The sequence below is a fragment of the Sphingorhabdus sp. genome (assembly GCF_023910635.1).
Taxonomy (GTDB): Bacteria; Pseudomonadota; Alphaproteobacteria; order Sphingomonadales; family Sphingomonadaceae; genus Sphingorhabdus_B.
Map to the genome: position 1 here is coordinate 1 of NZ_JAAVVZ010000007.1, position 56747 is coordinate 56747.

General features: G+C 53.7%; 57 protein-coding genes, 10 pseudogenes and 1 CRISPR repeat array (1 of these 68 running past the window's edge). Of the genes and pseudogenes, 49 read left to right on the forward strand and 18 right to left on the reverse strand.

Annotated features, from left to right (window positions below; genetic code table 11):
• The 31 genes from HEQ34_RS05665 to HEQ34_RS05815 form a co-directional block, all read left to right on the forward strand.
• Positions 1–1350 (forward strand): hypothetical protein (locus HEQ34_RS05665; protein WP_296198607.1); only part of this gene is annotated, 1350 nt, incomplete at its 5' end.
• Positions 1350–2273 carry a hypothetical protein gene (locus tag HEQ34_RS05670; RefSeq protein WP_296198610.1) on the forward strand — a complete coding sequence of 308 codons (924 nt, stop codon included), beginning with the start codon at positions 1350–1352 and terminating at the stop codon, positions 2271–2273. The genes HEQ34_RS05665 and HEQ34_RS05670, both read left to right, overlap by 1 nt.
• A 625-nt stretch (positions 2274–2898) precedes the next feature.
• Positions 2899–3375 (forward strand): DUF3576 domain-containing protein, encoded by a 477-nt coding sequence (locus HEQ34_RS05675; RefSeq protein WP_296198613.1) that lies wholly within the window; start codon positions 2899–2901, stop codon positions 3373–3375.
• A 62-nt stretch (positions 3376–3437) separates the two neighbouring features.
• Positions 3438–4592, forward strand: coding sequence for a tetratricopeptide repeat protein (locus tag HEQ34_RS05680; RefSeq protein WP_296198615.1), 1155 nt, complete (start codon positions 3438–3440; stop codon positions 4590–4592).
• A 1-nt stretch (position 4593) separates the two neighbouring features.
• The gene (gene fliQ, locus HEQ34_RS05685; protein WP_296198617.1) at positions 4594–4860 is read left to right on the forward strand and encodes a flagellar biosynthesis protein FliQ; all 267 of its coding nucleotides are present in this window, start codon (positions 4594–4596) and stop codon (positions 4858–4860) included.
• An 8-nt stretch (positions 4861–4868) separates the two neighbouring features.
• Complete coding sequence (locus tag HEQ34_RS05690) at positions 4869–5630, forward strand: flagellar biosynthetic protein FliR (protein WP_296198618.1); 762 nt, start codon at positions 4869–4871, stop codon at positions 5628–5630.
• 3 nt (positions 5631–5633) lie between these two features.
• Positions 5634–6698, forward strand: coding sequence for an EscU/YscU/HrcU family type III secretion system export apparatus switch protein (locus HEQ34_RS05695; RefSeq protein WP_296198620.1), 1065 nt, complete (start codon positions 5634–5636; stop codon positions 6696–6698).
• Entirely contained in the window at positions 6698–8734 is a 2037-nt protein-coding gene (locus HEQ34_RS05700) for a flagellar biosynthesis protein FlhA (RefSeq protein ID WP_296198621.1), read from the forward strand. Before HEQ34_RS05695 ends, HEQ34_RS05700 begins: the two co-directional genes overlap by 1 nt.
• A gap of 69 nt (positions 8735–8803) precedes the next feature.
• The gene (locus HEQ34_RS05705; RefSeq protein ID WP_296198624.1) at positions 8804–9499 is read left to right on the forward strand and encodes a flagellar hook-basal body protein; all 696 of its coding nucleotides are present in this window, start codon (positions 8804–8806) and stop codon (positions 9497–9499) included.
• A complete protein-coding gene (locus HEQ34_RS05710) occupies positions 9496–10269 on the forward strand; it encodes a flagellar hook-basal body protein (protein WP_296198626.1) in 774 nt (257 codons plus the stop codon). The genes HEQ34_RS05705 and HEQ34_RS05710 overlap by 4 nt, the downstream gene beginning before the upstream one ends.
• A 3-nt stretch (positions 10270–10272) precedes the next feature.
• Complete coding sequence (locus HEQ34_RS05715) at positions 10273–10782, forward strand: hypothetical protein (RefSeq protein ID WP_296198628.1); 510 nt, start codon at positions 10273–10275, stop codon at positions 10780–10782.
• A gap of 2 nt (positions 10783–10784) precedes the next feature.
• Positions 10785–11360, forward strand: a complete 576-nt coding sequence (locus HEQ34_RS05720) for a flagellar basal body L-ring protein FlgH (protein WP_296198631.1) — start codon at positions 10785–10787, stop codon at positions 11358–11360.
• Complete coding sequence (locus tag HEQ34_RS05725; protein ID WP_296198635.1) at positions 11357–12472, forward strand: flagellar basal body P-ring protein FlgI; 1116 nt, start codon at positions 11357–11359, stop codon at positions 12470–12472. Before HEQ34_RS05720 ends, HEQ34_RS05725 begins: the two co-directional genes overlap by 4 nt.
• Before the next feature lie 19 nt (positions 12473–12491).
• A complete protein-coding gene (locus tag HEQ34_RS05730; RefSeq protein ID WP_296198638.1) occupies positions 12492–12839 on the forward strand; it encodes a hypothetical protein in 348 nt (115 codons plus the stop codon).
• Positions 12840–12841: 2 nt separating this feature from the next.
• The gene (flgC, locus tag HEQ34_RS05735) at positions 12842–13270 is read left to right on the forward strand and encodes a flagellar basal body rod protein FlgC (RefSeq protein WP_296198641.1); all 429 of its coding nucleotides are present in this window, start codon (positions 12842–12844) and stop codon (positions 13268–13270) included.
• Positions 13270–13572 carry a flagellar hook-basal body complex protein FliE gene (gene fliE, locus HEQ34_RS05740; RefSeq protein ID WP_296198644.1) on the forward strand — a complete coding sequence of 101 codons (303 nt, stop codon included), beginning with the start codon at positions 13270–13272 and terminating at the stop codon, positions 13570–13572. The genes flgC and fliE overlap by 1 nt, the downstream gene beginning before the upstream one ends.
• 10 nt (positions 13573–13582) lie before the next feature.
• Complete coding sequence (gene fliF / locus HEQ34_RS05745) at positions 13583–14848, forward strand: flagellar basal-body MS-ring/collar protein FliF (RefSeq protein WP_296198646.1); 1266 nt, start codon at positions 13583–13585, stop codon at positions 14846–14848.
• The gene (locus HEQ34_RS05750; RefSeq protein ID WP_296198648.1) at positions 14835–15251 is read left to right on the forward strand and encodes a hypothetical protein; all 417 of its coding nucleotides are present in this window, start codon (positions 14835–14837) and stop codon (positions 15249–15251) included. Before fliF ends, HEQ34_RS05750 begins: the two co-directional genes overlap by 14 nt.
• Entirely contained in the window at positions 15248–15952 is a 705-nt protein-coding gene (locus HEQ34_RS05755; protein WP_296198650.1) for a hypothetical protein, read from the forward strand. The genes HEQ34_RS05750 and HEQ34_RS05755 overlap by 4 nt, the downstream gene beginning before the upstream one ends.
• On the forward strand, positions 15949–17298 hold the full coding sequence (locus HEQ34_RS05760) for a FliI/YscN family ATPase (RefSeq protein WP_296198653.1): 1350 nt from the start codon (positions 15949–15951) through the stop codon (positions 17296–17298). The genes HEQ34_RS05755 and HEQ34_RS05760 overlap by 4 nt, the downstream gene beginning before the upstream one ends.
• Positions 17273–17725: a hypothetical protein gene (locus HEQ34_RS05765; protein ID WP_296198655.1), complete on the forward strand. Its 453-nt coding sequence runs from the start codon at positions 17273–17275 to the stop codon at positions 17723–17725. Before HEQ34_RS05760 ends, HEQ34_RS05765 begins: the two co-directional genes overlap by 26 nt.
• Positions 17722–18417, forward strand: a complete 696-nt coding sequence (locus HEQ34_RS05770; protein WP_296198657.1) for a hypothetical protein — start codon at positions 17722–17724, stop codon at positions 18415–18417. Before HEQ34_RS05765 ends, HEQ34_RS05770 begins: the two co-directional genes overlap by 4 nt.
• An 8-nt stretch (positions 18418–18425) precedes the next feature.
• Entirely contained in the window at positions 18426–18827 is a 402-nt protein-coding gene (locus tag HEQ34_RS05775; RefSeq protein ID WP_296198659.1) for a flagellar hook capping FlgD N-terminal domain-containing protein, read from the forward strand.
• A 12-nt stretch (positions 18828–18839) separates the two neighbouring features.
• The gene (locus HEQ34_RS05780) at positions 18840–20033 is read left to right on the forward strand and encodes a flagellar hook protein FlgE (RefSeq protein ID WP_296198660.1); all 1194 of its coding nucleotides are present in this window, start codon (positions 18840–18842) and stop codon (positions 20031–20033) included.
• Between the two features lie 155 nt (positions 20034–20188).
• A complete protein-coding gene (locus HEQ34_RS05785; RefSeq protein ID WP_296198662.1) occupies positions 20189–20824 on the forward strand; it encodes a hypothetical protein in 636 nt (211 codons plus the stop codon).
• A complete protein-coding gene (locus tag HEQ34_RS05790) occupies positions 20821–21165 on the forward strand; it encodes a FliM/FliN family flagellar motor switch protein (RefSeq protein WP_296198664.1) in 345 nt (114 codons plus the stop codon). Before HEQ34_RS05785 ends, HEQ34_RS05790 begins: the two co-directional genes overlap by 4 nt.
• A gap of 95 nt (positions 21166–21260) precedes the next feature.
• The gene (locus HEQ34_RS05795) at positions 21261–21542 is read left to right on the forward strand and encodes a flagellar biosynthetic protein FliO (protein ID WP_296198666.1); all 282 of its coding nucleotides are present in this window, start codon (positions 21261–21263) and stop codon (positions 21540–21542) included.
• Positions 21543–21550: 8 nt separating this feature from the next.
• Positions 21551–22273 carry a flagellar type III secretion system pore protein FliP gene (fliP, locus tag HEQ34_RS05800; protein ID WP_296198668.1) on the forward strand — a complete coding sequence of 241 codons (723 nt, stop codon included), beginning with the start codon at positions 21551–21553 and terminating at the stop codon, positions 22271–22273.
• Positions 22274–22275: 2 nt separating this feature from the next.
• Positions 22276–23040 carry a sigma-70 family RNA polymerase sigma factor gene (locus HEQ34_RS05805; RefSeq protein WP_296198670.1) on the forward strand — a complete coding sequence of 255 codons (765 nt, stop codon included), beginning with the start codon at positions 22276–22278 and terminating at the stop codon, positions 23038–23040.
• A gap of 6 nt (positions 23041–23046) precedes the next feature.
• A complete protein-coding gene (locus HEQ34_RS05810) occupies positions 23047–23649 on the forward strand; it encodes a hypothetical protein (RefSeq protein ID WP_296198672.1) in 603 nt (200 codons plus the stop codon).
• Positions 23649–24002 carry a hypothetical protein gene (locus HEQ34_RS05815; RefSeq protein WP_296198674.1) on the forward strand — a complete coding sequence of 118 codons (354 nt, stop codon included), beginning with the start codon at positions 23649–23651 and terminating at the stop codon, positions 24000–24002. Before HEQ34_RS05810 ends, HEQ34_RS05815 begins: the two co-directional genes overlap by 1 nt.
• A 16-nt stretch (positions 24003–24018) precedes the next feature.
• Here the strand turns inward: HEQ34_RS05815 and HEQ34_RS05820 are convergent.
• The 9 genes and pseudogenes from HEQ34_RS05820 to HEQ34_RS05860 all read right to left on the reverse strand — a co-directional run.
• Positions 24019–24222 (reverse strand): annotated as a pseudogene (locus HEQ34_RS05820) (hypothetical protein); the annotation flags it as partial.
• Positions 24221–24477: pseudogene (locus HEQ34_RS05825) on the reverse strand (IS110 family transposase); the annotation flags it as partial. The pseudogenes HEQ34_RS05820 and HEQ34_RS05825, both read right to left, overlap by 2 nt.
• Before the next feature lie 11 nt (positions 24478–24488).
• A pseudogene (locus tag HEQ34_RS05830) lies at positions 24489–24611 on the reverse strand (transposase); the annotation flags it as partial.
• Positions 24612–24676: 65 nt separating this feature from the next.
• A pseudogene (locus tag HEQ34_RS05835) lies at positions 24677–24844 on the reverse strand (IS630 family transposase); the annotation flags it as partial.
• Between the two features lie 289 nt (positions 24845–25133).
• On the reverse strand, positions 25134–26135 hold the full coding sequence (locus HEQ34_RS05840; RefSeq protein WP_296198676.1) for a GSU2403 family nucleotidyltransferase fold protein: 1002 nt from the start codon (positions 26133–26135) through the stop codon (positions 25134–25136).
• 567 nt (positions 26136–26702) lie between these two features.
• Positions 26703–26912: a KTSC domain-containing protein gene (locus tag HEQ34_RS05845; protein WP_296198678.1), complete on the reverse strand. Its 210-nt coding sequence runs from the start codon at positions 26910–26912 to the stop codon at positions 26703–26705.
• A 9-nt stretch (positions 26913–26921) separates the two neighbouring features.
• Positions 26922–28799, reverse strand: a complete 1878-nt coding sequence (locus HEQ34_RS05850; protein ID WP_296198680.1) for an ATP-binding protein — start codon at positions 28797–28799, stop codon at positions 26922–26924.
• The gene (locus HEQ34_RS05855) at positions 28789–30015 is read right to left on the reverse strand and encodes an SIR2 family protein (protein ID WP_296198682.1); all 1227 of its coding nucleotides are present in this window, start codon (positions 30013–30015) and stop codon (positions 28789–28791) included. The genes HEQ34_RS05850 and HEQ34_RS05855 overlap by 11 nt, the downstream gene beginning before the upstream one ends.
• 13 nt (positions 30016–30028) lie before the next feature.
• Positions 30029–31312, reverse strand: coding sequence for a DUF2130 domain-containing protein (locus tag HEQ34_RS05860; protein WP_296198684.1), 1284 nt, complete (start codon positions 31310–31312; stop codon positions 30029–30031).
• 315 nt (positions 31313–31627) lie between these two features.
• Here HEQ34_RS05860 and HEQ34_RS05865 point away from each other — a divergent pair, with 315 nt between their 5' ends.
• Entirely contained in the window at positions 31628–31852 is a 225-nt protein-coding gene (locus HEQ34_RS05865; protein WP_296198686.1) for a hypothetical protein, read from the forward strand.
• Positions 31853–31915: 63 nt separating this feature from the next.
• Positions 31916–32395, forward strand: coding sequence for a hypothetical protein (locus tag HEQ34_RS05870; protein WP_296198688.1), 480 nt, complete (start codon positions 31916–31918; stop codon positions 32393–32395).
• A gap of 266 nt (positions 32396–32661) precedes the next feature.
• Here HEQ34_RS05870 and HEQ34_RS05875 read toward each other — a convergent pair whose 3' ends face one another.
• On the reverse strand, positions 32662–33852 hold the full coding sequence (locus HEQ34_RS05875; protein ID WP_296198690.1) for a Fic family protein: 1191 nt from the start codon (positions 33850–33852) through the stop codon (positions 32662–32664).
• Between the two features lie 597 nt (positions 33853–34449).
• On the opposite strand from HEQ34_RS05875, the pseudogene HEQ34_RS05880 reads away from it, so the two are divergent.
• Positions 34450–35268 (forward strand): annotated as a pseudogene (locus tag HEQ34_RS05880) (transposase); the annotation flags it as partial.
• Positions 35269–35275: 7 nt separating this feature from the next.
• Here HEQ34_RS05880 and HEQ34_RS05885 read toward each other — a convergent pair.
• Positions 35276–36241, reverse strand: a complete 966-nt coding sequence (locus HEQ34_RS05885) for an IS481 family transposase (RefSeq protein WP_296198873.1) — start codon at positions 36239–36241, stop codon at positions 35276–35278.
• Positions 36242–36303: 62 nt separating this feature from the next.
• Between HEQ34_RS05885 and HEQ34_RS05890 the strand changes: the two are divergent.
• A pseudogene (locus HEQ34_RS05890) lies at positions 36304–36843 on the forward strand (transposase); the annotation flags it as partial.
• A 93-nt stretch (positions 36844–36936) separates the two neighbouring features.
• Here HEQ34_RS05890 and HEQ34_RS05895 read toward each other — a convergent pair.
• A complete protein-coding gene (locus HEQ34_RS05895; protein ID WP_296198693.1) occupies positions 36937–37599 on the reverse strand; it encodes a hypothetical protein in 663 nt (220 codons plus the stop codon).
• A gap of 184 nt (positions 37600–37783) precedes the next feature.
• On the opposite strand from HEQ34_RS05895, the pseudogene HEQ34_RS05900 reads away from it, so the two are divergent.
• The 5 genes and pseudogenes from HEQ34_RS05900 to HEQ34_RS05920 all read left to right on the forward strand — a co-directional run.
• Positions 37784–37924, forward strand: a pseudogene (locus HEQ34_RS05900) (IS3 family transposase); the annotation flags it as partial.
• Between the two features lie 19 nt (positions 37925–37943).
• The gene (locus HEQ34_RS05905; protein ID WP_296198694.1) at positions 37944–38252 is read left to right on the forward strand and encodes a hypothetical protein; all 309 of its coding nucleotides are present in this window, start codon (positions 37944–37946) and stop codon (positions 38250–38252) included.
• A gap of 13 nt (positions 38253–38265) precedes the next feature.
• Positions 38266–38490 carry a hypothetical protein gene (locus tag HEQ34_RS05910; RefSeq protein WP_296198696.1) on the forward strand — a complete coding sequence of 75 codons (225 nt, stop codon included), beginning with the start codon at positions 38266–38268 and terminating at the stop codon, positions 38488–38490.
• 66 nt (positions 38491–38556) lie between these two features.
• The gene (locus HEQ34_RS05915; protein ID WP_296198699.1) at positions 38557–39705 is read left to right on the forward strand and encodes a Fic family protein; all 1149 of its coding nucleotides are present in this window, start codon (positions 38557–38559) and stop codon (positions 39703–39705) included.
• Between the two features lie 166 nt (positions 39706–39871).
• Entirely contained in the window at positions 39872–40579 is a 708-nt protein-coding gene (locus tag HEQ34_RS05920) for a dienelactone hydrolase family protein (protein ID WP_296198701.1), read from the forward strand.
• Between the two features lie 221 nt (positions 40580–40800).
• On the opposite strand, the gene HEQ34_RS05925 is transcribed toward HEQ34_RS05920, so the two are convergent.
• A complete protein-coding gene (locus HEQ34_RS05925; RefSeq protein WP_296198703.1) occupies positions 40801–41007 on the reverse strand; it encodes a hypothetical protein in 207 nt (68 codons plus the stop codon).
• Positions 41008–41913: 906 nt separating this feature from the next.
• On the opposite strand from HEQ34_RS05925, the pseudogene HEQ34_RS05930 reads away from it, so the two are divergent.
• The 6 genes and pseudogenes from HEQ34_RS05930 to cas2 form a co-directional block, all read left to right on the forward strand.
• Positions 41914–42072: pseudogene (locus HEQ34_RS05930) on the forward strand (transposase); the annotation flags it as partial.
• A 307-nt stretch (positions 42073–42379) separates the two neighbouring features.
• Positions 42380–45589 (forward strand): type II CRISPR RNA-guided endonuclease Cas9, encoded by a 3210-nt coding sequence (gene cas9, locus HEQ34_RS05935; RefSeq protein ID WP_296198706.1) that lies wholly within the window; start codon positions 42380–42382, stop codon positions 45587–45589.
• 69 nt (positions 45590–45658) lie between these two features.
• Positions 45659–46051 carry a CRISPR-associated endonuclease Cas1 gene (locus tag HEQ34_RS05940; protein WP_296198708.1) on the forward strand — a complete coding sequence of 131 codons (393 nt, stop codon included), beginning with the start codon at positions 45659–45661 and terminating at the stop codon, positions 46049–46051.
• Between the two features lie 37 nt (positions 46052–46088).
• Positions 46089–46858 (forward strand): IS5 family transposase gene (locus tag HEQ34_RS05945; RefSeq protein ID WP_296195893.1). Its coding sequence is split into 2 segments (ribosomal slippage): positions 46089–46403 and positions 46406–46858, totalling 768 coding nucleotides; the frame shifts between segments, so codons are not numbered across the junction.
• Positions 46842–47441: a type II CRISPR-associated endonuclease Cas1 gene (gene cas1 / locus HEQ34_RS05950; RefSeq protein ID WP_296198710.1), complete on the forward strand. Its 600-nt coding sequence runs from the start codon at positions 46842–46844 to the stop codon at positions 47439–47441. The genes HEQ34_RS05945 and cas1 overlap by 17 nt, the downstream gene beginning before the upstream one ends.
• Before the next feature lie 38 nt (positions 47442–47479).
• Positions 47480–47785 (forward strand): CRISPR-associated endonuclease Cas2, encoded by a 306-nt coding sequence (cas2, locus tag HEQ34_RS05955; RefSeq protein ID WP_296198712.1) that lies wholly within the window; start codon positions 47480–47482, stop codon positions 47783–47785.
• Positions 47786–47857: 72 nt separating this feature from the next.
• A CRISPR array of direct repeats spans positions 47858–49345; the repeat unit is 36 nt; unit sequence GTTATAGCAGTTCAGAAATCGCGGTCCAGCTGCAAC.
• A gap of 100 nt (positions 49346–49445) precedes the next feature.
• Here the strand turns inward: cas2 and HEQ34_RS05960 are convergent.
• Positions 49446–49763, reverse strand: coding sequence for a BrnA antitoxin family protein (locus HEQ34_RS05960; RefSeq protein ID WP_296198715.1), 318 nt, complete (start codon positions 49761–49763; stop codon positions 49446–49448).
• Entirely contained in the window at positions 49744–50040 is a 297-nt protein-coding gene (locus HEQ34_RS05965; protein ID WP_296198717.1) for a BrnT family toxin, read from the reverse strand. The genes HEQ34_RS05960 and HEQ34_RS05965 overlap by 20 nt, the downstream gene beginning before the upstream one ends.
• A 194-nt stretch (positions 50041–50234) precedes the next feature.
• On the opposite strand from HEQ34_RS05965, the pseudogene HEQ34_RS05970 reads away from it, so the two are divergent.
• The 3 genes and pseudogenes from HEQ34_RS05970 to HEQ34_RS05980 form a co-directional block, all read left to right on the forward strand.
• Positions 50235–50345: pseudogene (locus HEQ34_RS05970) on the forward strand (recombinase family protein); the annotation flags it as partial.
• A gap of 24 nt (positions 50346–50369) precedes the next feature.
• A pseudogene (locus HEQ34_RS05975) lies at positions 50370–50932 on the forward strand (Tn3 family transposase); the annotation flags it as partial.
• A 384-nt stretch (positions 50933–51316) separates the two neighbouring features.
• Positions 51317–51556 (forward strand): hypothetical protein, encoded by a 240-nt coding sequence (locus tag HEQ34_RS05980; RefSeq protein ID WP_296198719.1) that lies wholly within the window; start codon positions 51317–51319, stop codon positions 51554–51556.
• A gap of 65 nt (positions 51557–51621) precedes the next feature.
• Here HEQ34_RS05980 and HEQ34_RS05985 read toward each other — a convergent pair whose 3' ends face one another.
• From HEQ34_RS05985 to traF, 3 genes are all read right to left on the reverse strand, one after another.
• On the reverse strand, positions 51622–54924 hold the full coding sequence (locus tag HEQ34_RS05985) for a conjugal transfer protein TraG N-terminal domain-containing protein (protein ID WP_296198721.1): 3303 nt from the start codon (positions 54922–54924) through the stop codon (positions 51622–51624).
• Positions 54925–54947: 23 nt separating this feature from the next.
• On the reverse strand, positions 54948–56333 hold the full coding sequence (locus tag HEQ34_RS05990) for a conjugal transfer protein TraH (RefSeq protein WP_296198723.1): 1386 nt from the start codon (positions 56331–56333) through the stop codon (positions 54948–54950).
• Between the two features lie 62 nt (positions 56334–56395).
• Positions 56396–56747: the 3' end of a conjugal transfer protein TraF gene (gene traF, locus HEQ34_RS05995; protein ID WP_296198725.1), read on the reverse strand. The gene runs 482 nt beyond the window's last position; 352 of the gene's 834 nt are visible here — the last part of the coding sequence; its start codon lies beyond the right edge, outside the window; its stop codon occupies positions 56396–56398.

Below are 56747 nucleotides of genomic sequence, written 5' to 3' on the forward strand. Positions count from 1 at the left end.
TTCGGGGTCAGCGCGTCTGCTGGCAGCTTTGGCTACCGAATGGCCACCTCTGCCGCCAGCGGCATAGCCAACGCCGCCACCCGAAGCGCGATCAATGGCGAAAGCTTTGGCAAAAACCTCATCGCCGCGCTGCCCGATATCATCGGGCAAGCCGTGGGGGGTACGTTGGCAGGTGGCGGACAAAGGTTGATGGAAGGCGGCGCGCAAGAACTTGCTGATGCCTTGTCCTCTGGCGTCATTCCAGCAGAAGATGCGGAACGACTAAGTAGACTTGCAAAAAGGCTTGGGGTAGAAAAAGTTTTCACCGCGCTTTCGGCCGGTGGCGATGGAAATGATGGCAAGTTCTCCTTCGTGTTCACAACAGACCTACAAAGGGCCGGAGCGGAGAAAGCCAGAGCCGATTTTCGAGCCCGAGGGTTGGGTGAGGATGCTGCAACGGCGGCTTATTACGATGTTGGGCGTCTTATTTATCTAAAGGAACAGGTGCAAGGCCTGAGTGTGGGCACGCAAAGTTCTAGTTTTAGAAGATTTGAAAGAGCCTTTAATCTCTCATTACTTGCAAAGGATGTCTACTTCTCTACATCGATTCCTGAACTTCGGCCTACTGGCTATTCGGTTTATTCTTCCGGTAGCGTTTCCAATTTCTTTGCATCTAGCAACAATGGATATTTTGCTCGTCTATATCAGGGCGGAAACACAATTTATCTCGTCAATAGAGGAACTAACGATACTGACTGGGGGCCATTCGGTCGAACCCCGGACGGAATAGCCAACGCTAGCAACTTATCAGGGAGTTTGTCCGATCAGCATCGTCTGGCCGCAGATAACGCCGACGCGCTTGTTAGGCATACTCGAGGGACTAGGTTGGGGGTCCATTTTGTAGGTCACTCGCTTGGAGGAAGTTTGGCATCGCTCCAAGCTGTTGTGACTGGACAAAGGGCGACGACATTTAACGCAACAAATTTGGAGGTTACAGCGGTAGAGCAGTATATAAATACAGGAAAGTTAAAGTATAAAACAATTTACGGTCCGCATGGCACTTCTCGGCAAGAGTTGATTATAAGCAAAGAAGCAAAGCAAGTGTACGGTACATCGAGTAGCCTTATTGATTATTATTATGTTGATGGCGATATTGCACGAAAACAAGGATATGTTGGAGCAACTCAGGTTGGTAGTCCCGTAAGGCTTAACCACGTTAGTTTTCCAATGGGTCTTGCGAAAAAAGATATTCACAGAGGTGCAAATTTGGATACCATACGCTATTACCACCATTTACCGACACCCCACAGCATGAATTCTATAATTTATTCGCTCTACTCGCAGGTTGATGCTAAAGTAGGCGGACGTTAATGAACGGCTATCGTAATTTAGGCTCGACGATGAAATATTTGAGAATAATCATTCTAATTACAGCAATTTTAGGAAATACAGGCTGTATGGAAAGTCCCGCATACGGAAAATCGGTTGAGGACATATTCTCTAGCAAAGAGGCCCAGGATTTGGCGCGTGCCTCGTGTGAGGGCGATAGCGGAGAGTTAAGTCGACTGATCTCGATGGGAGTCGATGTGAATGCAGTTGGACTCCACAACGTCACACCATTGATTTGGGCACTTACGTGCAATGGCTTGGAGTTTCCGGATATCCAAGCAGCGCAATGGCAAAAATCACAATCTCGAACCATCAAGGCTGTCGATCCCGACTTTTTGGCAGGTTTAAAGGTGTTGCTGGCTGCTGGTGCTGATTCTAATCAGATGATTGATGGTGATTTTGGACCGATTTACCCTGGCGGCGAAGGTTACTATATTGATCATTATACGCCAGTTTTGATTGCCGCAGAATTCCATCAGGCCAGTGTACTCAAATTACTCCTCCAAAATGGCGGTAACCCCAACGCAGCTGATGGCGACAATGAACACACCGCACTGGGCGTAGCATTTAACCGCGGATATTTTTTGGACCTCAGCCCGCAAATGGCACCATTTGACAGTCGGCAGTGGGAAAACTTCTATCTCTTGCTAGATGCCGGAGCAGACCCGAGCATAATGACAATCAACGGCGGTAATGTGGTTGTGACGGCTGCAATGAATAGAGTCGACGTGGCACATAATATACTCAAGAAATACAAATACTCCGGTGATTTGGAAGAAATAGCCCGTATCTTAATAAACCGCATTGAGGTTGGGTTTCCCGATCACGACCGCCGAAAACTATTAGAATTCTTAAAAATAAAGAAAAATGTGAATATTGATGCAATTTGGCGAGAATTACGGTGATGTTGTGGACGGCGCACTGTTGAGTTGATTCGGGCTTTCCGAACCTTCAGAGTGTGATTGTCAAAGATCCACCACCCGAGCCATCCACATGAGCAAGTTACCATCTGATCTATCGACTGTCACCACGGTTGCGGTTGATTTAGCAAAGCATGTTTTTCAGGTTCACGGCTGTGACGCTGCGGGTAAGGTTGTTTAATTACCGTGACAGTGCACTTAATTATTCTCGTCGAATTACCCCTTGCAATGTAGGATTTGCTTTGGGATTCTATGAATTGGTCCGGCATCTGTTGCACGACCGGCTCTTTGAACATGTTGATCTCCGCGCGCGCTTTCGGACCCGGTGAGCCAACTTCGCAGTGTTGACGTAAGTTTACACAAATACCGCGTTTGCCGTATAATTTTGTAAACTTAAGCGCCACAAAAGCATCGAACAGGCGTAACTTGTGTCACCCACGCATTTTGTGGCGATGCCGTTTGAGGTGTCACCCGTTCGACAGGCTCAGGGCAGGCTTAGTGTAACTTTCCCATGACCCGGCGTTTAATTGAACGTGCTTACCGCCCCACGCTTGCAAAGCTTTGTTGTTGGCCATATTATCGTTTCGTCGCCACCCGAGGAGTGTTTCCCATGCCCCCTGTCCGTATCCTGCTTTCCGGCGCGCTGCTCGTCATAATTGCTACCCTGCCTGCGTGCACGGCGATCGAAAACGATCTTGGGCGCGGTCTGGCTTATGGCATGGAGTCGCGAACGCTGACTCGCAAAGTCGACGAAAATCGCGCGCTGGACAAAGTGCCTTCGGGGATCAACGCCTATCTGTGGCGCGCCTCGCTCGATGCGGTGAAGGCCATTCCGCTGGTCGCCGCCGATCCCGGCAAAGGCCTGATCCTGACCGACTGGTATAGCGCGCCATCCGACCCCGATGACCGCACCCAGATGAAGATCGAGATACTCGACCGCGACATGCGGCCCGATACGCTGCGGGTGTCATTGGTGCGGCAGCAGCGACAAGATGGTGTCTGGGTCGATGCCCCGGTGATGGCCAGCACCGCGCAAAATCTGGAGGAATCGATTTTCGTGCGCGCGCGCGATATTCGTGGCTGGTAGCGCTTGCGCTTTGCCATTTGTCTCGGGCATATGTCTCGTTAATCGGGGAGGGGAATCGGGTCGTGACAGCGCAGCATGAATCGGCGGCAAACGCTTCGCGCCTGTCGCGATTGCTTGGGTTCCTCGAAAGCGATCCTGAAAATCTGAGCCTGATTGCCGACGCCGCCAATGCCGCGCTCGACGAATCAGCGCTCGATACCGTTGGCGAACTGGTCACACGCTATCGCGCACTCACAGACGTGCCGCCGCCCTTGCTGAATGTCGAAGGCATTGCGGCGATGCGGCAGGGGCGGCTTGATGAGGCGGTTGCCGCTTTTGGCGCGCTGCGCGCTGCGGGGCACGACGACCCTTCGGTCCGGTTCAATCTGGCATGGGCAGGCGCATTGCAACAAAGGCATGAAGATGTGCTGGAATTGCTCGACGAGGAAGTGGTCGCAACGGTTCCGCGCGCCGCTGGGCTAAAGGTGCAGACGCTCCACCATCTTGGGCGCATCGAGGATGCGATCGCGGCAGGGCAAGGGATGGCGGAGATTTATCCCAAGGACAATCATCTGCTCGGTGCATTGTCGGTGGCGGCGATGGATTCCGATGATTTCGAACTTGCACGGCATTATGCGACGCGCGCCGACGGCGGTTCGGATGCGCTAACCACGCAGGGGCTGATCAGCTTGCACGACGATGCGCCTGGCGCTGCGCTTAGCCTGTTCGATCGCGCGCTTGCAGAACACCCCGACGCACCTCGCGCCTGGCTCGGTAAGGGATTGAGCCTGCTTTCGCAAGGCGATCTTGACGCTGCTGCGCCATGCCTCGACAAGGGTGCGGAAATTTTCGGCGACCATCTGGGTTCGTGGATTGCGTCGGGCTGGACGCATTTCATCCGGAAGGATCTCGGCGCGGCGCGGCGCAGCTTTGAAACGGCATTGGCGCATGACGATAACTTTGCCGAAACCCACGGGGCATTGGCGGTGCTTGATATCGCCGAAGGCAATACCGATCGCGCACGCCGAAGGACCGATATCGCGTTGCGGCTCGACAAGGAATGTTTCGGCGGAATTCTTGCGCGCACATTGTTGCTGGAAATGGACGGCAAACCGGAGTTGGCGACGAAAATCCGCGAGCGTGCTATGAACACGCCGATGGGAATCGACGGCAAGACCCTGGCACAGGCGCTGATTGGGCTGGGGATGCATTCGGGCAGCGGCAGAGGCAACGCATGACATGACTCAGGGCCAGGCGCTTGATTTCATGAACCAGCTGATGTGGCAGGCGATGATTATCGCAGGCCCCATATTGGCGGCGATCCTGCTCGTCGGCCTTGTCGTCAGTGTGTTGCAGGCAACGACGCAGCTGCAGGAAATGACGCTCAGCTATGTTCCCAAGATGCTGGTCGCCGGGCTGCTTCTGATCTTTCTCGGGCCCTGGATGGTCGGGCGCATGATGCAGTTTGCGATTTCGCTCATCCGCACGATTCCCAGTCTCGGATAGCGACATCTATGGGGGGCAACAGTCTGGAAATCTGGGTGACGTCCTGCGTGCTGCTTAGCCTCAGGATCACGCCCGTATTCCTGTTCGCGCCGCCGTTCACGCTCACCCGAGTGCCTAAATTGTTCACTGGGTTGATGGGCATGGGGCTATCGGCCATCTTGGTAAGTGCTTATCCGGATGCTGCGCTCGTCGATAATGCTTCGGCCTCAACCTTACTGATTGGCGGCGTACGCGAATTATTTATGGGGCTGGTGCCGGTTGTTGTCCTGCAATTGATGTTCGGCGGCCTCTATTTGACCGGGCGGACGATAGATATTCAGGCTGGGTTCGGGCTTGCACTCGTTATCGATCCCACAACGCGAGGGCAGACGCCTTTGATGGGAACGCTGTTCGCCTATCTTGCCGGTGCGACCTTTTTTGCGATGAACGGGCATCTCGATTTGCTCCGCTTTTTTGCGGCCTCGCTGGAGGCTGTGCCGTTGGGCAGCGCCAATGAATATGCGCCGCTGTCGCGGATAACTTCTTATGTTTTTGTCGTGTCGCTGATTGCGCTTGGCGTCGGGGGTGCGGTGATCTTGGCGCTATTTCTGACAGATATCGTCATTGCCATGCTGTCGCGCACTGTGCCGCAAATGAATGCACTTTTGCTCGGCATTCAGGTCAAGGCGATCGTCGTACTGGCAGTCATGCCGGTTGCGATTGGCGTTGCTGGCGCGCTGCTTGCGCGCCTGGTTGCCAACGCGCTAAGCGCAATGCCCAGATTGCTCTGACCGATGGAAGAAGCCGAACTTGACAAGTCGGAAGAAGCAACTCCCTTCAAACTGAAGCGCGCGCGGGAAAAGGGCGCGGTCGCACGAAGTCTCGATCTTGGCTTTTTTGCGTCGGTCGCAGCGGCGCTTGGCTTCTTCTGGATCGGCGGCACCGAGCTGGCGTTTTCTATCGCGCATTCGTCTGGTCAGGCCTTTGCTGCAGGCCCCTCTTTGGTCGACGGCCAAAGTGCATTGCTCTCGGTTATCGGCAGAGTATTTTCGCCAGTCGTTTTTCCGCTGATGGCATTTGCTGGCAGTCTGTTTGCAATCGCGCTCGTGCTGGATTTTTTGCAGGTAGGGCCGGTTTTTAGCGCAACACCGCTCAAACCCGATTTCGGAAGAATTAATCCCGCCAAAGGCTTGAAGAGATTGTTTTCGTGGCGGTCGGTGATTGAGGCGTTTAAAGCACTTTTCAAACTGGCTGTCTATTCAACCATCGCATGGCTGGTCATTGGCGGGGCGATCAACGAGGGTGGCCAAGCGATCAGCGATGGTGCGCGGCTGGCCGGGGTCATCCTGTCTGCGACATTGCGGCTGATCATGTTTTGCGCGTTGGCAGCCCTCGGCTTTGCAGCCTTGGACCAGATTTTTGTGCGCCGGGAGTTTGCGAAGAAAATGCGAATGAGCAGGCGCGAGTTGAAGCGCGAACATCGCGACCGCGAGGGGGAACCGCGAATGAAACAGGCGCGCAAGCAACTCCACTCCGAATTTTCAAAGGTCGCCAAGAGCCTGCGTGATGTAAAGGGTGCCGATATCATCATCACGAACCCGGAGCATTTTGCCGTGGCTCTGCGCTATGATGCAAACAGGATGGCAGCACCCAAAATAGTTTCGCGCGGCGCGGGCGGCATGGCGCAAAGGATCAAGCGGATCGCGTTTACATTTGGCGTGATCACCGTTCGCGAACCGGCGCTTGCGCGGCAGCTTTTTTACAAGGGTCGTCTCGCGCAGGAAATTCCGGATGATTTTTACCAACATGTTGCCGACCTATATCTTCGTCACAACATAAAAGCTAAGGTCCCAGCCTGATGTTCAAGCGTCTTCTCGCCAATAACAACGATCTCTTCCTCGTCGGAGGGATGATTGGGATATTGATGATCCTGTTCGCGCCGATACCGACGTCGCTTCTCGATTTTCTGATCATCCTCAATTTCTCTTTCGCGATGACCATTTTGATGCTGACATTCTATGTCAGCAAGCCGGTCGAGTTCTCGACATTTCCCTCTTTGCTGCTTGTAGCCACCTTATTCCGCCTCGCTCTGAATGTGGCGGCAACTCGCCTAATCCTTACCGACGGCGATGCAGGAGAGGTGATCGGCTCGGTCGGGACCTTTGCGATCCAGGGCAGCTTCGTCATCGGCCTTGTCGTTTTTTTAATTCTGATTATCGTGCAGTTTGTGGTTGTGACGTCAGGCGCGCAACGCGTGTCCGAAGTTGCCGCGCGGTTTACGCTGGACGCCGTACCCGGCCAGCAGATGAGCATCGATGCCGATCTCAATATGGGCCTAATCGATCAGGATGAAGCAAAGGCGCGGCGCAAAGCGCTGGAGAAGGAAACATCTTTCTACGGCGCCATGGATGGGGCAAGCAAATTTGTGAAGGGCGATGCCATCGCCAGCATCATTATCGTGCTGATCAACATGATCGCCGGCTGGATCATCGGCGTTTCGCAGCGTGGCCTAGAATGGGGTGAGGCGCTTCAGCAATATACGCTGCTGACCATCGGCGACGGTATTGTCACTCAGGTACCGGCACTTATTATCTCGGTCGCGACCGGTATTATTGTTACGCGCTCCGCCGCTGACCGGCAACTGAGTACCGAAATACTGGCGCAGCTGGGGTCGGTCCCGAAGATATCGCTCATCGTGATGACCGCTTTGTTCTTTTTGCTGCTGCTCCCTGGAATGCCCAAATGGCCAATCATTATCTTGCTACTGTTATTTGCGGCTGCCTGGTTCGCCGCGCGTGGCAAGGCGAAAGCGGCGCAGACTCCGGACGATGAAGCTTTTGATGCTGCGGCCGATGCTATCGTCGGAGCAGCCGCCATGAAACCTGCCGCTATTAGCGTTGGCTTGGGCAAGGATCTGGCCGAGGCATGGCTGCCAATGAAGCCGGTTATTGCCGAGCGCATTACGGCACTGCGGAAGCAGCGGGCTGAGTCGACGGGGCTGACGATTCCAGCGGTAATCATCGAGGACGGCAATAATCTGGGTGGTAATGATTATGAGGTGAAGTTGTTCGGCACCGTATATGCCCGTGCTAATGTGCAGCCTGAAATGATTTTAGCCATTCGGTCGAATTCGTCGAGAGATGGTTTGACCGGCATTGAAGCGCGCGATCCGGCTTTCGGCCTGCCTGCGCTTTGGATCAATAATGAGCAGCGGGACAAGGCGCAGGGCCTTGGTTTCACGCTGGTCGATCCGATCACCGTGCTGATGACTCATCTTGGCGAAATCGTAAGGAGCGAGGCCGCATTGCTGCTGACGCGTAACGATGTGGTGGCGATGTTGGAGGGTGTGCGGAACCGGCAGGCGGGGCTCGTCGAAGAACTTGTTCCAAACATCATGTCGGTCTCCGACATTCAGCGCGTTTTGCAGAACTTGGCTAACGAAGAGGTTGCGATCCGCAACATCGATCTGATTTGTGAAGCACTCGTGGATGTCGGGCGGCTGACGAAAGATCATGGCGAGCTCACCGAACTCGTTCGCCAGAAACTGAGCTACATCATTTGCAACGATCTGAAAGGTACGAACCAGCAATTGTCGGTGCTGAGTCTCGACCCCCGGATTGAGGCGCAAATTACCGACGCCATTAACCGCAGCGAAGGTGGCAGTTCGATGATCATTGAGCCGCGCCTTGCAGAATCGATTATGCGTAAAATAATTCCGCTTGTCGACGCGATGACACAGCAGGGTGTGGCGCCCGCACTGTTGTGCGGTCCATCAATACGGCGACAGCTCAAGTCATTCTTGCGCCGAACTGCGCCCCGACTTGCGGTGATTTCGGTGAATGAAGTACCGCAATCAATAGATTTGCGTTCTTTCGACATATTAAAGAGTGAATAGAAAATTAGTTAAATAAAACATGTTGATAATAACCGGCATTGATGCTAGCCCGTGACTATGGGTAGACTGATGGATATAGGAGTGTCTGTTCTTTCGCAAGCCGAGCGGCGGGTGGAAATTGCAGCGCAAAACCTCTCAAATTCGACAACTCCGGCATATAAACGCCGAGTCGCTTTTTCGGCATTGGTTGAATCGACTGACAGCCAGTCTACACCCCTGCCACGTGTTGCCGCTGCCATCGATTTTCGCAATGGTAAGCTTGTTGAAACTGGTAGTCCGTACGATCTGGCGTTAGCAGGCGCGGGATATTTCGCCGTCCGCTACGACGACCGGATCAGCTATACACGGCGCGGACAATTTTCGGCCGACGCTGACGGTCGGCTGGTCGATGACCGTGGCGGCGTCCTGCAATTCGCCAATGGAACCGATGCGATGGTCGAAAGTGATAAGTTCGCTGTTGCCAGCAATGGTGCGGTTACCGAAGCCGGCTTGCTTCGGGGCAGGATCGGCGTTTTCGACGCGGATGACCAGGCCGCCTTGGAGGCATCGGAGGGCGGCTTTGCTGCGGGGAATGCCACCCTGACGTTGCTCGACGATGCTGCGGTACAGCAGGGTGCATATGAAGCGTCTAACGTAACCACCGGTGATGAAATGGTCTTGATGATGGAAGCACTACGCCGTGCCGAGGCCGGGCAGCGTGTGATCAATGTCTATGATGATCTGATGGGGCGGGCGGTTACCAGTTTTGGGGAGAATGTGCGATGAACGGTGCCTTTTACATCGGCGCGACAGGCTTACAGGCCCAGCAACGCGGGTTGGACGTTATCGCCAACAATGTGGCCAATATCAACACGACCGCGTTCAAGCGATCGGAGATTCGCTTCTCCGAAATGGTCATGCGCTCTTCGGTCAGCGAGGATTCCGAGCAACTCAACATTGCCCTCCCAGATGCCTTGTCTGGGGTCGAGGCGCGGATATCTCCGCGCATTTACGAACAGGGCGATTTGCGTCGGACCGGCAAGCCCTTCGATCTTGCGATAAGCGGCGACGGCTTTGTCGAGGTGCTGGGTCCGGGCGGCCAGGTCTGGCTGTGGCGCGGCGGCGCATTTCAGGTGAACGCCGACGGCTTGCTCGAAACGGAGAATGGAATGACGTTGCGCGCATTGATCGAGGTACCCGACGATGCCGGTGAAATCCGCATAGAACCCGATGGCCGCGTTCTGGCCCAAGTGGCGGGCGAAGAAGTTCCCGTTGTACTGGGCAATATCAGCATCGCGATGCCCGAAGATGTGCACACATTGGAGCCGGTAGGGAGTGGCTATTTCCGCGCCGCCGATGACGAGCAATTGCGAATCTTCGAACCGGGTGAGCAGGGCAAGGGCGTGTTCGTCCAACGCGCGCTCGAAGCGTCAAACGTCGACCTGAGCTCTGAAATGGTAACACTGCTTTTGATGCAGCGCGCATATGGCGCAAACGCACAAATCGTTCAAGCAGGTGATCAGCTGATGGCAATTGCCAACGGGCTGCGACGATAATCGATGATTTTGGGGTCGCTCTCGTTCGCATCATCGATCATTGCACTGGCACTCGCCGGATCGGTATCGCTTGCGCCGACGGCAATTGTTCGCGGTGATGTGCTGCGTCTGGGGGACGTTGCTGATACCAGCAAATTGCCAATGCCGATGCGCGACCGGGCGACCAAGCTTGCCTTGATGAATTTGCCCGACAACAACGACCCTGTGCGCTTGCGTGGGGAAGATATTGCGGCGCGCGCCCGGTCGTTAGTGCCTGCGCTTGCACCTTGGTTGGCGCAGATGAAGGGCCATATTGTTGTCCGGCGGCGCAGCGCGAATCTGCTCTTGCCTGTGGCGCGTGCTACCCGAGCGGATGCTATACTAAAGGACGACCCTGTTCAGCTGACGGTCTCTGCCGGTATCTACATTATAGAACGCCGGGGCATCGCAATGAGCGATGGTCAACCCGGCAGTAAGCTGTTCATACGGACCGAGGATGGCAAAGCCATTTCGGCGCTGTGTTGCGGGGAATGAAAATGCATCGGCAATTTGCTTTGGTATTGATGGTGGTTCTTCTGGCAAGTCCTGCCGTAGCCGAAGATCTGTATAAAGGTGGCAACTGGCCCTCGCTTGCGTCGGATCGCAAAGCCGATGCGGTCGGCGATATCATCACCGTGCTGGTTGCCGAAAACAACACCGCGTCCAACTCGGTCGGCAGGGGTTCGAAAAAGCAAAGTTCGATCAGCGGCCAGATCGCCGCCAGTTCATCCTTTGGCGAATCGGCAGGACTGACGTTCGGCGGCGGATACAACGGCGAAGGCAGCAATAGCCGCGCTGATCGCATGGTTGCCCAGCTAAGCGCGACGGTTACTCAAATTTACCCGAATGGCGACTTGCAGATTACCGGTTGGCAACGCCTGAAAATTAACGGCGAGATGACGAACATAAAGGTCAGTGGCAGGGTTCGTCCGGATGACATCAACGGTCAGAATGCAGTGCTGTCGTCACGCATTGCCGACGCCAATATCGAATATGACGGCAGGGGCTTTGCGTCGCGTGGTGCCAAGCCGGGAATTGTGACTCAGATTTTCAGTTGGCTCGGCCTGCTATGAACCGGCTTATTCTTGTTATTCTGAGTTTAGTGTGCGCGTTTGCGCCGATAGCGGAGGCGGCTGCTTCGCCGATACGTCTTAAAGACCTGGGGCGTTTCCAAGGGTGGCGTGATAACCCGCTGGTTGGCTACGGCATAGTGACGGGGCTGTCGGGCACGGGTGACTCGCCGCGCAATGAAGTAACGCGTCAGGCGCTAAAAAACACGCTGGGCCGCTTGGGCATCAACGTAACTGCGGATCAAGTACAGAGCCGCAACGTGGCGGTTGTCATGGTAACTGCAACCTTGCCGCCTTCGGCAAATGTCGGAGACCGGATAGACATTGCGATCACATCAATCGGCGACGCGCGCAGCCTTGCCGGTGGCACCTTGCTCATGACGCCGTTGATGGGGCCCGACCAGCAATCCTATGCGCTCGCGCAAGGCGCGCTGGTAATAGGAGGTTATCGGTTTGAGGCCGAGCAGAATCTGCGGCAGAAAAATTATCCTACTGCTGGAATATTACCGGGCGGTGGCACTGTTGAAAGAGCGGTAGAGGCGAATTTGCAAAGCGACCCACGCGGCATCACTTTTGTCTTGCGCGATCCGGACATCACAACCGCCGAAACAATTGCCAGCGGCATCAACCAGAATTTTGGCTATGGTATCGCGTCGGTCAAGTCGGCTGATGCAGTCTATATATCGACCAGCGAGATGGCGGGGCCGCTCAACAGCTTTCTGGCTAGGATTGAAAATGTGGCGGTGACGCCGGACAGGATATCTCGCATTGTCATAAATGAACGATCGGGTACCGTGGTTGCTGGAGGCAGTGTTAAGATATCCGATGTGGTTATCGCGCAAGGCGACATCAAGGTGTCTGTGGCCATCGATAACAGCGCCAGCCAGTCAAACATCTACGGCGGCTATGTTCGCGATGCGCGCGGCCTTATTGTGACCAACACGCGGCTTGATGTCGAAGAAGACAAGAACGCTGTGCTGCGGTTTCCGGGAACCTCGGTAGCCGACCTCGTGCAGGGTCTTTCGCGGGCCGAAGTTCCGACCCGGACGATGATCGCGATATTGCAGGCAATGAAGGCCGCTGGCGCGCTGCACGCCGATATCATTGTCCAATAACTAACACGGGAGGGTAAGTATGGATTCGATTTCTGCCACAATCTTGCTGAAGGCAATGGATGGCCTTTCTATGCGTGCCATGGTGACCTCCCAGAATATCGCTAACGCCAACTCGCCGGGATACCGTCCGCTCAGGGTAAATTTCGAAGATGCCCTAAGGGCCGCAGCAGCGTCGGGCGCGCCGGGCGATATCCGCCAGGTCCAGCCAACGGTCAGTCTGTCGATCGATGAAACCGGCCGGTCGGAACTTCGCCTCGATCTGGAAATGGCTACGGCGGCATCGACTGCCGGGCGCTACGGTACTCTGGCCGAGCTTTTGAACCGCAGGCTTCAAATCGAGGCACTGGCCGCAGCAGGGAGCCGCTAATCATGAACGCAATGGAAATAAGCCGCACCGGGCTCGACGTCGAATGGCGGCGGCTTGAAGTAATTGCGCAAAACATCGCCAATGTGAATACAACAATCGACGCCAATGGTGAGCCCTATCGTCCGCTTCGTCTGCTATCGGGGCCAGCGGGGTCATTTAACTCCGTCTTGGCAGAACGGGCAAACAAGACCGATTTGCGCGGCGTATCGGTTTACTCAATCGAAGCGCAGAATGTTGTGCCCCGGCAGGTTTATGAGCCGGCACATCCGCAAGCCGACACCGAAGGCTATGTCAGCTATCCCGGTTTCGACCATGCCGCCGAAATGGCGTTGATGGTCAAGACCTCGCGGGCTTACGAAGCCAATATCGTCGCAATGAATGCGGCTCGGCAGATGTACTCCAAAGCTCTTGATATCGGAAGGCGCTCGTAATGATTGAAGCTATTGCACCTGTGGGTCAGGCCGCCGAGCAGCTTTTGGGCGTTGCGCCCATTCAGACTCAGGTCACAGACCGGCTGTCCTTCCCGGAAATCTTGTCGAAGGGCATAGAGGCGACCAACAGCAAGCTCGTCGAGGCCGACCGTCTTGTCGCGCAATTTGCCATCGACGATTCGGTTCCGCTGCACCAGGTGACTTATGCCCTGGAACAGGCGCGGATGTCTTTCGAGCTTATGATTCAGGTGCGAAACCGCGCTCTTGAGGCGACCCAGCAACTCATGAATATGCAGATTTGATACGTTCTTTATGGCAGACACCGGACTTAAATCGAGCGAAGCAAATAACCGGCAAATTATTCTGGTTGCAGGCGGCGCGTTGCTTGCCGCGCTGTTTTTGTTTGCGCTCTGGTATCTGGTCATCCGTACACCCTATGGTCTCGCATTCACCGACCTTAAATCCGAAGATGCCTCGTTAATCATCGAGGAGCTTGATCGGCAAAAAACGCCCTATGAACTGGCTGACAACGGAACTACGATCATGGTGCCGGAAGATAAGGTCGATACCTCGCGGGTCAACATATTGGGTGGCGACCTACCGCTTAGAGGAACAGTCGGCTTTGAACTGTTTAACCAGAGCGACATGGGTCTCACCGAATTTGCCCAGAAAATAAATTATCAGCGCGCGCTTCAAGGGGAGCTTGCACGTACGTTGATGTCGCTCGAAAACATCGAAACCGCGCGGGTGCATTTGTCATTGCCCGATTCGGGTATCTTCGAGCGCGACCGGCGTGCGGCCAAGGCTTCGGTAACCATCGCTCCGAAACTTGGTAAGTCAGTAGATGGTTCGACCGTGACTGGTATTCAGCGTTTGATCGCTTCGGCGGTCCCTGATCTTGATACCTCGAATGTTGCGGTTCTTGACGCCGAAGGACAGCTGCTCAGCCAAGAGCTCCCAGCCACTGACATGAACGCTAGCGCCAGCGGCAGCCCGGTCGAGCAGGAATATGCGGCGCGCGTCCGGAATGCGATTGCGCCCATGATTTCTGATCCAAATGTGCGTGTGACGGTACGAATGGCGCAGGAGTTGGTAAAATCCCGCGAAATTGTTGTGCCAACCTCAACTGCCGATGCAGAAACAACGTCTCCTGCGATCACCGAAGACGATGTCGGGCGCGACCCGATCCGCATTTCCATTATCTTTTCAAAAACGCCCGATTTACAGACCTATGACAATTTGATCCCGTTGCTAGAGCAAAGTGTCGATTATGACCAGTCGCGCGGCGACAGTTTGATGATACTGACTTCGCCCGTGTCATTGCCCCCGCTTTCGACATCGGCGCGCAATGCCAAGCCAGTGGCAACAGATGAAGCCGCTTGGGATTCCCGCGACGGACTCTTTTGGAGCAACTGGTTGTGGCTGGTACTTGCCTTTATATTTATCCCATTACTGGTTCTCGCCCTTCGCAAAACCAGTCTGCAGCGCGAAATGACGCTGGCGCAGCGCAAAACTTTTTCCGAAAGATTGAAGTCTCTGGTCGATGAGCAAGGGGGGCGTGGCCGTGGAGCGCTCTGATCAGGCATTGCGGCGGATGGTCGCGCGGATGCCATCCATGGCAAAAGCCGACTTCGACGCGATCATGGAGGATCTTTCTGACCAGCAGAGTGTCAAGGTGCTGGCGTTGCTGAAAGAACTCGAAGGCAGCCACGTCGAGGATATCGCCGCTAATGAGCTACAGCCGCACCATACCCCGCTTATCGTACCGGACAATTTGTCGTCATGGCTGGTGGCACGGGTCAATGGTAATCCAGCGGCCGGCGATGAGGTGGTCGAACAATTTTCGATGACACAACATGCAATTTCGGAATTGCGGGTTTGTGCCGCCGAGTTGGTACCCCAGCCTGAAACCGGGACCAAACGACCCTCGCTTCTCGATCAGCTGTTCCGCCGCTTTATCGGCCACAGGGTTGCAGCATGAGCACATTGATAAAATCGACTGATTTGGCACATGGGTTCGTTATCCAAAAACTGGGTGGTGAATCTCCAAAACGTGTTTCGACGGTTCGTGCCTCTGAGACGAAAGCCGAGAATCCGCTTGCCGCTGAAAACAGGCGTTTGGCAGCATTGGTTGAAGAGCACGAAGCAAAAATTGCAGCACATGAGGGCGCTTTGGCCACGGCCTATTCCAAGGGCGAGGAGGCCGGACGCTCGGCAATGGAATTTGAAATCGAAGATGATCGTGCCGCTGCGCTGGAGTTGCTGGCTCGTGGCGTGGAATCTGCCAAAACAGCGCTCGATCAGACGCTCGGAAACTATGAGAGCATCGCGCTGGTCATTGCGCAAACTGCGCTCGACAAGATATTCGGCGATACCAAAGGACGCAAGGCGATGGCCGCCGATCTGATCCGGCACCAGTTCCGGAAGATTAATCAAGGCAGCTTTGTTTCGCTTGAAGTGTCGCGCGCAGATTTCCCCAACACGCAGGAAGTTGCCGAACTGGCGGCGTCGCTTTCCGTGGTCCCCGAGCGTGTGCGGGTATCGGACGATCTCGCAGCAGGCAGCTGCCAAATGCGCATGCAGCTCGGGACGCTTGAAATCGGGCTGGACCGACAATGGGGTTCGACTCGAGCGCTGCTGGACGAGATGATCACGATCGACGAGACGGAAGACGCCCGGTGAAACCGCATCGCTTCCTTTCCCGGCTTGAGGCGCTCGACCCGGTCGAGCGGTGTGGACGGTTGAACCGGATCATGCCGACTTGGTTGGAGGCCGACGGGCCGAATGTGCCGCTTGGTACATTGTGCGCGATTATCGCGACCGGCAACAGCGTGGATATCGCACCTCCTGTAATCGCCGAGGTCGTGAAGGTCGACAAGGATCACATCGCGCTGATTCCGTTTGGTGACACATCCCTGCTGTCGGCGGGTGCTTCGGTTACCGCGCTGTCGGGCGATGCGCGAGTGCCGGTCGGTGATGCTTTCATGGGCCGTGCCATTGACGCGCTGGGCAGACCGATTGACAATCAAGGCGCGATCAATACCAATGAATTTGCACCTTTGCTCGCGCCCTTGCCTGAGCCATTGCAGCGCACTTCGCCCAAGCAGGTGCTGAACACGGGCCTGCGCGCCATCGACGGGTTGCTGACACTGGGTGTTGGTCAGCGTGTTGGCATTTTCGCCGCGAGCGGTGTTGGCAAGACCAGCCTCATCTCGCAACTGTCACGCCAGATCGATGCTGATCATATCGTTATCTGCCTCGTGGGCGAGCGGGGCCGTGAGGTTGAGCATCTCTGGTCCGAGGAACTGCCGGAAGATATTCGGGAGCGCGCGACCGTCGTTGCGGCGACTTCGGACAAGGCGGCTGCCCTGCGGGTACGCGCCGTGTATCAGGGGCTGGCGCTCGCCCAGCACTGGCGTGCGCAAGGCCGACATGTCCTTTTCATTCTCGATTCGGTGACTCGACTTGCCATGGCCATGCGCGAAACCGGCTTGGCTGCCGGCGAGCCACCGACAGTACGTGCATATACGCCGAGTGTATTCGCAGCGATCCCGCGTGTCGTCGAACAATGCGGCGCTCTGAAATCGGGCGGAGCAATCACCGCTTTGATGACGGTGTTGAGCGAAACCAACGAGGTCGACGATCCGATTTCGGAGATGATGAAGTCGTTGCTTGATGGTCATATCATATTGTCGCGAGACCTCGCCGAACGCGGCCATTTCCCGGCCATCGACGTATCGCGCAGCATCAGCCGTAATATGTCGGCAATCATCGCCAAAAGTCATTTGGCCTCTGCGCGCCATGTTCTCGCGCATCTCGCCAATTACGAAGGGTCGCGCACATTGATCGAATCGGGGCTTTATTCCGCAGGTGCCAGCCCCGATCTCGATGCCGCCATTGTGTCAAAGCCCGTCATCGACGAATTTCTGAGGCAGGATCAGCACGAGGCCACAGCATTTGCTGCTGTTACCGACAAGCTATCTCAAATTGCGGGGAGCAGGCATGAGTCGGTCACGCAGAAGGGTTGAGACGCTCGCCTCGATTGCGGGGATTAGGGCGATTGCGGCAAGGCTGGCGGAGGCCAAATGCGTAGCGGCGGACCGTGATGTTGTTGCTGCCAAACGTAAGCAGAAGCAGCAGCAGGATCATCTTGAGCTTACGGTGAGTGGTTGGGAACGGGCCATCGGGGCATCGACGTTCGACCCGGCGAGCAACGGCTTTTGGGGTCATGCCATTAACAACTCCGTTGCTGAGGTCGAAATAGCCGGGGACAATGTTGCGCAAAAAAACGGCGTTCTAAACAGGGCTCGGTCTCAGTTGTCAGTCATGATCGCCAACGAGAGATGCGCTCATTCCTTGCTTTCAAAAGCCCGAAAAAAGCGGCTCAGCGAAATCGAAGACCGGCATTTGGCCGAACAGGCCGACCGGATTACGCGACTGGAAATGCGGCGATGACGATAATAGCCGAACGCCAGTTACATGCTGCGTCGCAGCAAGGACCAATTCGTTCGCGTGCTGGCGATCAATCTTTTGCCTGGCGAATCGAGGCGGGCGACCGCGCTAAAGATATCATAAAGGATAAGGCGCTGGGCTTTTCAGAGGTAGGTTTGCTCGGCCTTCATTATGCACATGATTTATCAAACAATGTGGCAGACCAATCGGGCTCGATAAGTGGAACGGATTTTACGCCGGAGGCAATGGTCCCGACCAGCGCAAACCCGACCGGCGCAAAACTTTTTGAAAGTGCGTTGATAATATCTGACAATGAAACTGTATTGATCAACGTGCCCCGAAACCGCGGCGAGACTAGCGGTAGTGTAAATGCAACAGAGCCGAATCGATCCTTACAAAATCTCGCACCTTCATTACCTTCGTTAGAGATTAAGGTCGTTGGCCTCGATGAGACGGCAAATGAATTGCCGTCACCCGTTTCGAAAATATTCCAAAAGGTTATATCACAAAGCTGCCCCGGCAGTAAATTCGGTTTAACGGTCATCGAAACACCCCACGGAATTTCGATAATCTGCAAAGAATTGGCTGTTTCAGAAAATGAAATTCAAGAATTAAACGACCTTGCGGAACAAATTGCGAAGGATTTCGGCGTGACACTTCGGCGTCTCGTCGTTAATGGAAAAAACAACGTTTAGGAGGGTTTATGGCACTTGCACCGACATCATCAACGGGCGCTACGGCGCAAAATGCTTTTGGTTTGGAGTTTCAGTCGCTCCTTCGCATAATTCTGACTCAGCTCACCTATCAGGATCCGCTAAAGCCGCTGGAAAACAGCGAATTCGTTTCGCAACTCGCGCAATTCTCGCAGCTTCAGCAAACGCAGTCGCTCAACGACCAGATTACAAGCCTGCTGTCGGCGCAGTCGGCGACGCAAGCGACGGCATTGCTGGGCAAAACGATCGATGTGAGTGCTGGCGCGTCAACTGTCTCGGGTGAAGTAAAGTCCGTTTCGTTTACGTCCGGGCAACCCACGGTGACCATACAGACGGCAACCGGGCAGACGATTTCCAACCTTTCAATCGCAAATATTGCGCAAGTTCGCTGAGGAGCAGGGGCTATGTTAGGAGCAATTTACACGGGGCTGAGCGGGCTGAATGCTTTCAGCAAGGGCCTGCAGACGATTAGTAATAACGTGGCTAACTTGAATTCGCCCGGGTTCAAGGCGACCTCGACAAACTTCAGCGACATATTCAGCTATGGCGGCGGCGGGCTGACATTTTTCCGCGGGTCTGACAATGTTCAGGTCGGAAATGGGGTCCGCTTTGGCGACCCGCGAACTGATTTCAGCCAAGGCGATTTGCGCCAGTCGGAAGGCGATCTTGATCTCGGCATTCGGGGCAGCGGTTTCCTTGTTTTGTTGAACAACGGCAAAACCTATTATGCCCGCACTGGCCAGTTCGTAGTCGATAAAGACGGCTTTATTTCGCAACAGGGCGACAGCGGTTACCGGCTCGGCGTGCTTGATAGTTCGGGCAGGGCAGTGGCGCTCAACATTGACACGCGGCGCACCAGCGCACCGGTGGCGACCACGACGATCAAATTTGCCGACAACCTTTCCTCGTCTGCGACGACGGCAACGGTCGCCGATTTGGCAGTTTACGACGCGCAAGGCGGCAAGCAGACCTGGCAGGTCAAGTTCGACAAGGCTCCCAATACGCAAGGCGAATGGACGGTAACCGTGACCGATCAGACCGGCACGAATCTGGGTACCTCTGCGCTGAAATTCACGGGCAGCGCGGTTGATCCGACCACCCAAAAACTGACTTTCACATCCACTTCGCCGGGCGGGACTCCGCTCTTGGTCGTGCTCGATTTCTCATCAGGCGTAACGTCGTTTTCGGCGGGAACGACATCGACCCTGCGATCGGCTTCGATCGACGGTAACGGCGTTGGTGCGCTTTCGGGCGTTACCGTAGATGCAGAGGGCCAGGTCAAGCTCACTTATTCAAACGAGAAAACCGATCTGTTGGGTGCCGTTGCAATCGCCGATTTCCGCGACCCTCAGCAGTTGCGCCGGGTCGGCGGCGGTCTATTCGAAAATAACGGTTCAGGCCCGACCCGAGTTATCGCCAGCAATACCGATGGCGTGGGCCGTCTTGTTTCCAAACAGATCGAGGCATCGAACGTCGATCTGTCGCAGCAATTTGGCGATCTCATTCTGATTCAGCGCGGCTTTCAGGCATCCTCTCAGGTCGTCAGTGCGACCAATGACATGATCCAGCAATTATTTGGAATCCGAGGTCAGGGTTGACGCAAGAACATAGCGACTGGTTACCCTTTGACGCGCTGACCAGTCCCGCCGTTACATCTGCCTTCGAACCGGTAGTCACCGCTTGGTCGCAGCGCTGGTTCGGTGCCCGCCCGTTCGAACTCGCACGCGTTCGCTCCCAACAAGGTGGCCGGTCTTTGAAATCCGCCAAAGCTGAATGGCGTGCCTTTGGGCATGGCATTTTCATCGATTGCGCAGAGAAAACGCAACTCGCGGTTGCCGGGCATGCGTTACATATGTCCAGCCGCGAGCATAAGTTGTCCAGCGATGACGAAGGCCTGATGTTGCTTTTTTCTGAGCGGATCACAGCTGATCTCGCTAGCGGTATGGCTGGAATAGTCGGTGATGAAAAAGGTCCGAGGCAAACTTCGACCTCAGGTCATCCGTTCGAACATAGCGGTGGCTTGGAGCTGCAGATTAGCGGAGGACCGGATTCGACGATAATGGTCGGCATTTCTTCGTCTGCTTTGACCAGATTACGCAAGTCGCAGTGCAGCCGCCATGTGCCTCAAAGAATACCGGATGTATCGATTGTAGACGTCCTGAGCCCAGTGAATGTGCGCTATTTAGCTGACATCGGCTGCGCCACTATGTCTGCGCTCGATCTGCATAACATGACGCACGGCGACGTCGTCATACTAGATCGGGTTTTGACGGATCCGATTGAAATAAAAGCAGAAAGTTCGGGCCGCCTACTTTTGACAGCAGTGCTTAGACAAAATGAAGGGCGCCTAGAACTCACTGCCCACAAATTTGAAGGAAGTGAAACGTGATAAAGTCCGAAGCCAAATCCGACACCGAAACTGTTGATCGAGTTGCCGAAAAAAAAATGATGGCTGGTGAGAAGTCAATTGCTGCCGAGAAAGCGATTGAACGGCTGGACCCCGAGATTTTTGGCGATGTCAAAGTCGAATTGATGGCAAGCCTCGGCAGGGGCAAACTGACAGTAAGCGAACTTGTCAATCTCGCAAGCGATATGGTGGTCCCACTCGATACCCCGCTGAACGGGCTTGTCGAACTTAAATTCAAGGAACATGTTGTCGCCAGAGGAGAAATTGTCTCGGTTGGCGATCAGTTTGGCGTTCGGATCTCGGAAATTGTTGCGCGCAAATAGTCATGCGAATCCGGGCCATCCATAGCGTAGCAATTCTGTCTGCCCTGTTGGCGCATGCCCCGATTCAGGCACAGCAGCTGGCGCAAGGTGGTGGGGTGGAAATTTCCGTATGGCGGGTGGTATTTTCATTCCTGTTTTGCATCACGCTTGCCGCCGGTGCAATATTCGCGCTCAGGCGCAAATTGCCGACGAGTACCCTGTTTAAGCGGGTTGGGGCTGACAGGCTGAAGCTGGTCGAGCAGATTTCGCTGGGACCGCAGCGGGGCATCTATCTGATCGAACTCGACGGAAAAGAATATCTGGCTTTATTCTCGCAGCAGGGGGCGAGTTTGACCCCGACAGGTGGCGCACCCGTCGTGACGGGTACCGACGAATGAGCCGGTCCGTGGCGCGGTTCGGCGCAATTTTCCTTGCATGCATGTTGGCGATTGGATTGTCTGGCAATGCTTTTGCGCGACCGCTGGACAGCGCGCTTCCTGCTGATTCAACCGAACTGGTGCGTACGGCATTGCTCCTCGGGCTGATGGCATTCATCCCCTCGATAGTCATCTGCATGACGTCGTTCGTGCGTATCGTGATTGTCCTGTCTATGATCCGTCATGCGCTGGGCATGCCGGAGACGCCGCCGAACTCAGTGTTGGTTAGCCTTGCGCTGTTTCTGACGGCGCTGTCGATGGCGCCGACGATGCAGAATGTTGCCGACAACGGTGTTCAGCCTTTCCTCGCTGGCAAGATATCGATTGAAACGGGAATGGAAAGGGCTAGCGCGCCGTTGCGGGAGTTCATGTTAAGGCAGGTTCGGGACAAGGATCTGAAAACGGTGTACGCTATCGCTAAAGAGCCCTTGCCGCCTTCCGCCGCCGACGTCGGTTTGATGCAGCTGACACCGGCCTTCATGCTCAACGAACTGCGGACGGCATTTACCATTGGCTTTGTCATACTGCTGCCTTTCCTTTTAATTGATCTCGTGGTCTCCGCCATATTGCTGTCGCTGGGAATGCTAATGGTTCCGCCGGCGACGATATCACTGCCGCTCAAAATTCTGATGTTTGTATTGATTGATGGTTGGAGTCTAATATTGGAAGGGGTGCTGGGAAGCTTCCGATAGCGATGGCAGCGCGCTCGCCTTTACCCGTGGGTCCATCGCCCCAAATACCGGAGGAAGAAGCCGCGCTGTGGGATGCTTGCAAGCTGCAAAATTCTGCAAAAGCGCGCGAGCGGCTTTTTTTGCGGTATCTGCCGTTGGCAAAACGAATTTCTGCTCGATTTGTCCGTGACAATCATTCGACCCCGGTCGAATTTCAGGAGCTGTCGCAAATGGCAAGCACCGGCCTACTTGAGGCCATCGACAATTTCAACCCGGCGCTTGGCGTCCCTTTCCGGTTTTACTGCCCTAGGCGAATTTCTGGTTCGATCCTCAACGGTCTTGCCAAATTGAGCGAAGTGAATCACCAGATAAGCCTTCGTAAGCGTTTGGCGCGCGAACGCCTGCGGTCGATTTCTCATGACAATGCCAAGCCGAAAAAGATCGACGATGCGCTCGATATTCTCGGCGATATTGCGGCTGAATTGGCATTGGGCATGATGCTCGACAGCAGCGCGATATATCAGGAAAGCGAGCGCGATCCTGCGAAAGATGCCTATGACACGTTGGTCTGGAAGCAGGCGATAGGACAGATGCGCCGCGAGCTGGAGGCGCTGCCGGAGCGTGATCGCGACGTACTGCGATATCATTATCTTGAGTCAATGGGCTTTGACGAAATCGGCAATTTGTTGGGCGTAACTAAAGGGCGAATATCGCAAATTCACAAGGCGGCGATTGCATTGTTGCGAAAGCGGGTGTCTAATAATGGTAGGTTCAGGCTAGAAGGATAGGCGGGAATGAGTGAGGGCTACGAAGCAGGCATATTGTGCCCCGACGATACGATGGCGTCGATCGTCCGTCAGTTGCAAACCGATGACGCGGGCGGGCTTGCTACCATCGCAAGTATGCAGATCAGTTATCCGCTCGACCCGCGCCTGCATTTTGTTCGCGGCTCGGTTCTGGCCGGACTGCAACGATATGACGAGGGCCGCAGCGCGATGGCACGGGCAATCGAGATTGCACCGGATTATGCGCTTGCCCGTTTCCAGCTCGGGTTTCTCGACCTGACATCGGGCAGGGCGGTCGATGCTATCGGCGTATGGCAACCGTTGTTTAACCTTCCCGAAGACGAACCGCTCCGGATTTTTGCCGAAGGGCTCACCAATCTAGCGGGCGATAACTTTTCCGAGGCCCGACGGTTGCTGAATAAAGGCATCGAACTCAACACCGAAAACCCGCTTATCAGTACCGACATGCAATTGATACTCGATGAAATCAAAGACAGCCCTCGGGCACCGTCAACCGAGATTTCACCAGACCAGTCAGTTCCGTCGTCCGCAGCGCATATGCTCTTGCAGCAATTTGAGCTGAAAGACAGCGTGAACGCCAAGAAGCACTGATGGACCCGATTTCGAACACTGACCGCTTTGTTATTCTGTTGCGGCAGAAGCTGGCGGAGCGGGCACAGACGAAGAAGACTTCGCCTACTGCAGCAACGGATGCTAAACCAACGGTCAGTCATTACGCGGTGCGCGCGGTCGCTGGACGGACCGCAAGGGCTGGTGTGGAAGACCGCAAATTGCGGCGGACCATTGTGGAACAATTATTGGTCGACCGCTTTGGCGCCGCGCTGGTCAACGAGGCCCGTTTTCAGCAGATTTTAGATCAAGTATCGGAGCTGATGGCGTCCGATCCGAATTTGGGCGACTTGTTCGCCGAAGTTATGGCCCACGTGCGAGCCAACGCTGCATGAGCTGTATCGCCCATGCTCACTCCCACTCAATAGTACCGGGCGGCTTGCTGGTGTATTCATAAACTACCCTGTTAATCCCCTTCACCTAGTTGATGTTTCGATTGCTCACGCGACTCAAAAAGGCGCTTTCGAAGGGGTAGATGCAATCTCGCCGACTGTTTTGCCATACCCTCCTTCGGTCCGCCTACATCCCGACGACCTCGAACGTGGTTACGGGCTTAGCCCGCCGCCACGACCGGTGCCCGACATTCTTCTCCCCTGCTCATCACCGCCCAGACGATGCGTGCAGTCTTGTTCGCAAGAGCGACAGTAACAGCATACGCGGCTTTCGTGCGAGCATCTGTTCAAGCCATAAGCCCGCAGGCGCCCCGCGTTTGCTGGCATGGAGCACGACGGCGCTGCTGCCCAGGATTAGCAGTCGTCGCAACGTTCGTTCGCCCATCTTCGAGATCGCACCGAGCCGCAGTTGGCAGCCGTGCGCCAGTTCCAGTTATAAAGCGTCGCCTCCGATACGCCGTGCCGACGGGCAAGGTCAGCCGTCTTCGCGCCTGCCTCTGCCTCCTTCAGCACACCGATAATCTGCTCTTCTGTAAACCGTAATCGCTTCATCGTTCCGTCCTTCTCTCAAGGGCCGGACTCTAATTATAAATGGAGGGAATTTAAGGGGTCACGTCAATGCTGATATTGCCGGGCACATTTAACTTTCCAGTCATATGCCAACCGGCCTGCTCCAACAGCACGACAGCGTGAGCGCCAGAGGCGACGGCGAGCCCTATTTCTGCCAGATGGAGCGTCATGGTTTCGGTGTTGCACAAGGGCAGTACCAGCCCTGCACCCTTGCCGTGCTCTGGAATGCTGGGCCACCGGGCATGGTCGCTGGTACACGCGAACTCACCACGCACCGGAGCTATCGCATCATCTATGAGGTCGGGGGCGATATGATCTGGATTTTGGTTGTGATCCATACAGCGCGACAATGGCCTCCTCTAAAGAGTTGATGGGACGCCCCCCGTGAATGTCCTCGGCGTGTGTGCCAAATTCGCCTTAACGCACGATTCCACACTCAACCGGAACTGACCCCTATTTAACGTCGCGCAGATCAAGTTCCCGTTTGATCTTGCAAATGTGACGTTACCAATTAGGACCTTCATTCGACTTGTTCTCGCTCCGCCATTCCTCAAAATACGGCAACAATTCAGGCGGCAGCGCGGCTTTGAACGCAGCGTCCAACGGATAATGCGGCATCGCCTGTGCAATTGCACCCAACAAAGCCAGGCCTTGCTTCCGATCCTTTGGCCGCTTCAGCGGATTACGCTTGGCTTGGTCCGCCATCCACAGCTTGTGCACTGCAAACCAGCGCGGGTCGGGGGCGACAATGCGGGCAGGTGAGCCGTCGCGGCAACCGATGACCTGATCGACCGGGCGGCCAAACAATAGCCATTCCTGCTCGGGCAGGGGAACGGGACGCGGCTGATCCTTTGCGCCGAGTGTCGATGCGCGGGACGGCGCAACGAGCAACTCGACTTCATACGCTTTGGCGTTGCGCGCTTGGAAATCTCGTTCGCTGTTGACCGTGAACGTCGGATCAACCGCCTTCAACATATCCCAGACGCGGCGCTCTGCATCCTCCGGTATCTCGCTGACCCAGGCGAGATCAAAATCCTCGGTTTCATCGGGAAGGTCGATAATACCATTGGCTTCGATCATATAAGCGACAATCGCGTTTGTGCCGACCACTAACAGATGCGAGCCGAGAAGCTGTCTGCGGTCACATTCACGCAGAATTGGCCCGGCATCAGATGATAGCAAGGGAAGCCGCAAGGCACGATACATGGCGGCAGCTTCGGCCAATGCAGGCCGCAACCGCATGATCCGTTCCTGCACCTCATCTTTGGCTTGATGATATGCGGCAAACTCCGCTTCGCGCTCAGGCGTCATCGGCCCCAGGCTTTTGCCATTGCCGCCGCGATCAAAGATGCGATACAGATAGTCGCGGCCATTCACATGCTTGCGCCGCAGATCATAAGGCAACAACGCAGAAATGCGCTCAACGTCCATCCAACCTTCATAGCGTTGACGCAAGTTAACGAGCAGGCGAGATTGTTCGTCAGTAAAACGGCGGACGCTGGACATAACGCACTTATCCCGCGCATCATGGTGTTTGTCAATATGTGGGATAAAGATTGATAATATATCTTATGTTAAATTAGAGCCTTGTGCCGTTCATTTGGCAACGAGGCCTCAGTGCATTATTTGGACACAAATATACGACTACACCATACTGGGTTATTCAAGCAGAACTGGCAGTCCCAGACCAACAAAACCTATTGAAGTACGACAAAATTGGCTGTTTCCCGCCTGCCCACTTTTGGCATCCTAATTGGCCGAAGCGGACATTGCATCAGCAAAGTTGATATGGCAGCTTCGTTGGACGGTTCTGACTGTCTCCTTTTGTCGGCGAGATACCGGTAAGCTGTCATTCGTTAATCTGATGCCGTGATGGCAGAGTCGTTAAACTGTGCGGCCCCATATAAGGCATCCAACATGCACAATACCCTTCAGGGACTGTGCTGATGTGAGGCATCATCTAGATTGGCCGGCTCCGGTAAGCCCGCCTCACTGTGGGTAGGAGCCTGCTTGAGCGGATCGCTTCGGGAGGCACGTTAGCTTCAATCCGAATTGCCCGCACTTGAAGCCAGTTCACACTCGCGAGTATCTATAAGTACCCTTCACGTTTTGGTTCAGATATTGCCCAACAGAGCTTGCGCCCAAAAGGTCGTCAAAAATTGCCTGAGGCACATCAAAATACTGATAGGTGCTGCCATTATTAAACTCCACTTGTAAGGTTTGAGAATCTTCCTCGTAGCCAACGGCTGCGACGTTCGATGAATCAACATTGTGCATTTCCATGGCTCAACTCTATCCCTTTACTCTTGAAATTTTTGGATCTTGAGCGCGCCATGCTTCGACCAGCTCATCAAAGCGCGGATCAACCTCTTTAGCTATACCCCATCCGCCAGGATGCACCGTCTCATCTAAGGGCACTTCATCATAAACGATAGGATCTTGGCTGTCTGGTCGTTTATCCTTTGGAGGTGCCTCGATGGTCGTTCGCATAGGCAATTTTACCGCTTCACCCAGTATGATCGCTTCGCCCGTTCGCAAGATCGGCAACATACCGGTCAAGCCATCCAGATTGTCAGACATGGCAGATGAGATATGTGAACGATCCGATGAGTTGACCAGACGCAGGGCAAAGAAGGTGCCGCATTGTGAGAGAATGGTGGCATCAATTTCTGACGGCCGCTGGCTCACAATCATTGCGCCCATGCCGTATTTGCGGCCTTCTTTTACAATTCTCTTTACAATCGACGAGGCCATATTGTCGGCACCATCATTCAGGTAAATGTGCGCTTCTTCCATGACAAACAATAGCGGCCTATGACGCCCACCTTGAGATAGATCTCGGCCCCAGAAGATAGCATCGTAAAGTAGGCGAAGAAGCACTCCAATTGTGGTCTGCAATATATCTGCCGGAACACCAGAAAGATCTAGAATTGAAATCGGATGCTGGCTTCCAATCCAATCTTTCAGCAACTCGTCAATGTCGTTTGCTATTTTCCCATCCGCTTCCGGCAAAAATTGTTCTGGACGGAAGATAAAATTGTAGCGGGGAATACGTAGCTTAGTGCCGAGCAAGAGCACTTGTTTTCCGAGTCCTAAAGCCCCGGGCAAGTAGTTTATTTTGTCTGCTCCAGCATCAGTGAGAACAGTTTTGAAGGTAGGCGGTATTCCGAGGTATGGATAGCCCTTCAGCTCCTTGCCTTTTGCGTCAGTCTCGTAAGCCAGATTATCTCTGGGGTCTCCGACTCTGCCTTTCGGATTATGATAAGTTCCGAATGTGTCGATGAAGAGCTCATGCCAAAGCTCGTGCAAACTGAAGGGTATAGGAGAATCTACGCTCAGAGTATCTTTGGTAACGCCATTTCGCGGATATTTGGTTAGTGAGTCCAGCTTGTATTTGTAGACCCGCTCCATCACGATGTTCTTGTCTTTTTCGTTACCGAATTCACCAAATGCTACCCGACAAAGCTCTTCAAAGTTAAGCGTCCAAAAAGGTATCAGGAGTTTTTGTTGTGATTGTGAGCTATGTGATGTTGTAGCAATCTTGAAGATGCTGGCTTTCTCTTTGAGAGCCTGTTCATATTCACCGTGAAGATCAAGCATGACGATACGAGCAGAAGGGTAATCGGTGCCGTTTGATATCGCATTCATTAGGCTTGCAACCGTTGTGGATTTTCCGGAACCAGTGGTTCCTACAATGGCAGAATGTCGCGTAATCAGCTTATTTATGTCCACTAGCGCGGGAATAGATTCAGCATTGGAGATATGTCCTAAACGGACAAAATAAGGTTCGTCTGGCTGGCCATAGATGTCTTTCAGCTCTCGTTCTGAAACTAGGTGAACTTTATCGCCAATCGTAGGATATTGCGATAATCCGCGTTGAAATGTGCCGTTGCGCGGCCCCTCTCCAATCAGCTGGATCGTCATCCATCGTGAGCCATCAGATATATCTTTGCGAGTCTCAGGCACTGCACTTGCGCCGACCTGAGCGATAATCCCGAAGAGGTTATCAAAGCCAATTGGGATTCTAACGAAACTTCCTATTTGGCCCACTCGGTATCCTTGGCCATCGATGTATACAAAACCTGACAGCGACTTTGCAGACATAACGATTTTGACAGTGGTGCCGCTGACATCCTGAACGTCGCCTAGATAGCTTTCGTCACTTATCAACGGAATTACCTGCATCTAAACCAATGAATTTTTTTAGAAAATTTGTGAACTCTGCAAAGTCGCCGAGCTTGACGTTTGGTGCTATGTGACCAGCCTCATTTTTCACATCCCCTGAATGAACAAAATTCAATAGATCCTTATCATCGTCCTGTCCTGCTGGTGCCTTTCGCCAATCACCGATATTGGTTCCGATTATCGCTTTGTCATCAGTCCAAACATTCAGATTATGCTGCCTTTTAGCGAGCCTGTATGCGTTCGGATATCTCTCTCCGCCTCCTTCGTCGGCAGTTTTTTCGAAACTGCCGTATTGTAGCGCCAAGACCATTCCGGTGGGGTTGGATTTCAATGCGTTGATAATCGCATCGTTTAGATGACCATCATTGAAAGAGTAGCCATTAAGAATGAGAAATGATGATTTTCTTCGTATAAACCGGTTCAATTGATCGATCAGAGCGAGGTATGGCATCTTGCGACTTTCCTCATATTTGAGATGTGACGGGTAGATGAGGTGCGAAACCCCGTCGTCTGGTGAGGATGATCGGCATACGGCTCGTTCCCCGGCCTTTAACTCTTGATGCCAGTTTATTGAGCCGTGTATTTTCCAAAGTCTCGACCAATGGATCGGGATCAAGTTATCCTCAACCGCTCGCAAATCAAAAAAGGATTTTCGAGATCCTACAAAACCGTCGAAATAAGGCACTTCCAAATCTTCAAGGGCCTGTTCGAGCAGTAGGTCATAATTGGTTGTAAAAAATTCAATCGCCGTCTTACGGTCAATGGACCGCACCCAATTACACAGGCGATGATAAGGCGTTTCTTCATCGGGCAGCTTCACATTCAGTTTTTTTCCAATTTCGCCGCAGATATCTTTTTCGAGTTGGTTCAGGTCAGCTTCTGTCAGACCTCGGACTTCACCACCGACCGAAACGGCCAACAAACTTCGCAAAAAGCTAAGGACATCCTCAATATTTTCGGTATTTTTACCAGCTTTCTGCAGTTCACAAAGGAGCATTTTGTATTTTGCATTCGCTCCCAAAACTGCGTTGATTGCGAGTGTTAGATTTTTCACATCAGGAATAAGCGGCCATTCACCATCTGGCATCGGTACAGATAGAGGACATCCTGCTGAGATGAAAAAGCCTATGGGCTCGTTATCCTGCGAGAGAGACTGCCTAAGATATCTCAAATGCCGAATGGGATCATGTGAAGTAGTCACTTATTGTAATTCCTTATTCGACCGTCGGAGCTGTAGACAATTCCGAGAACTTGGCCTCCATGGTCGGATTTCCCCGGGTCAGTTTTTTAATCGTGACATCCTGTGCCTTGTCGTTCGCAAGACGCAGATTACGATCGCAACCGAGTAGCGCTTCTTTGGTCTTTTGGAGATGGCTAATCGACTTATCGATCTCCTCGATTGCAGTATGAAATCTCCGCGAAGCGAGATCAAAATTCTTGCCAAATCCGGCCTTGAACTGCTCAAGCTCATCCTCGAAATTGGTAATATCGATATTTTGAGCCCGGACTAAAGCAAGCTCGGATTTATATTCAAGCGTATTCAAAGCTGCGTTTCTAAGCAGCGTTATCATCGGGATGAAAAACTGCGGCCGGACGACATACATTTTCGGAAAACGATGGGACACGTCGACAATACCCGAATTGTAAAGTTCGCTGTCTGGCTCGAGGAGGGAAACTAGCACCGCATATTCGCAGTCCTTTTCGTTCCGATCTTTGTCCAGTTTTGCGAAAAAATCCTCATTTCTGGACTTGGTCGCACTGGTGTCGGTCTCGTTTTTCATTTCGAACATGACTGAAACGAATTCGGTGCCGCTATCGTCGAAATCCCGAAAAACAAAGTCTCCCTTGCTTCCTTCGCGCGCGTTGTTGTCCTTTTCAAAATATGCTCTCGGAAACGCTGACGCTCTGATGCGGTTAAATTCAGTGTCACAATGCTGCTCAAGCGTCTCGCCAACCATTTTCGTGGAAAGGCGAGCCTTCATGTCCTTCAAGCGCTCAATGGCTTCGTCTCGGTCCTTGATTTGAATTTCAAAAACATCCTTCAGGGCCTTTTCGGATATTTGCTTTTCCAGAGCCGCCTTCTCTAAACCATTTTTGAGTTCATCACGCTCCTTCCGTACAACGTCTACCGCTTCCGAAATCGCAAGTTTCTGAACGATCTCAATGTTCGCCAGCTTCGCCTTTAGCTGGTCTATCTCGGCATCTTTGGGAGAAACTGCTTCGATCACAGCGAGCTTCTGAGCTACTTCGCCGGATTTCAGCCTCTCTTGCAGTTCCTTGATCTCTGTGTCTTTTCCAGCAGAAGCATGCTGAAGTTCTGCGCTTAGTTTAGTTTTGGCCAATTCAACAGCTGCCGCCTTTTCCCGTTCTGCAAGTTCGAGCCGATCGTGCAACTGCTGCTCAAAATCGGCGTCTCTCACCTGTTTCAGAATGTCAGCGTAGCCCGCTTCATCGATCTTGAATGCCTTGTGACAGTGAGGACAAATGATCTCATTCATGACGCGAGTTCCTGCAAAACCGAGAGTAAGTTCACTCAGCACAATATCTAGAAATCAGCGTCAATAAAGAGATTTTTCAAGAAATCGAATGGGTTCGCCAGTCAGATAGGGGATAAAGCGTCCTGAACATGTCGTATATCAATCTTCGGCAATACTAACGTCAATTCGACGAAAGAACTCGCGGGATCACGCAGCTCATATGCAGATGGGCTGCTTCGGCTCGATTTCCATCATGGACGAGTTGCTGGATGAATGGCTGCTATTAATGAACAGGATTGACGCGGGGAATGTCCGCAATGTTAGCGGAAATTCCCATTGCCCATTTCCATCCGCCGTGCGCTGCGCGATAAGCGACGGATGATTTCGCTCCATCCAATCACCGATCCTGCGGGCGCTGTGCGCAGTTCGCCGATGCTGCGCGCGGTTTGCCTGACCCTCAACTACATCGCGGAGCACGGACCGATCGGTCTGACGGCAACGGGCGCGCTGAAGCGCTATTTCGTCGAGTGGGCGGTGGATGCATTTGACTGGCCATTTTAAACTGCCGAAGATCTCTATGCCGTAAACAAGGTTCTCAACGAGGGTGATTTCCCGCCGCTGACGATGATGCATGACTTGTTGCTGAATGCGAAACTGGCACGGCACAGGAAGGGGGCGCTGCACATTACTCGGCTTGCGGGAAAGCTGAGGGGTGACCCTTCTGCTTTGTGGGCACTGCTTGCCCAGCAATTCCTCTTCGCCACCGATCACACCGACTATACCCGCTTCGGCGACCGACCAATAGGAAACTGGGACATTTTTCTCAACGTCATCAACGTCGAAGCCCAACAGGCTGTTAGCGAGGAACGGCTGTGCCATGTGCTTTACGCCCCCAGAAAAGCAGACGGTCGGCATGACGATATCCGAATGAAGGCCGCTCTATTCATTCACGTTTTGCGTCCCCTGTGCTGGATGGGCTTGCTCGAGGAAGTCCGCTCAGGCGCTGGGTTCAAGCGCGAAGAGCATTACTTCAAAACCGAAATTTGGCGCGAGGTCTTCAAGCTAGATACCGACATTCATCTCGTCCCAAATACGCGGCATTGAGGAAGGTCAATTTCGTGAGCCCCCGATCCAGCTGAACGGATGGAAAGTTTGGGCCGACGTCCTTCATGGCGACAATGACGGCAATGTTAGCGTAATGAGAAGTCCGCCGGAATGCGGCTAAGGAAAGCTGCAACTCGGGCGCCTTAGCAAGCGCAGAACCGCGTTGGTTAAACCTCGCAAAGGCCGCAGATAATCGTTATGCTCGGCACTATCCTGATCTTTGGCGACGCGTGAGAAGCGCCTTTCCAGCGGGACGATGATTTTGCTCATTCCCCATCTCCACTTGCGTCAGCCGGGTATAGCAGCGGAAACCAGCGTTCGGCAGCACTTGCCGGAAAAGCGAGCCTTAATGGCGCACGGTGGCTTTTGGCGATAAGCATGCCCCTCTCACTCAACGCAGACGTCACCATGCGCGCTGCGCGCTCGCCTTGCCCTGTCAGCACAGGCACCACGCCGCGTTCAACCTCGCCTGCAATTACCGCCTCTCGCAACACCGCAAAGCTTCCTCTGGGAAGGCGTTTGGCGCGCACCTCTTCTTCGATGTGGATTTCCATGCGCCTTAACATTTCCGTCGGATCGAGCAGGCCGCGCATAAAACGCACCTGATCGATCGCACTTTCCAGAAAGAAGCTGGAAAATTCCACTAGCGCACGCTGGCTCAAATTGCCCCGGCCATCGCGGTCGCCTTCCCGCGGACCGTCTGCGGCCATCAACAGAGCCTTGTAACGCTCTTGCTGGCGGGCAAGCCCGCGCGCCACTGACCAAAGGCTGGTGCCAATTCCAAGCCGTTTGAGGAGAGCATGTGACATCAACCGGGCTACGCGGCCATTCCCGTCCAAAAAGGGGTGTATCCACAGAAAGCGGTGATGGGCGGCACCCACTGCTTGCAACTGCCGAAGTGCATTCAGCGGCGGCGCAGCATAGGCCTTGTCAAACCGCACAAGGAACTTGGGCAGGTCGATAGGATTCGGGGCAATGTGCCTACCTACTATAACATCGTTTCTGCGCAATTCGCCGGGAATGATGGGCAACCGCTCTCCGCTATCCAGATTGTCAACCCACAGCATGTCTTCGGGTAAGCGTTCGCAGAATTCACGATGGAGCCAACGGGCATAAGCCGTTGTCGTCGGCCAGACAGCCGGATCACTTCCTTCGTCTATCATACGTTGCACAGATATGTGCGCCACCGCCTCGCGCTGCAGATTGCGCTTCTCCCTGTCCTCGGAAAACTCCTCTGCCAGCGCGCGATCAATATCGCGCGGTTGGGTGTTATGACCTTCGATCAGATTGGAGTAATAGCAGTTCATCGAGCGGACGAGATTGCCAACGGACTGCTGCATTATCGGATGCACACGCCCGGCGAGCTGGTTTGCCTCGGCAATCAAGGTGAAGGCGGGCTCTTCGAGCACCTGCACCGCCTCTTCCGGCAACATGGGTTCCATATATGTGATGTTCATCCCGGTTATTATGCCGGATAGAATGCCAGTTGTATATGATGATTATCGGTGGCTTATTCAGCAATTCCTTATTGTTTTATGCCGGTTACAAAGACAGAAATTTTCGGGCAGTATTTTGGTGGTTGAGATGGTCACCAGCCTTCCACCCATTATATAAATCTTTATCCACCTCACACCATAACAGTGGACCCCGTTGTCGTTCACCGGTGCTAGGTCGCCGCGACCGTCTCTTAGCAGGTCTGTCAGCGGCATTTTTGGTTCCTAAATAAAACCAAGTAATATGCCACGTTATCAAATTTCGCTACCCGCAGGGCGGCCCTGAGAAGCTAACTGACTATAGTCCATAGCCAGTCATTTCGGCTTGTCAGAGGTTCAGTGAACGTACGGCAGCTATTGAAGTCTTAAATCAGCCCCGTGAACGACCGAAATGTTAGCGGGAACCGCCGGTGCAGGGGCCGACATCTTCAACGTCGGCTTTTTAAGTTTTTCCCCTGAAATCGGACTGTCAGGACACCACAAAATTCTGTTGAAAAAGTCGCTTGCACCGATGGTGTTGTTCTGATTCATTCACTTAGCAGGTAGCGGAGGTTCGAGGCCATGATGGGTGAGCAAACGGGGGCGCAGGAGGCATTATTCTACGGCTTCAGCATTGAAGGGCATGTTCCATCCGATCACATGCTGCGTTCCATCGACCGCTTCGTTGATCTGGGCGATATCCGCGAGCGATTGAAGCCTTTCTACAGCGACACAGGTCGACCCTCGGTCGATCCCGAGCTTATGCTGCGGATGCTGATCGTAGGCTACGTGATGGGCATCCGGTCGGAACGGCGGCTGTGCGACGAGGTGCACTTGAACCTGGCCTATCGCTGGTTCTGTCGCCTCGGCCTTGACGGGGCCGTACCCGATCACTCGACCTTCTCGAAGAACCGCCACGGTCGCTTCCGCGACAGCGACGTTCTTCGCCAGCTGTTTGAGGCAACCGTCGCAGCTTGCATCGCACAAGGTCTTGTCGGCGGGGAGGCGTTCGCGGTCGATGCGAGCATGATAAGAGCCGATGCCAACCGCAAAAATGGTCATGACAATGGCGGCCGGACACCGACCGCAAACACGCCTGCGGTGCGCGAATATCTGGCAACGCTCGATGATGCTGCCTTCGGTGCGGCGACGCCGACGGTACCCAAGGTCATCTCACCGGTCGATCCGGCAGCGCGCTGGACATCGGCACATGGCGACCGCCCGCATTTTGCTTATTGCACCAACTATCTGATCGACCTCGACCATGCGGTGATCGTTGATGTTGAGGCGACAACTGCGATCCGCCAAGCCGAAGTAACAGCGCAGCGGCGCATGCTTGATCGCGCGCATGAGCGCTTCGGCCTGCAACCAGAGCGGCTGGTTGGCGACGGCGGCTATGGTGATGGGCCTAACTGTTTAGTCCCGGCATTTGATGGGTTGGGTTTAGGCTAAATCTTTCTGGTTCGCTTGTCCATATTTTGCAGATGTATTCGAAGGGTGTTAGGCCCTTGAGTGTTTTCAGTCGCCGCCCGTAATTGTAGGCATCAATGAAGTCTTGGAGGTGGGTAGTCAGCTGGGCATGGCTGTCATAGTGATAGCGTTTGACGGTGGCCTCCTTGATTGTCCGGTTCATCCGTTCGACCTGGCCATTGGTCCAGGGATGCTTGATTTTGGTAAGCCGGTGCTCGATCCCGTTCTCATCGCAGCGCAGATCGAACATGTGCGACATACAGGTCGCAGTCGGGCCCTTGGCGTATCGCGGCGGGAAGGTGAACTGGATGCCATTGTCGGTCAGCACGGTGTGGATTTTGTAGGGCACGGCTTTGATCAGGGCGACCAGGAAGGCTGAGGCTGTCATCCTATTTGCCTTGGCGACGAGTTGGACGAAGACGAACTTGCTGGTGCGGTCGATTCCCACATACAAGTACAGCTTGCCTTCGGCAGTCCGCACTTCGGCGATGTCGATGTGGAAGTAGCCAATGGGGTATGTCTTGAACTTCTTCTTCGGTTCCTTGTCTCCCGTCACTTCGGGCAATCGGCTGATCCCGTGGCGCTGCAAACAGCGGTGCAGAGATGAGCGCGTCAGGTTCGGGATCGTTGCCTGCAAGGCGTAGAGGCAATCATCCAGCGGCAGCAGCGTGTGCCGACGAAAGGCGACGACGATGGCTTCTTCCTCGATAGTCAGGACGGTGGACTTGGCATCCTTGGGGCCAGTAGGATGATCGGTGACAGACGTGCGCCGCTTCCATTTGGCTACCGTCTTGGGGTTAATGCTGTAACGCTTCGAAAGCACAATCAGGCTCTCTTGACTATGTTGTATTGCTCGACGGACCGCCGCTGTCGTGCGGGCGCTCCCGTGTAGAATTTGTCCCATAGCGAGTCCTTCCATTGATGGCTGAATAATACACCATCAAATGCCGGGACTAAACACCTAACCTTGCTTGGCTGGTCGAGGAGAAGGGTATCGATCCGCACATACCCGTGATCGATCACTCCGCCCGACGTGACGGCACTTTCGAACGCGCTGACTTTACGTTCGACAAAGAAAGTGATCGCTATATCTGCCCGGGCGGCAAGATACTCAAGACCAAGAACCGCAACTTCGCGACCCCGCGCCCCGATGTCGATGCCGACGGCTTCATCCGCTACCGCGCGAGCAAACTCGACTGCGACAAGTGCGCGCTCAAGCCCAAATGCTGTCCTGTCACGCCGATGCGTAAGATCATGCGCTCGATCCATGAAGGTGCTCGCGATCTTGCCCGTTCCATTGCCATGACCGATGCCTACCTCGTGTCACATCGCCAGTGAAAGAAGGTCGAGATGCTGTTCGCGCACCTCAAACGCATCCTGAAGCTCGACCGCTTGCGTCTTCGAGGTCCCTACGGCGCAAAAGACGAGTTCCACCTTGCAGCAGCAGCCCAAAACCTTCGCAAACTCGCCAAGCTGCTCCCAATCCCGGTCGCAGCCGCAGCCTGAAAAGGCCGCCATCGTCGGTCGCCTTCTTCCGGTCGCCACCATCAACGCCGCCAACGCCGACTTTTTCAACAGAATTCACAACGTTGCGGACATTCAAGACTCGTCATGAGAGCATATCGCAGGCCGCTCCTCCAAAAGCTGCCAGTCGCCATGCTGCTCGGCCAGCCAGAAGGTTTGTTCAGGGCGCGACTCCACATTGTAGCCCCTAGCGCCAGTGAACTCGACGCATTTATCGCCTCTCCAGCTTACAAAACTGTAGAACGCGACCAGATCGGTATCGACGATGCGAAGCCGACGCGGGCGGGGCTCCCATTCCCAGACTGATGCACCCTGATACGGCGACCATTCGCGGTCGTCGTGGTGGCCCGTGAAGAAGCGCTTACCGGAGGGTGACGGTATCGGCTTGGAGCCTATCGGTAAGACATCTTTGCGATCAACGAGATAGTAATCGCTTTCCTCATAATAGCTGACCTGAATGCCGACATACTCCCCCTTCCAGACGCTGTCGGCGCGGTAGCGCGTGCAATCTTCTACCTCACAGTCGCCTTGATCGCTGAATGACTGCCCTTGCACCTTCAGCACAACGCCTCTGCGGCTCATGAGGTTCGGATGTGACGCGATCAATTCGGCATCCGAATGTTGTCTAATACCCTCGTGCATGGCTGTCGCCGCAGAAAGTCGCGGGTGCTCTTGGGTAGCGGCAATACCCCCAAGCAACGTCACAATTACCGCAATCCTAACGGCCAGCTTCCCCATGGGCAGCACCTCCTCCCAGATCCCTCAGTCCCGCTCATACCTGAGCGAATGTCAGCTTTCCACAACATTCTAGCCGAACATGCTGGTGGTGGACCGCCCTGAAACCGGCCATTTATCCGTTCCGTGAACCTGCTGAACGAAAGGCCGCTTTTGAAGACTAAGTTCGGAGCAATGAAAGTCTGAAATGTTAGCGCGAGCGGTTGTAAAAGACATTCGCCATGCCACGCGCAAGCAATATGGCGCGGAGGAGAAGATTAAGATCGTGCTGGAAGGCCTGCGCGGGGAAGATAGCATTGCTGAGCTATGCCGCCGTGCAGGCCTTGCTCGTTTAGGCTGACTTGCGCATGGGGCCGAACGGCATCCCGCGTTCGACCTATTGCTTCCGCCACACCTACGCCACCTGCCGGCTTAGTGAGGGTGTGGACGTCTACATCCTGTCCGAACGGATGGGCACCTCGGTCAAGATGATCGAGAACCACTACGGCCATGTGAATACCATCAAGCACGCCGACCGCGTGTTGATGGGCATTGGCGGATGGGAAGCCATGCACGCCGACATGGATGCCGAAGGCGACGTTGAAGAAGCCACCGCCAAGGCGCGACAGGCGGCAAAATCGAAGCAGTCGGTTCGCCCTGCCCACTTCAAACGCTGACTTCGCATCGCTGATGCCCTATCAAGCCACGCGTTTGCGCCAGTTTTCCGATGTGCCGCTGGCGCTCATGATCGGGGCATCGGCCAAGCGGGTGAAGGAAATAGGCGCGCCGAACCTCAAGCACCCCTTTACCCGCGTCTTCATCGCACTTGTCGCCCCATCGCCGCTTGCTAACTTAAAGGGGTGCAATGCGGTGTCTTTCCATCGGCAACCGAAAATCTGGGCCGTTTATGATTGATTGGCTATCGCTTTATCAATCATAATCATGCTATATCGTGATTGATAGAAAGGCATCTTATCCATCATGCGCTGGAATTGGCAGCTTCCCGATTGGCCAGATTTCCGCTTCGACGCGGATCGCATCCGCGCGTCCGAAGAACAATTCCTGAAAGGCTCCGGCGTCGTTATCGGTGCGCTGCACCACCTTGACGCTGATGCCCGCGATGGCCTGACCATCGAGCTGATTTCACAAGAAGTGGTCGATAGTTCGGCCATCGAGGGAGAAATCCTCGATCGCGCCAGCGTCCAGTCGTCGCTTGCGCGGCATCTGGGCTTTGCCACCGACCAGCGCCGCGCCAGTGCGGCAGAGGCCGGGGCCGCTGAATTGATGGCCGATGTTTACCGTAACCATGCTGCGCCGCTTGACGACCAGACCCTGTTCGCGTGGCACGCGATGTTGATGAACGGGCGGCGCGATATTGCCGATGTTTGGCGCTACCGTAGCCATGAAGATGCGATGCAGATCGTGTCGGGCGCGCTGCACGCGCCGCGTGTGCATTTCGAGGCACCGCCGTCCAATACCGTTCCTGCGGAAATGTCCCACTTCATCGCTTGGTTCAATGACAGCGCACCGGCATCAGTGAACCCGCTTCCGGCAATCACCCGTGCAGCCATCTCTCACCTGTGGTTCGAGAGCATTCACCCCTTCGAGGACGGCAATGGCCGCATCGGGCGCGCCATTGCTGAAAAGGCTTTGGCGCAGAACCTTGCGGCACCGACGCTGACGGCGCTTGCGGAAACGATCCATCGCCACCGCAAAGCCTATTATGCCGCGCTTCAGCTCGGCAGCCAGAGCAACGACATCGACGCCTGGCTGACATGGTTTGCCGATATTGTAATCGAGGCGCAGGCGCGGACGATCACCCGCATCCGCTTCCTGATCGACAAGACGCGGCTGCTTGATCGCTTGCGCGGGCAAATCAACGAACGGCAGGAGAAGGCGCTGCTTCGCTTGTTCCGCGAAGGACCGGACGACTTTGCGGGTGGGTTGAGTGCAGGCAATTACCGGACGATCACCGGGGCCAGCCTAGCCACTGCGACCCGTGATTTGAACGACTTGATCGAAAAGGGAGCGCTGATCCGCACTGGTGAGCGGCGCTATGCGCGCTATCATCTCGCTTCTACAATCCAGCCGCTGCTGTTAGGCAGAGAATCAACGCTAAATCCTGAGTAAGCAATCTATGCCGAGAATTTTTGACAACATCGACAATGCTTTATTGCCTGAATTGAGCAATATATCGAAGGTTGGTCTGGTCAGGATGGTAATGCTTGTCGCCTTCTAGTTGGGATGTATAAGTCTCCTGAAAAGGGGTTGCGGGAAAAACGAGCAACTGCGGTCCATGACGACGATGCGGGATAATCTGCACCGTTGTTCTAATGAGGCGATACTTTTGTCCAAAATCGTAAATGGGTCGAGCCTGCAACCATTGTCAGGTGGCAGCCCCAAACAGATTGTGCTGCTACTACACGGATTTGGTTCCAGCGGTGCCGACTTAATTGCGCTGGCGCCGCATTGGCAACGCGCACTGCCGGATGCTCTTTTTCTGGCACCTAATGCGCCGCAGCGATTGAGCTATCTGTCGTCTGGATATCAGTGGTGGCCATTGTCGGCCTTTACACCGCAGGCCTTGGCAACAGGTGCGGCAAGCGCAGCACCAGCGATAGAAGCATTTATCGAGCGAAAACTCCATCAATACGAACTGACCGAAGCAAACCTCGCCATCGTCGGGTTCAGCCAGGGAACGATGATGGCCCTTCATGTTGGACTACGTAGGCCGCGCCAGGTCGCCGCGATCATCGGCTACTCCGGGATGCTGACCGGCGGGCACGAGCTTGCGCACTTGCCGATCACCAAACCGCCCGTGCTTCTAGTCCACGGTTCGGCGGATCCGATCGTACCCGTTACCGCGCTCCATGCGGCTAAAACGGAACTCGAACATCTCGGCATTAATGTGACAACTCACATATCATCAGGGGTCGGGCACAGCGTCGATCCCGTCGGCTTGCGTATGGGCGGGGAATTTGTGGCCAACGCCCTGACCGAATAACGCCAGATTTGCGCAGTTTTACGAATTCTGTGAGCTTTGATGAACGAATGGCACGTATTGTTTACCGAGATCCAGAGGTGCAATGTCCTCAAAGTTAGCGGCAGCGGCCATTATCCTAGCTAAACACCTAGCCTTCGGCTTTCAGCATTTTTGCAGTGAAAACTGCCTGTCAGGACACGACAAGTTTCGGTCGTTTTTGAGTATTGTGCTTCGGCCTTTGACTAGCCGCGGTCATCGTAAACCGGATGCGGCTTTGCTGGTAGCTGGTCCATGAGCGTTATGTTGATGATGCCGCGCTCCTTTGGGTAGGTCCAGCCGCCAAGCCCTCGCCACACAATCCATGCAAATGAATTGCCTTCACCCTGCCAGCTTAGCTTTTCCACAATGTCGGGGTCATAGGTGATAACTGCGAATCGCTTTCTAGCCATCCCTTACTTATAGGAACATAAGGCGAACAAGTGCAACTGACGTGAATGGATAAGATCGGATTTCCACCTACTTTATCCAATGCTATAGCGTGTTAGTGGGCGCGCAGGTCGAAACGAGAGATGTCAGCCGCTTGTTTTACAAAGCGTTCCTGATAAACATTAACCGTGCGAATAGATTGGAACCATGCCGAGGCTATCTTTATAGGCGCGCTGTTGCTTTACGGCGTATCAAGCGCGATTATGCACGTGATAGCTAGTTTTGTTTGACGATGTTATTTCCTTCCCAACTTAAAAACATTAAATCGGAATCGTAAGTGATTGCTGCCTTGTTGCTCGCCGCTGCCGTAATTCCGGCTGGTCAGTCGTTCCAATGTACGCCTACCCGCGTGTGGGATGGTGACGGGCCTATTTGGTGCGCAGAAGGGCCACCCATTCGATTGTCGGGCATAGCCGCCAAGGAATTGGATGGAACATGCAGTGTGGGGCATCCTTGCCCAAACGCCGACCCGATTGTATCCCGAGACGCGCTTGTTCTGCTTGTCGGAAAACCAACCGGGCAAGCGCGCGAGGGCCATGTCCTAGTGCGCGGTCCAACAATGTCATGTCGATCAGACGGTGGCGCCGGGGGTAACAGAACGGCTGCGTTCTGCATTTCGCCACAGTCCGGCGATATATCGTGCAAAATGGTGGCTGGAGGATGGGCTGCCAAATGGCAGAAATATTGGCGCGGACATCGTTGTAAATAGCGCGCACCTATCGCAGCACCCTCATAATCCGCTCTTATGTAAACCGTAATTGCTTCATCGTTTCGCCCTGCTCTTAATGACCTGATCCCTTCAAATTGGTCCATTTTTTGTGAGAAAAATCTCGGTTACGTTTGGCATTTGTCAGCTTGGAGATTTTGGCATGAAGAAGAGTAGGTTCAGCGAGCAGCAGATGGCGTTCATATTGAAGCAGGCAGAGGATGGAACGACGGTTGAGGAAGTTTGTCGGAAGGCTGGCATATCTATCCAGACCTATTATCGATGGCGAAGCAAATATGGTGGGTTCGGTCGAGCTCCTTCTCCCCGACACCCCATGACCAAAAGGGCTCACTGCCCTTCTTTGGAACATATCGACCAACCGTCATCGGGTTGGATGTCATCTGGGATTTCGCGCACCGACAGCAGACTCTTTTGCAAAAGTGAGCAGCGTAATAACGTTCGATGTAGAAATAAAAACAGGGGCCGCAGCCCCTGCCTTATTTGGTGCAATTCAGATTGCTTGTTAACAACCAGACCTGCGATTTCTGAAATTTAAATATTGTATGTATTTAATGGGTTGTCAACAGAAACAATTTTTATAGTCTGCGACTATAAGGAGAACAACAGTTATGACAACCCGTTTAGGCCTCGACATAGGGACCAACTCTATTGGGTGGTGCTTGTATGAAGGCGATGCCATCAAGGACATTGGGGTGCGTATCTTCTCTGACGGCCGTGATCCTAAGTCCGGCGCTTCGCTCGCAGTTGACCGGCGCGATGCGCGGAGTGCGAGACGGCGGCGTGATCGGTTTATCGGGCGGCGTTCTGCTTTGTTGCGCGAATTGATCGCGCATGGCTTGTTACCGGCTGATAAGACTGCGGCCAAGGCTTTAGAAGTAGCCGACCCTTATGCTTTGCGCGTAAAGGCACTAGACGAGCCCCTTGACCTGCATGAAATTGGCCGCGCGCTGTTTCACCTGAACCAGCGGCGCGGTTTCAAATCCAACCGCAAGGCGGATCGTGTGGCTAAGCCAGGTGAAGAGGGTAAGATTGCGAGTGGGACCAAGGCGCTGGATGCCGCAATGCAGATTGTCGGCGCGCGCACTTTGGGCGAATTTCTAAACGGGCGCGATGTGAAGCGGGTTCGTCCGGATTCGGGCGAAGAGGACGGCAGTTATGCCTTTTACCCAGACCGGAAACACTATTTGGCCGAGTTTGAAGCGATCTGGACAAAGCAGGCAGAATTTAACCCCACGTTGATATCCGACGCCGCCAAAACCGCGATCCACCGAGTCATCTTCCACCAACGCGATTTGAAACCGCAGGTCGTTGGTAAATGCACCTTTGTCGGATGGGGCGGCGTGCCCGATGACGAAACCCGCCTGCCCAAGGCGCATCCCTTGTTTCAGCAACGGCGGTTGTATGAGGAAGTGAACCAGCTGGAAATCGTCACCGCTGGCGCGTCATCGCGCAAGCTGACGATGGATGAACGCGATACACTGATCCTGAAACTGCGCGATAAGGCCAAGGTCAGCTTCTCCAGCCTAGGCAAGGCAATCAAGCTGCCTGAGGGGGCGCGGTTCAACAAGGAAAGCGAAAATCGTAAGGAAATGATTGGCGATGAAGTGCGTGCGTCATTAGGTCATAAAGATCGCTTCGCTGGCTGCTGGGGCGGGTTTTCCACCGAGGCACAATGCACGATCATCGACAAACTGTTGAACGAGGAAAGCACCGAGAAGTTGCTCGATTGGCTTAAAGTAAGCTACACACTTGATGCCGAAACCGCAGAGGCTGTCGCCAATGTGCGTTTGCCAGATGGCCATGGTCGTTTTGGCCTAACCGCGACAACGAAGCTGTTGGAGCAATTGAAGGATGGGCAAGATGCAGATGGCCATCCGCTAACCTATGCCGCCGCCGCCGACAAAGCAGGGTTCCACCACAGCGATTTTCGTACCGGCGAATGTCATGATGTGCTGCCTTATTATGGCGAAATCCTAGCCCGCGAAATTGCACCGGGCAAGGATGACTATGGCGATGCGCTGGAGAGGAAGTGGGGAAAGATCACCAACCCCACGGTGCATATCGGGCTAAACCAGCTGCGCAAATTGGTGAACGCTATCATCCGGCAATATGGGCGGCCTGATTATATTTTCGTCGAGCTGGCGCGTGAGTTAAAGCTCAACGAGAAACAAAAGGCGGAGCATAACCGCAAGATTAAACAGAATACTGATGCGGCCAAACAACGCGGCGAGAAGCTGGAAGCCTTGGGTGAACACGACAGCGGCGGTAACCGGATGCGGTTGCGTATCTGGGAAGAGCTAAACCCTGGAAACCCGCTCGACCGGCGCTGCCCTTATTCGGGTGAGATCATCAGCATCGAAATGTTGATGAATGGGACCGCAGAGGTCGAGCATATCATCCCCTATTCGCGCTGCTTGGATGATAGCACAGCGAACAAGGTGATGGCGCTGACCACATGGAACCGCGACAAAGGTAATAAAACCCCGTGGGAAAAATGGGGAGGTACGCCGCAATGGGACGTCATACAGGATCAAGTGACCCGCCTGCACAAATCCAAACAATGGCGCTTTGCTCCTGACGCGATGGAGCGGATCGAACGTGACGGCGGCTTTATCGCGCGGCAACTGACCGACACTCAGTATCTGTCACGGATCGCGGCAAAGTATTTTGGTGCGCTTTATCCCGAAAAGGGAGAGCGTCATGTCTATGCAGTCACAGGCCGAATGACCGCAATGCTGCGCCGTATCTGGGGGCTGAACGAGTTACTGCCTGACCATAATTATGTCGAAAACCCGCACAGCAATGCGCCGAAAAACCGGCTTGATCACCGCCACCACGCGATTGATGCAGCGGTAGTCGGGGCGACAACGCCCGCGATGATCGCCGAAATTGCCAAGGCCGCCGGACGGGCGGAGGCGCAGGCATTGGACAAGCTGTTCGTCGATCTGCCTGAGCCTTGGAATGGGTTCCGCGATGAACTGCGCAACCGATTGTCCGCCACCATCATCAGCCACAAGGCCGACCATGGTCGCAAAGGGGTCGCAAATGCGGGCAAAGACGTCACCGCTGCTCGCCTGCATAATGACACCGCTTATGGTCTGACCGGACGGACCAATGCCAAGGGCGTGCCAATTGTAACTGTGCGCAAGCCCTTGCAAAGCCTACAACCCAAGGACCTGACCGACCCCGAACGCATGTCTGACAAGGAACTGCAATCGCGACTTTACAGCGCAACCCAAGGCGCGACGGGAAAGGATTTTGAAACTGCGCTGCGCGCCTTTGCCAAACGCGATGGCGACTACAAAGGCATCCGCCGCGTCCGACTTTCCGAGGCACTGAACGTCATTCCGATCTATGACAAAGAAGGTAGTGCATATAAGGGCGTCAAGGGAGATGCCAACGCGCGCTTTGATGTCTGGCGGTTGCCGGACGGCAAATGGGTCTCCAAATGGACCGACCGCGACGGTGTGGAGCGATCGGGCGTGGTGTCGATGTTTAACGCGCATCAAAAGGGCAAGGCGGAACTGAAACCACATCCTGCGGCAAAGCGCGTGCTGAGCTTGAGGCAGAATGATCTTGTTGCGGTCGAACGCGACGGCGGAGCGCGTGAGATTTTGCGCGTGGTGAAGTTTGCGTCAAAAGGCGAAATTACTTTTGCTCTGCATAATGAAGCTGGGCCACTGAAAGCGCGAAATGAATTACCAGATGATCCATTCCGATATTTTACATCATCCGCCAGTGGGTTAAAAAAATCTAACGCCCGCCAAATACGCATTGATGAATTGGGCCATGTTTTTGATCCCGGACCGCGCGATTAAACGACGTTAACCCTATAACTCTGTTTGATTATTTTGTTGCTAAAGGATGCTTGGCGATAGGGGATTTTGGTGGACCGGATTGTAGACATATCTACAGATAATGTTCACTTGGCGGCGCATCGCGGTTTTTTGATCGTTGCTCTGGAGGGTGAGGAGCTCGGACGGATACCGCTGGATGATGTCGCTGCACTGATCGTGCACGCCCATGGGGTAACATGGACCACCAACCTAGTTGTTAAGCTTGCCGAGCGCGGTGCCATGATGGTGTTATGTAGCGCAAATCATGCGCCTGTGGCCATGACTATTCCGGTTGATGGCCATCACGCGCAGAACGCTCGATTTCGCGCACAATGGGATACGCCGAAACCCTTTATGAAACAGGCATGGAAAGCTATTGTCACCGCAAAGGTGCGCAATCAGGCTAGGTCACATACTCATAAATTGGATTCCCAAAGTGATTGATATCTGATTCAATGCTTTTTCTGGAAGGGAGAAGCTGATGGCACGGTTTGATTTGACAGATTTCGAGTGGTTGGTGATCCAGCCTTTGTTGCCGACCAAGGTGCGTGGCGTGAAGCGGGTTGATGATCGGCGGGTTTTGAACGGGATATTCTGGCGGTTACGCACTGGCGCGCCTTGGGCGGATATTCCGGCGCGATACGGTCCGTATACGACCTGTGTGAACCGGTTCAACCGCTGGCGCAGAGCCGGTGTGTGGAAGCATATATTGGATGCAGTTTCCGTGGCTTACGAAGGCAATATCCAGATGATCGACTCGTCTTCGATCCGGGTTCATCAACATGGAGCCAATGGTAAAAAAAAGACCAGCGATCCCGTTGCATGGGTCACTCGCGTGGCGGCCTGACCACCAAGATACATGCACTGGTCGATGCGATGGGCATGCCGATCATGCTCAAGCTGACCGAAGGGCAAGCCGCCGATGGTCGCAGTGCAGCAGACATGTTCGATACCGTCGGCAAAGGGGATATCCTGCTCGCCGACCGGGCTTATGACTCCGATGCGTTGCGCGCCGAAATGGAGGCGCGCGGTGCCAGGGCCAATATCCGCGCCATGCCGCAACGCGTGATCAAACCGGCATTTAGTCACTTCCTCTATAAGCAACGCAACCTCGTCGAGCGCTTCTTTAATAAACTCAAGCATTTCAGAGCAGTTGCCACGCGATACGATCAAAGAGACGATAATTATCTCGCCTCTGTCCAACTCGCATCAATCCGGATCTGGTTGAGACATAATGAGTCTGTGGCCTAGTCTGCTATTGGCGCTGGGCCGCCATGAGGGGGACGCACTATTGTTCATGGCCGATCGCATCCGTTCGGGCGATCCCGACAATATCGAGGCGCAAGCGGCGCGCAGGTATTGGCCGGCGCTGATGGGGGCCGAGTTTCGCCGGGATCGCGAGGTAGAGGGTGCCAATGCGCTGCTGAACTATGGCTACACCATCATGCGGTCGGTAGTTGCACGCGCCGTTATTGCTGCCGGATTGCATCCGACTATTGGTTTGCACCATGCAAACCGCCTAAACGCCTTTGCCCTCGCAGATGATTTGGTCGAACCGTTCCGTCCGCTGGTTGACGCCGTAGTGCGCCAAATGCTCGACGAGGGCGTGTTGGGTGTTGATCGAGAGGCAAAGGCGCGCCTGGCCGCGTTGATCTCTGCCGATGTCGAATTGGCAGGCGCAACATCACCTGTGTCGATCGCCGCGCAGCGCCTTGCCCAATCATTGGCGGCAAGTTTTGAATCGGGAGCGCTTTCACTTGCCTTGTTCAACACGCCGCAACCGCTCGCATGGAGCGCCATCGCCCGCCATGTGCCCGGTGGTGCAACAGAGTGAGGCACGAACCCAAACAGCATTTTAGCGGATATCAGCTTATGTGGATTCTCGTCATGTTTGACTTGCCTGTGGGAACGAAACAACAAATGCGGGCAGCCACGAAATTCCGTGAATATCTTCTGGACGAAGGTTTCGAAATGAGCCAGTTTTCAATCTACGCTCGCTTCTGTTCGGGTAAAGAGCAATATGAGTCGTATGTTCGCAGGATCGAATCACATTTGCCTGACAAAGGCGATGTTCACATATTGGGGTTCACCGACCGCCAGTATGAAAATATCATCCGGTTCTCCGGTCAACGTCGGTCAAGGGCACGAAAAAATCCGGGGCAACTCGCATTATTCTGATAGATTGACTAGCAATTTTGCCAACGGATGTGATGATTTGTCGTTCAAGCTGAACAACTTACCAACACATCCGTTATAGCAGTTCAGAAATCGCGGTCCAGCTGCAACTTTTGGGAGGATGGTATGTTGTGGTGCCTTGTTATAGCAGTTCAGAAATCGCGGTCCAGCTGCAACACAATGTTCGCAGAACTGAAATTAGATATAGTTATAGCAGTTCAGAAATCGCGGTCCAGCTGCAACCAAAATGCCAGAATTGAAAAGAGCGATGCAGTTATAGCAGTTCAGAAATCGCGGTCCAGCTGCAACTCAAAACGCAAGACAGCGCTCGCGTCGCTTGTTATAGCAGTTCAGAAATCGCGGTCCAGCTGCAACCAAAAGGCGGCACGCTTAAGGCAGCGGCGAGTTATAGCAGTTCAGAAATCGCGGTCCAGCTGCAACGCAAGGCTTCAACGTATTTTTGATCGTCATGTTATAGCAGTTCAGAAATCGCGGTCCAGCTGCAACATGGAATTGCCGTTGACGTTATCTGCGGCGGTTATAGCAGTTCAGAAATCGCGGTCCAGCTGCAACGGTATGCGTTGCCAGCTTTGAAACGGACGTGTTATAGCAGTTCAGAAATCGCGGTCCAGCTGCAACCTATAACAGAACTGGTTAAGTTGGGTTTACGTTATAGCAGTTCAGAAATCGCGGTCCAGCTGCAACAGATACGCGCCGAACTACTCTCCGCAATCGGTTATAGCAGTTCAGAAATCGCGGTCCAGCTGCAACTGCAAAAGGGGACGCAAACCACCCTCGTTTAGTTATAGCAGTTCAGAAATCGCGGTCCAGCTGCAACTAATCGCCGCCGTAACCACCGGCTTCAGTGGTTATAGCAGTTCAGAAATCGCGGTCCAGCTGCAACTGAAGCCGGTATAGATTCATGGATATGGCTGTTATAGCAGTTCAGAAATCGCGGTCCAGCTGCAACCGTGTGACGCCCGGCGTCAATGTCTTTGGAGTTATAGCAGTTCAGAAATCGCGGTCCAGCTGCAACCCATTTACGCAAGGTGCGCGGGCACACCGCGTTATAGCAGTTCAGAAATCGCGGTCCAGCTGCAACATTCCGCACGATTGAGAAGGTCTTGCTTTAGTTATAGCAGTTCAGAAATCGCGGTCCAGCTGCAACATAATTCGACGGTAAGACCAACTTGCACGGTTATAGCAGTTCAGAAATCGCGGTCCAGCTGCAACTTGCACGGTTGCGCTGTTCGCGTTCGTGCAAGTTATAGCAGTTCAGAAATCGCGGTCCAGCTGCAACCCTTCGGGCGGGGGGATTTATTCGGCAGCGGTTATAGCAGTTCAGAAATCGCGGTCCAGCTGCAACACGCTGGCGACGGTTAGTGTTGGGAACCTTGTTATAGCAGTTCAGAAATCGCGGTCCAGCTGCAACAGCGTCATGCGATGCACCTTGCGCGCCGTGTTATAGCAGTTCAGAAATCGCGGTCCAGCTGCAACCAAGGCAGGTCGTCATCGTTCCGCCCTTGCGTTATAGCAGTTCAGAAATCGCGGTCCAGCTGCAACGCACATAGATCGACAGGTTATCAAGCCGCGGCTATAGCAGCGGTCTGAGGCGCAACGGAACAAAAAACCTACATAAGGAATTCCAAAAGCGCCAAATCTCCTATCCTCGCGACCCTGACGCGCGCGCCTGAAGCATTTCGCGACGGAGAATGGCGTTCATGCGCGTTTGATACCCCCGCCCGCCTGCTTTCAACCAGGCCAGCACATCCTTGTCGAGGCTGGCGGTGATCTGCGCCTTGACGGGGCGATAGTGCTTGCCCCGGACAGCATTTTTCCAATCCTCCTCGGTCAACGCTGGAATGTCGCTGAGATCGATTTCATTGTCGGGTCGCGCCGCGAGGGCGGCAAGCCGGTCGTGATCCGCTTGCGTGAGAGGCGGCAAATCCTTCAGCTTCATGCTAACCATTTTCTCGCTCATAATCCTGTCTTTCATACCGTGTGGCCATTCGAGCCGAAATGATGCGGATTTTCTCCTGTCCGTCATTATTTCGATATGTGTGCGCAACCATAAAAACGGCGTGGCCACCAACTTGTCCGTAAGCCCGCCACCGCTCCTCATCATCCACATGCCCGTCAGAGAACAGCAGCATGAGCGGGACCCCAAAAACCCTGATTGCATATTCAAAGCTGACGCCATGCTTTTTCTGATTAGAGAGATTCTTGGCCTCGTCCCATTCAAAGTCTGCGTCATCCATGAGTCGTTATAAGTATTATTTTATAATTATACAAGCGCGTTGTGAGTTTCCAACAAACCGTCGTTTGATGAAAAATACGCGGGCGCGTTCAACACACTCCCAGTGCGGCCCATATTTCACATAAAGCCATCTAAAAACCTTTAGCCGACAAACCCCTCATTTGATAGATTGATGTGAAAGGGGCAGGAAAGCCAATGTTGATCGGGTATTTGCGGGTGTCAACTGGTGAGCAGAGCCTCGATCTCCAGCGTGACGCGCTCGACAAGATTGGCTGCGAGCGGATCTATGAGGATGTCTGTTCGGGTCGCGTGACCGATATCACTGGTTAAACTGACACCATCTTTGGGGCGTTCTATCTTCTCGGCACCCAATTTAGCACACGGATCGCCGACATTGGTGGCGCACGGTTTTGGTGCGTCGATGCTAAGGCAGACTATGGCATCCTCGACGAACTCGCCGCCCACAAGCTCAACATGAAAACTATCACTGAACATTGGGATGATTTTCTGCGCCTAGCGGGGTCACTCAAACTGGGCGTTGTACAGGCCGGGGGACTTACCCGAACCTTACAAACCAACGACCGCCCCACTCGGCTTGCCCGCGCGCTTCAGGAATTTGGGCGGCTGATCAAGACGCTCTACATGTTGCGGTTCATTGACGACGAAAGCTATCGCCGCCGTATCCTCGTCCAGCTCAATCGCGGCGAAGGTCGGCACCAACTTGCACGGGTCATTTTCACGGTCGTCGCGGCGAATTGCGGCAGCGGTATCGCGAGGGTCAGGAAGATCAACTTGGCGCGCTAGGTTTGGTCGTCAATCTCGTCGTGTTGCGGAACACGATCTATATAGACGCCGCGCTCGATCAACTACGCGCCGAGAAATTTGATGTGCGGGCCACGCACGACGCTTGCCCGCACCTGTAAACACCTCGAAACGCTGCGCACCCTTACTTACAGGATCATCACCCGAGATTATCATATGTGTAGCGTGCTCCATGCCGATCAAGTTAATAGGAATCGGTGATACCGTTCAAACGCGCAAGGTGGCGGCGGAACAGTGCTTACCGCTAAGCAAGAACGACGGTCGAACAATCAAGCTGCGCGGACGTCCTTTGGCTTCAACCTTTATTTTTGCAAGCGAACATCAACCTTCGTCAAATATCGGGGACGAGAAGAAATAATCTTGCCGTTTTGTGCGCATAGACATTTTTTCGCGCCACCGCCACAGTTGACGGCTCAGGCTGTATTTATTATGTTCTAAATGAAATGGGAATTGTTATGAATAAACATGATGACGATAATGATGCATTGTGCATCCATTACGGTGCCCCTATGGGCACGGCTAACCCTCAAGGCCATTATCTTGAGCAGGATAGGTTCGATTATGGATATATACATAAGTCAGGCCCGACTCTCACTGAGCTGGGCTATACTAAGTTCGAGATCATCCGCAACTCGGCCTCCGCGATCTCCATTGGGCTCACCGCTGCAGCGTTAGTGATTGCACTCATACGCTGACGCGAAGTGCGGTTACGACGTGGATAAAAAAAGGCAACTGAATAGCCGCCTTTTTTATAACGTCTTCACTTTCGGGCCCGCCTTGGGCCGCCGCCACCTGATTTTGGATCATATTCAACATGGAGATGATTGTTTTTTCCATCCTTCGACCGCTCAAATACCACGTCATAATCATCGCCAAGCTGCGCTTTAACCAATCTCGACAGCTGTTCGCCCTGCTTTGACGTGATATTATTGGCCCTAAAATCGAGCGCTTTTCCACTTGGGTGAAGTGTTGAACCCGTTAGCATGCCATGATTACCGTCCGATCCAGACGTTACCGTCGCTTGTGGTAAATTCAACCGACCTGCCGCCTTTACCAATGCGCCAAAAACAGGATACATATCAGTTGTCGTCTGGGTCAGGTTCACTCCGGGTTTCAGGGCCGCGCCGGCTTGCCGGGCGACCCTCGATCCGTTTCCCGGCGAGTACTCCGCTTTTGGTAAGGAGGGTGGAGCAAGTGAATATTTGCGGCCCCCTTGCGTAATCCGATCATCTTCTCGGTTGGTATTGAAATTAGATCCCAACGAAACGTTATCCAGCAATGAGCCTGTAGCCCTGTCAGAAACAGCTTCCCGCATGAAAGAACCTTCAATACCGGCTTCAGCATTGGTGTTGAGCATTGCGCCCCTTGTTCCATCAATTTGAGTTTCGGCCGCACTGATATTGCCACGAACTTCGGCTTCAAGCTTTGCGTCACGTCCCAGGCCACCCACTGAAATGGCAGGAGCTGATGCAACCACATCACTGATTGCCGCATTACCGAAGCTTTCTACCTCCTGCGATGTAGAAAATGAAGGGCCGCCAAGCTGCTGAGGCAGCGTATCTGGAATGGCACCAAATGCCCCAAGCACTTCCTGTTCTTTTTGATCAAGAAATTTGTCTTCCATGAACGCTTGGACGCCGCGCTGGTTCTCGGTCATACTAATCAAACCGGGATTCCAACCCGTTTTCTGTATCCAGGCATTCTCCGGTTTCATAGTCTCGGAAGTTGACCAGTTGACAAATTCCTGACTTAGATTTCGGCTTGTCGCAAGGCTGTTTGAAGCGTTGTTAGACACATCACTGCTCAACCTTGTGAACGTGTCTTCAGTCTTTGATGCTTCTTCGGAGAGGCTTCTGCTCTGCGCAATGCTGGCCGCCGTATCCTGCGACAAACCACTAATCTCACTATTGGTGGAACTGCTGGTTTGCCTGAAAAAGCTCTCACGTGCAGATCGCGCCTCTTCGCTATTTGAGGTACTCTCCAAATAGCCCTTCATTTGGTCATAATTCTGGTTTGCTGAAATGCCTTCGGAGGTATCGCGGCTTTGCCTTGCATACGCTGATGTTTTTACCCCTCCACTGCCAGATAGACCAACGCTACCGCCTCCCGGCGCACCCCCTGACAAACCAGCTGATGCATTCAAAGCCAAATTGGTATCAAACGAGCCAGTTTGAGTGCTTTGAGCTGCCAGCGTATCGGCCGCGGATTTGGACACGCCAAATTTGCTCTGAAGATCCTCCGACACGCGCTCCTGAATGCTGCTAACATTTGCAATTGAACTTTGCAGTGACCTGCCCTCGGACGTCTCATCACTGACAGTACTTTGAGCCGTATCAAACAACCGCGCAGATTGTGTAGCAGATGCAGTAACCGCCTCATTGGCGACCTCCCTCTTTTGTTCGACAACCCCCTGACCTTCCGACAGGGTTTTAGACAACCTAGACTGCCACTCCTGACCCATGCTCATGCTTACAGGCAAGCTCGAGAGCCCAGGGCTCGTATTATACGTCGTCGTGCCGTCCGCATTAGATTGGGTTATCCCACTGTCGGTCTGGCGAGCGGTGAAAGCAGAAGCTCCAGTGCTGATATTCGGTGCTGCACTGATTTGATCCTGCTGGAGGGTATTCATCTGCCTACTTGCGAGCGACACATTTCCATAAGCATAATTGCCCGTGGTTTGCTCTTGCGCGGCATCTTCGGCCGCACGCTGGCTTGGCGATAAGAAACTTGCCGAATGCGAAGCAATCGACATAGCGCCCTTAGCCATACCAGCTGCGATAAATGGGACCGACATAATCATGTAACCGGCAAGCGCACCTGCATCCTGATTAATTGCTGACACAGCAGTAAAATTAGAAGCTGTAAGCCCCCCTGCTTGCCACCCTGTCATCGATGACGCCCAGCGATTCATAAAAATCATGTTGAGCACCGCAAACAACGGCCCCCAAGCTGCAAGATAGAAGAACCCGGTGAAGTAGCCCTTGGCAACGCCCGGCCCCGAACTAGGCAACAACATCAACAAAAATATGATCGGGAACATGGCATAAAAAACAACGGTCAAAACGATATTGAGCAAAGGCACCCACTTCATCGCACCAGCGGCAATAGTTGAATAGGTATTGCGGGTCTGGATATCAGCCCGTGTCTGCGCAAAAGCGTCCGTTGCGCCTTGTGCGCCGCTATTCCCAAAACTATCGCGCGCCTGCATCAATGCATTTATAAAAATTGCCTGACGGACCAGCTGCTGCGAATTGGTCCCTGCCCCGCCGAGTCCGGATGACCCTACACCCGTTAAATCACTTTGCAATTTTGCTTGTGCAGAACTGGCGCTGACCCCTGGAAAAAATTGTGCTGCGATTTTTGGCAGAGCCGCGTTCCATTCGCTGTTCCAACCAGCGACGATGCTGACATAAGATTCTTTACAGGATCGGATAGTTGAACTGCCGTCACTATCGAGCCATTGTTGCGATAAGGCTACAGAGCCGGGTGCCATCGCAGTGATTATATCGGCAGAACCTGTAATTTGTGCCATCGTTTTACTGCCGAGCAAAATGTCATAAAAAACACACTGCTTAAAATGTTCGTTCAGATTAGTCGCATAAATAGGATCAGTAATTCGCAGCCCCTGCGTTGCATCAAGCAACTTGGCTCCATAGATCATCCCGCCACTCGAATAATTCAGCGACTCTGGCATAACAAATACAGTTTCTGCCGACCGTGTTAGATAATCGCCTATCTGGCTCGAAAAGCCCGCAATCAACGCTATGCCAATCGGCACATTGGCAACGGTTGCAGGTGCCAACCCTGGATTAGTCCGATCGGTAACCTTCACCGATATCGTCGGAACCATCATAACCATATACATTAAAGTCGCCTGCATAAACCATTTCAGGCCCGATTTTGCATCCATATTCCAAGCAACAATAAGTAAAGACCAGCTAAATCCCATCACCATGACAACGCGCAGGAGGCTCTTATAGCCGCCGCTTCCAGACCAGGCTGCAAGTGCGTTAAAAGTGTTGACGATATATTCGCCACCGCCAACGGTGAAGACTTCAATCATCAAGCGAGCTCCCCAATATCATCCTATGGCCGCAAGCCTTGCGCCGATAGCGCGCGGGAAAAATTCAAAGAAGCCGCCATTCCCGGTGCCATGCGTGACTGCAATGTGCTTTCAATGCGTATTGCATTGTTTATAATATCAAATGTCTGATTGACTTTGTTGCTCACGGAAATTTCGTGTTGCACGAGACGGGCGCGAACCTGCGCCACTTGGGCATTAAATTGCTCGAGATTTTTCATATCGCTGGCGTTCAAATTGTTTGATTGCCCAGCAGCAATCTGATCCATCAGGCGTTGCACGATGCTATTCAGCACATCAATTGCAGTGATTTCGGCAAGCACATTGATCTCTGAATTGTTGACGATGAAACCCGAAGCGGCCTGCACTGCTAAAATTTTGTAAATAGGCACGCTTGAAACACCCAAAAGATTGCGTTCCTCAGCTGTCAGCGCCTGATCTGTCTTTATTTTGTCAGCCATCGACTTTATCATCGACCCAATTTTTGGCATAAGCGCTTGATCGCCCAATGCGGTAATGGTCTGATCCGAACTGGCAAGTGTCAGACAATCTGTAGTATTTTCACATTTCTTAATCTTCACAGACTTATCACCGTACAACAGTGCGTCGAGTATCGTCAGATCGCCATGCCCTACATAATCGATACGCAACTCCTCATCGTCCGATGCACGCGTGCCGACAATGATAGTGCCGGTCAGGGTCATCACGAATTCCTTCATTTGGGTATCAGCGCCAGCAAGTGATGATCCTTTTATCATGTCCCATGCATAGTTTTTTGGACCCGGCAGCTGTGCCTTCAAAGCACCGTCAGCTTGCGCAAGTGTTGAGCTTTCTTGTCCATCATTTCCGCATTTTTGTGCGGCACGCGCCCAATCTGAAAATAACCCCTTGGAGGTGCCCACCGCATCGCAAACCATGCCGCGCTTGATGCCAATCTCACCGGCAACCCCGCCCACAAGTGCCTGAGCGGTCTCACAGCTACTGATATTCTGAGAATTAATCTTGTTAGCAATGTCTTGAAGTTCGTTCATGACGCCGCCAATTTGCGGGCTGATTGAATCAATCGCCAATTTGAATGCAAAGCCAACGGCATTATTGGCGACCGCCTTCAACATTGCCACAAATTCTGACGCATTGATAAATGAAAAGGATCCTGTGAAGATATCAATACCCCCACAGCCTGCGCGAACGCTCGGCAATTGCAGATTAGCAGGATACACTGTTTTCTGAGGAAAACGCGTCCAGGCCGACCCAAGGGTATAATAGCCAGCTGACTGGCCCTCAAAAGATGAAGCGCCAGTCACATTGGCAGCGGCGCCCATATCGGTAAAATAGTCCTCCATTTCATCGCCAACGCCTGCGTGACCGGGCGCCATGACCAACGACAACATCAACATCGCGGTCGAAAGTTTAAGAACGGCGCGACCGCACCTTTTTGGCGTAGAATGTGTCATTAAAAGTCACTCCCAACCTTTGTCTGCGTTAGAACAAAAATTCTCTCAGTGATCTCATCGGCGGTTAATACACCTGTACCAATTGGCACTGGACGGCGGGTTGCAGTGTCATATAAAACAAGTGCAGGCGTAGCCTTTGATGCTAGCCCCATGCGAGCGTGTTGGCCTGCATCAACAACGTAATTGGGAAATACCCGATTAGGCCCACCATCCATCGACACAGCAACGACGTTGAAGCCGCTGCGATCAGCAAGAGACTTCAAAATCGGAGCAAATGTCTCACAAGCAGCGCAGCTTTGAGCGTAAAAATAAAAAATCCCATAACGCTGCGACAAACCGCGCAGCGCCATA

Bases quoted from the DNA above. Each gene is read 5' to 3' on its own strand.
- fliQ (WP_296198617.1), top strand. From the start codon at position 4,594: ATGACTCAGGGCCAGGCGCTTGATTTCATGAACCAGCTGATGTGGCAG.
- HEQ34_RS05690 (WP_296198618.1), top strand. From the start codon at position 4,869: ATGGGGGGCAACAGTCTGGAAATCTGGGTGACGTCCTGCGTGCTGCTT.
- HEQ34_RS05925 (WP_296198703.1), bottom strand. From the start codon at position 41,007: ATGGCTAGAAAGCGATTCGCAGTTATCACCTATGACCCCGACATTGTG.
- HEQ34_RS05965 (WP_296198717.1), bottom strand. From the start codon at position 50,040: ATGGATGACGCAGACTTTGAATGGGACGAGGCCAAGAATCTCTCTAAT.
- HEQ34_RS05815 (WP_296198674.1), top strand. From the start codon at position 23,649: ATGGACCCGATTTCGAACACTGACCGCTTTGTTATTCTGTTGCGGCAG.
- fliF (WP_296198646.1), top strand. From the start codon at position 13,583: ATGGCAGACACCGGACTTAAATCGAGCGAAGCAAATAACCGGCAAATT.
- HEQ34_RS05810 (WP_296198672.1), top strand. From the start codon at position 23,047: ATGAGTGAGGGCTACGAAGCAGGCATATTGTGCCCCGACGATACGATG.
- HEQ34_RS05905 (WP_296198694.1), top strand. From the start codon at position 37,944: ATGGGGCCGAACGGCATCCCGCGTTCGACCTATTGCTTCCGCCACACC.
- HEQ34_RS05990 (WP_296198723.1), bottom strand. From the start codon at position 56,333: ATGTTGTCGTTGGTCATGGCGCCCGGTCACGCAGGCGTTGGCGATGAA.
- HEQ34_RS05730 (WP_296198638.1), top strand. From the start codon at position 12,492: ATGGATTCGATTTCTGCCACAATCTTGCTGAAGGCAATGGATGGCCTT.
- HEQ34_RS05985 (WP_296198721.1), bottom strand. From the start codon at position 54,924: ATGATTGAAGTCTTCACCGTTGGCGGTGGCGAATATATCGTCAACACT.
- HEQ34_RS05695 (WP_296198620.1), top strand. From the start codon at position 5,634: ATGGAAGAAGCCGAACTTGACAAGTCGGAAGAAGCAACTCCCTTCAAA.
- HEQ34_RS05840 (WP_296198676.1), bottom strand. From the start codon at position 26,135: ATGTCCAGCGTCCGCCGTTTTACTGACGAACAATCTCGCCTGCTCGTT.
- HEQ34_RS05910 (WP_296198696.1), top strand. From the start codon at position 38,266: ATGCCCTATCAAGCCACGCGTTTGCGCCAGTTTTCCGATGTGCCGCTG.
- HEQ34_RS05705 (WP_296198624.1), top strand. From the start codon at position 8,804: ATGGATATAGGAGTGTCTGTTCTTTCGCAAGCCGAGCGGCGGGTGGAA.
- HEQ34_RS05770 (WP_296198657.1), top strand. From the start codon at position 17,722: ATGACGATAATAGCCGAACGCCAGTTACATGCTGCGTCGCAGCAAGGA.
- cas2 (WP_296198712.1), top strand. From the start codon at position 47,480: ATGTGGATTCTCGTCATGTTTGACTTGCCTGTGGGAACGAAACAACAA.
- flgC (WP_296198641.1), top strand. From the start codon at position 12,842: ATGAACGCAATGGAAATAAGCCGCACCGGGCTCGACGTCGAATGGCGG.
- HEQ34_RS05715 (WP_296198628.1), top strand. From the start codon at position 10,273: ATGATTTTGGGGTCGCTCTCGTTCGCATCATCGATCATTGCACTGGCA.
- cas1 (WP_296198710.1), top strand. From the start codon at position 46,842: ATGAGTCTGTGGCCTAGTCTGCTATTGGCGCTGGGCCGCCATGAGGGG.
- HEQ34_RS05895 (WP_296198693.1), bottom strand. From the start codon at position 37,599: ATGGGGAAGCTGGCCGTTAGGATTGCGGTAATTGTGACGTTGCTTGGG.
- HEQ34_RS05870 (WP_296198688.1), top strand. From the start codon at position 31,916: ATGATGCATGACTTGTTGCTGAATGCGAAACTGGCACGGCACAGGAAG.
- HEQ34_RS05845 (WP_296198678.1), bottom strand. From the start codon at position 26,912: ATGGAAATGCACAATGTTGATTCATCGAACGTCGCAGCCGTTGGCTAC.
- HEQ34_RS05805 (WP_296198670.1), top strand. From the start codon at position 22,276: ATGGCAGCGCGCTCGCCTTTACCCGTGGGTCCATCGCCCCAAATACCG.
- HEQ34_RS05710 (WP_296198626.1), top strand. From the start codon at position 9,496: ATGAACGGTGCCTTTTACATCGGCGCGACAGGCTTACAGGCCCAGCAA.
- HEQ34_RS05675 (WP_296198613.1), top strand. From the start codon at position 2,899: ATGCCCCCTGTCCGTATCCTGCTTTCCGGCGCGCTGCTCGTCATAATT.
- cas9 (WP_296198706.1), top strand. From the start codon at position 42,380: ATGACAACCCGTTTAGGCCTCGACATAGGGACCAACTCTATTGGGTGG.
- HEQ34_RS05670 (WP_296198610.1), top strand. From the start codon at position 1,350: ATGAACGGCTATCGTAATTTAGGCTCGACGATGAAATATTTGAGAATA.
- HEQ34_RS05725 (WP_296198635.1), top strand. From the start codon at position 11,357: ATGAACCGGCTTATTCTTGTTATTCTGAGTTTAGTGTGCGCGTTTGCG.
- HEQ34_RS05700 (WP_296198621.1), top strand. From the start codon at position 6,698: ATGTTCAAGCGTCTTCTCGCCAATAACAACGATCTCTTCCTCGTCGGA.
- HEQ34_RS05915 (WP_296198699.1), top strand. From the start codon at position 38,557: ATGCGCTGGAATTGGCAGCTTCCCGATTGGCCAGATTTCCGCTTCGAC.
- fliE (WP_296198644.1), top strand. From the start codon at position 13,270: ATGATTGAAGCTATTGCACCTGTGGGTCAGGCCGCCGAGCAGCTTTTG.
- HEQ34_RS05920 (WP_296198701.1), top strand. From the start codon at position 39,872: ATGACGACGATGCGGGATAATCTGCACCGTTGTTCTAATGAGGCGATA.
- HEQ34_RS05755 (WP_296198650.1), top strand. From the start codon at position 15,248: ATGAGCACATTGATAAAATCGACTGATTTGGCACATGGGTTCGTTATC.
- HEQ34_RS05765 (WP_296198655.1), top strand. From the start codon at position 17,273: ATGAGTCGGTCACGCAGAAGGGTTGAGACGCTCGCCTCGATTGCGGGG.
- HEQ34_RS05875 (WP_296198690.1), bottom strand. From the start codon at position 33,852: ATGAACATCACATATATGGAACCCATGTTGCCGGAAGAGGCGGTGCAG.
- HEQ34_RS05780 (WP_296198660.1), top strand. From the start codon at position 18,840: ATGTTAGGAGCAATTTACACGGGGCTGAGCGGGCTGAATGCTTTCAGC.
- HEQ34_RS05775 (WP_296198659.1), top strand. From the start codon at position 18,426: ATGGCACTTGCACCGACATCATCAACGGGCGCTACGGCGCAAAATGCT.
- HEQ34_RS05960 (WP_296198715.1), bottom strand. From the start codon at position 49,763: ATGAGCGAGAAAATGGTTAGCATGAAGCTGAAGGATTTGCCGCCTCTC.
- HEQ34_RS05720 (WP_296198631.1), top strand. From the start codon at position 10,785: ATGCATCGGCAATTTGCTTTGGTATTGATGGTGGTTCTTCTGGCAAGT.
- HEQ34_RS05980 (WP_296198719.1), top strand. From the start codon at position 51,317: ATGAATAAACATGATGACGATAATGATGCATTGTGCATCCATTACGGT.
- HEQ34_RS05860 (WP_296198684.1), bottom strand. From the start codon at position 31,312: ATGAATGAGATCATTTGTCCTCACTGTCACAAGGCATTCAAGATCGAT.
- HEQ34_RS05885 (WP_296198873.1), bottom strand. From the start codon at position 36,241: ATGGGACAAATTCTACACGGGAGCGCCCGCACGACAGCGGCGGTCCGT.